This window comes from Clostridium oryzae (genome assembly GCF_002029235.1).
Classification (GTDB): domain Bacteria; phylum Bacillota; class Clostridia; order Clostridiales; family Clostridiaceae; genus Clostridium_AE; species Clostridium_AE oryzae.
In genome coordinates this window covers 57,672-106,977 of sequence record NZ_MZGV01000012.1, presented here as the reverse complement: position 1 = coordinate 106,977, position 49,306 = coordinate 57,672, and the positions used below count along the sequence as shown (strand labels likewise).

Sequence of the window (49,306 nt, the reverse complement as noted above, 5' to 3'; positions counted from 1 at the left end):
TCTATAATGTACATAGTTTTAGAAAACTTTTTAGGTTTAAAGCTGAAATGGCAATATGTAATAGCAGTTATGCTGATTACTGTTAATATCCCGTATTATATTATTAATAGATTAAATATAGAAAGTATCTATCAATGGATTCCTGAAATTATATATTTTTTTCTTTTCGCAGTTATTTTTTGTACAGGTACGCATGCAAAAAAACTCATTATAACTATATTTTATATATGTTTAGATGAATTGACGCAATATATAACAGTGCCTTTACTTGTGATGATACCTGATTTTGCTTCTCAGAAAATTCTAAACGAATTAATGATGATCGGTTATAGATTAGTATATATTTTCATTCTGATTTTTATATTGAAAAAATATACAGTAAATAACGGGTTTAAGAATAAAGGATACATGGTGTCATTTGCAGTACCTAATTTGTTCATAGTATATTTAATGTGTGAATATTTTAAAATTTACTATAACGACAGTAGATTTCATACTGCATTACTGGGAAATATTAAGATGCTTGGGATAGCACTTCTATCGCTAATATGCTTGGTTTTCACTGTAATAATTTTAAACAAATTAGCAGAGGAAGGTGAACTAAAGAATAGACAGGCTTTATTAGCTCAACATTTTAATATGCAGTCTGATCATTATAGATATTTGCAACTTCAGTATGAAAAGACTAGAGCATTTAAACATGATATAAACAATCATCTAATCTGTATAAAGAATCTAATGGCTGAAGGAGATATGAATGATGCAAAAAAATATTTAGAGAAAATGACTCACGCTTTGGATAAGCTAAATGTAAAAGTAAATACGGGAAATCCATTTGCGGATGCAGTGATAAGTGAAAAATGTAATAATATGCTTGAAAAAAACATAGAGTTTAGTTGCAATTTAAATCTTTCTGAGAGCATCAATATAGACCCATTAGACTTATGTGTAATACTGGGGAATGCTTTAGATAATGCTATTGAAGCCTGTAGTAAAATAACTGATGATAAAATAAAAAAATACATATATTTAAAGAGCACTATGAGTAAGTCATTTATAGTCTTTGAGGCAGAAAATAGCATGCAGGGTTATATAAAAAATAGAAGTATCCATACAGATAAAAAGGACAGTTCAAGCCATGGATTTGGACTGCTAAACATTAAAGGTGTAGCAGAAAAGTATTCAGGTGGGGTATACACAAAAAACAGTGTAAATAAATTCAGTCTAAACATAATGCTTCAGACGACATAAGTTTATATCTTTGTTTACTACAAAAAAAATTATATTCACAACATCAGTATCAGCTAATACGTATATTTATCGAAAAACTAAGTAAATAAGGAGCAATGAATTTATATTACATGACTTTTAGAAGGTTTTCAGGATTTTATCCGATTTTTAGATCGTTTAAAAGTCAGAATAAAATTATATTATCTCTTTATTTAATTATATTTTTATGTAAAGGAGACAAATATATGCAGATAGGTGGAATTTCAAGTACAATTAATAATTCATTAAAATATAATAATGATATATTAAAGAATAATTCAGGTGATTCAACTAGCCCACTAGAAAAACAGAAACAACAAATACAAGATCAAATATCAAAGATTGAGCAAAGTAAACTATCCGATAAGGAAAAAAATGATGCTATCAATAAGCTTAAAACTAAGTTAGAGGAAATAGATAAACAGATACTTCAGGAAAAGACAACGGATTCTAAAAAGGTTGATGAAAATAGTAATAGTAATAATAATGAACAGGAAAATGAGGAAGAGAATACTCAAGCTATAAGTAAAGATGTGATGAGAGGCATGGTTTCTGCGTCTACGCATCAGAAGACAGCAAAAACCTGTTATTCTGTATATGTAGATAAAAAAGATCATGGGGATGAAGTAGCAGCTGAGAAAGCTCTATCATATGCATCATCTGAACTTGAAGAAACGGCTAAAAGCAGAAAGCTTATTGATAAGGGAATAAAAGAATATCGAAAACAATTGGAAAACAGTAATAAAGATGATAGGGCTAAAGGAACTAGTGAAGATGGCAATAAAGAAAATGGAGCAGACATTGATAGTGATGTTAAGATAAATATACAAAATGATGATGCGCAAGATAAGCCGAAAGGTACTACAAAAGAAAAGCAGGATAACAAAGGTGACTTTGACGAAAATGCTATTTAATAAATAAACAAGAAAAATATTTTGTAGGAAGTAATAAATAAAATTTGCAGATTATAGAGTTGGCATAGGGTGGAAATAATTTAGGAAAGTATTTTTAATTAATGGAAATTACTATGGGGATTTATTCCTTTAGTGATTTCTTTTTTTGATATAGCTATATACTAAAGAAGTGAAGCTATCGTATATTAGTAATACTACATACAGAAGCACCAAGATTTATAAGTATACTCTAATAAAAATCACAGAATCTAAGGTGCTACTTGCATCACTAGAAAACCTATTAGCACTGCTGGCATGGAGGAATTCTAAATTTGAGCTATTTACTCAGGTGATTTATAATACAAATAAATGGATGTTCATACAATTAGAAGCCTTTATAGAGCTGGTGAAGGAGATGAAATTATGACACAAGAAAATATCGAAGTGATGATTAATGATAAAAATATCATAATTCCAAAGCATATTGCTGTAGTTTGCGATGGAAGTGGAAGATGGGGAAAGAGCAAGGGTTTGCCAAGATCTGCAGGGCATAAGGCTGGAGCTGAATCTGTTGAGGACGTAATAACGAATTGTGCAAATTTAGGTGTTGGAACACTGACGCTATATGTTTTTTCAACTGAAAACTGGAACCGTTCTGTTCAGGAGGTGAACTTTCTCATTCAGCTTTTTATAGAGTTTTTTATAAAATTGCGTAAGGCGGCAGAGGATAAGATACGAGTTAAGCATATTGGGCTTAAAGAAAACATTCCTCATGACTTGATTAAAGAAATTGTAAATACAGAGAATTTAACTCAAAATAACAAGAAGATGGTACTGAACATAGCACTAAATTATGGTGGGAGATCTGAGATTATCAATGCAGTAAAGAGAATTGTTAAAGATGTAAGTAGTGGAAAAATTAACGAGGATGAAATTGATGAGAAGTTAATTAGCAGTTATATGTTTAAAGTTGGGCAACCAGATGTAGACTTGATAATCAGAACCAGTGGTGAAAATCGGATAAGCAATTTTACATTGTGGCAGGCAGCAAACACTAAAATTTGGATCACTGATGATTATTGGCCGGATTTTAAATTTAAACATTTGGAAGAGGCTATTAGGTTTTATAATAAAAAATAGAGCAAACGTCGGCATTTGGAGTGAATTTAGCAATTATCCATGTCTTTTAGGCAAATTTCCGTTAAGATGGCGAATTGTTTGAGGCGCAGCCGGGTTATGAGCCATTAGGAAATTTGTCTAAAAGATGTGGTGTAATTGCTTAATGAACGTAACCGGCCGACATAGGGTGTAACCATTTTTTATATATTTAGTTCCATTCTCCTGTTTCTTGTATTCATTCCCATAGCCTCATAAAACTTAATCGCATTATCATTAAACTCCCATACATTTAATTGCAGTGAGGATACTTTTTTATCCTTTGCGTAGCTTACTAAGTAATCGAAAAGCATTCTTCCAATTCCTTTTTTATTATGGTCTGATTTGACGCAAAAATCGTCTATATAGGCAAACTTTTGAGGCAGAATTACAGGTACGTTTGCTGTGGGCAAAATTTTAATTATACTATAAGCAACAAGTTCGTTACTTTCAGAATTTTCAACGACAAATATCTTAGCGTCTTTATCAGTTAGAAGCTCACAATAATAATCTTTTTTAAAAGGGGTATCAACATCTCTATATACATCAGGTCTATTTTTTAGATGAAGCTTATGTACTTCCAAGGTTAAAGCACATACGTTATCATAATCATTTAAATTTGCTTCTCTTATTCTTAAATTCATAATATAGTTACCTCCTAAATAAATATAATGAGAACCAACAAAAGTATTTTAATGAACTGATTGCCGAAAACCTATTAATTGCGGCATGGCTTGCAAGGAACACAAGCTTTGTCTTATTTAAATAAAGCTTTAAAATTATCCTTATAACAATAAAGCTAGTTTTACTATTTACTTCATTAAAGTATATTTTTAGCTTGTATTATGTATAATTTATAGTCTAAAGAGTGATTAGTTAATATATAAATTATATCACTAATTTGAAAATTTATTTATAGTCATTATAATTGCTCAAATGGACGAAAGGTGCTATTGTGTTAATGATGTATGAAAGGGAGGATAAAATGGTTAATGCTTACAATAACATAAAAAAGTTAAATTATAGATGCAAAAGTGTACTTGATATTATACAGAGAAAAGGCCCTGTTACCAAAAAAACACTTATTGATTTAACCAAAATGAAATTAAGTACACTAAATAGAGAGGTTGAAATACTAATAAATAATAAGCTGATTACCGAAACTGATATTGGAGAATCTACCGGTGGACGAAAACCTGTATTATATGATATAAATCACAGGAGCTTTTATGCAGTAGGAATAGATATTTCAAGAACATATGTAAAAGTGGTAATAACAAATTTAAAAATTCAAATTATTTCTGAAAAGACAATGTATGATTTTAAAAATACAAGCAAAGTTATTGAATTCATAACAGATAGTTTAGAAGATATGATGCGGGAATTAGAAATAGATAAATCACAGATTATTGGAATAGGTATAGGAATAGTAAAAAATTTTGATATTGACCCATTGCTTAGTAACTTAGCTGGAAAGCTTGATGTTCCTGTATTTGTTGATAATGGAGCCAATGCCGCAGTTATAGGTGAATATTACTTTGGTAAAGGTAAGGATATGAACAATATCTGCTATATAAACTGTGGAGTGGGAGTTAGAACAGGTATTATATCATCAGGTACATTAATTAGAACAATTAATAATGCTGAAGATGCATTTGGTCATATGATTGTAGATCTCGATGGTGAGCTTTGCACCTGTGGAAACTATGGCTGCATAGAGGCTTATGTTTCTATACTAAATATAACAGCAAAATTCATTTCTGAGGTAAAAAAGGATAAAAAGCTAACACTTTATAAAGAGTTAGAACAAGTGAATTATAGGGATATATGTGAGATGGCGGATAAGAATGATGAAATAGCTGCTAATATTATAAAGGATGCCGCAATACATTTTGGCATAGGTTTAGCTAATTTTATAAGACTTTTGAACCCTCAGTTAGTTATATTAAGCGGTCCTCTTATTTATAATTCTAAATTGTTTTATGATATCTCTAGGGAGATTGCATTAAAAAAGATTGGTATGTTAAATAGTGATATTATCTTTAGTAGAGAAGGTTATTATGAAAATAAATCTATAGCTGTTGGGGCAGCAGTTCTGGTATTGCAGGAATTGAAAAAATAGAGATGTATTTGTGAATGTACAAAGCATGTTTATATTTGCTGCAGCGTTTGTACTAAACTATAAATTCAAAATGGATCCAATTATTCTGGCTATACTATCAGGTATTGCTGGATTCGTTATTTTTTGATGATTTATTAGTATTTGATTATATAGAAAAATTTTTCTATTCCTTGTATTTAGAACTGTAAAACTTAATTTGCATATAGAAAACAATTTATATATACAAAAAATTTATAAATTAACATATGCAATATTGACAAGTTAGAAAAGATTAATTATATTTTACATAGATGAATATCTATATAAGGAGCGAACATATGAAAATGAACTACGATGAAAACGCTAAGATAATAAAAGCATTAGCAGATGCAAATCGATTGAAAATAATTGATATGTTGTCCTGCGGCGAAAAGTGCGCCTGTGATATATTAGAACATTTTGATTTTACTCAGCCAACTCTTTCGCACCATATGAAGGTTCTGATGGATTGCGAGCTTATTAATTGCAGAAAAGAAGGGTTGTGGAGCTATTATTCATTGAATAGTACCAATTGTAATAAATTAATGTTGTTTCTTATGAACCTTATGACTGATACTGAGGATTGTATATGCAAAGATAATACGAAATGTAATTGTAAATGAAGGAGTGAAGTATAATGAAAAAAATGATTATTTTTGATCCGGCAATGTGCTGCACAACAGGTGTATGCGGGTCATCCATCGATAAGGAGCTGCTTAGAGTGGCTACAGCTATCAATAAATTAAAGGATAAAGGAATTATTGTAGAGAGACATAATCTTGCGAATAATCCTCAGATATTTATTGATAATAAGATTATAAATGAATTACTAAATAAGTCAGGCATCGATGTTTTACCAATAACTATGGTAGATGGCGAAGTTGTTAAAACTGGAGCTTATCCCACTAATAGAGAATTTTGCAGTTTTTTTGGACTTCCAGAAGCTTATTTAAAACTCACAATAAAAAAACCATCTAAAGTTAAAGACTGCGGCTGCAAAGGTGGATGTTGTTAAGGAGTGAGAAATGACAGTGTTTAATGATTTTGAAATAACCAAGATAGCTTTAACAAAATATCTGTTCTTTACAGGTAAAGGTGGGGTAGGAAAGACTTCAACAGCCTGTGCTGTTGCTGTTGCGCTAGCAGATAAGGGTAAGAAAATCATGCTTATTAGCACAGATCCAGCATCTAATCTACAGGATGTTTTTGAAACAGAATTAGATAATAAAGGAGTAATCATAAAAGAAGTTCCTAATTTAACTATTGCTAATTTCGAACCTGAAAAAGCTGCTGCAGAATATAGAGAAAGTGTAATAAAGCTCTATCGCGGAAAGCTGCCAGAGGTAGTCTTGAAAAATATGGAGGAACAGCTTTCTGGCTCCTGTACGGTTGAAATAGCTGCATTTAATGAATTTGCAGGCTTTATAACCGATGAAAAAGCAGCAGACAAGTATGACCATATTATATTTGATACAGCACCTACCGGACATACTCTTCGAATGCTGCAGCTGCCTTCTGCTTGGAGCAATTTTATCGATGAAAGTACACATGGGGCTTCCTGTCTTGGCCAGCTTTCAGGACTTGAAAGCAAAAAAGAGATCTATCGAAAAGCTGTAAATAATCTATCTAATAATAAGAAAACGACATTAATACTCGTAGCAAGACCTGAATCGTTGACGCTAAAAGAGGCAGAAAGAGCATCAAATGAACTTCGGGATATAGGAATAGAAAACCAGATGCTAATTATCAATGGAGTTCTTAAATGTAGTAATGATACCGTATCTAAAGCAATTTATGTTAAGCAGCAGAAAGCTTTAAAAGATATTCCAAAGAGCTTGAGAAATTTAGAAATCTATCAAATTCCATTAAGACCTTATAATGTAACAGGTATTAGCAGTGTTAGAGCATTTCTAAAGGAAGATAAAATAGAATACAGTAATGAAAAGTTAATTAACAGAAGAATATCTAATTTGAAAGTGGTTGTTGATGATTTGTATGCTTCAGATAAAAAGGTTATTTTTACAATGGGAAAAGGCGGAGTAGGGAAAACCACAATAGCTGCGGCCATTGCTTTAGGACTTACTAAAAAGGGAAAAAAGGTGCATTTAACTACTACAGATCCTGCAGCACATATAAATTTTGTTTTAGACCAGGATTATGGAATAACTGTAAGCCGTATTGATGAAAAGAAAGAGCTAAAAAAGTATCAGGAAGAAGTGCTAAGTGAAGCTAGAGAAACTATGGACGAAAAAGATATTGCTTATGTTGAAGAGGACTTAAGATCACCTTGTACTCAGGAGATAGCCGTATTTAGGGCCTTCGCTGATATTGTGCAGAAATCACAAAATGAAGTGGTAGTTATTGACACTGCACCAACGGGTCATACCTTGCTATTATTAGAGTCAACTGAAAGCTATAATAAAGAGATACAGCGTTCAAAAGGAGATATACCTGAATCGGTAAAAAATCTTTTACCAAGGTTAAAAAATGGCGCTGAAACTGACGCTATTATAGTAACACTGGCTGAAGCTACTCCTGTCTATGAGGCTGCAAGACTGAAAGAGGATTTAGTCAGGGCAGGAATAAACAGTAAATGGTGGGTTATAAATTCAAGCTTTCTTGCGCTGGAAACTACAAATGATACTATTAAGGCTAAGGCCAATGATGAAATACGATGGATAAACAAAGTTAATGATATTTCTGATGGTAATTTTGCAGTTGTAGAGTGGAAAGCAGATGAGATAAAAGACAAAAAATTATTTGAGTTGATTTTATAGAAAAGGATGAAGGAGACTTAATTATGAGTAATAAATCATCTAAGCTGTCATGGCTTGATCGATATTTAACAATATGGATTTTTATTGCAATGGGATTGGGAGTGTTTTTAGGATGGGCATTCCCAGGGACTGCTGACGCATTATCAAAATTATCAGTAGGTACAACGTCAATTCCTATTGCTATAGGACTTATAGTGATGATGTATCCGCCGCTTGCTAAAGTAAACTATAAGGAGCTGGGAAAAGTTTTTAGAAACCCAAAGGTATTAACGCTCTCTTTAGTTCAAAATTGGATTATTGGTCCTGTTCTAATGTTCGCACTAGCGGTAATATTTCTTCGAAATTACCCTTCCTTTATGACGGGATTAATACTTATAGGGCTGGCAAGGTGTATCGCTATGGTAATCGTATGGAATAGTTTAGCTGATGGTGATAATGAATATGCTGCTGCATTAGTTGCATTTAACTCAATTTTTCAGGTAGTATTCTATTCAATATATGCCTACATTTTTATTACAATACTTCCCAAAGCTATAGGTTTACAAGGCATGAAGGTTCACATATCAATGGGAGAGGTGGCCTCATCAGTAATAATCTATCTTGGTATTCCGTTTATTGCAGGACTACTTACTAGGTTGCTGCTAGAACCTAGAAAAGGAACTGAGTGGTACACAAAAACTTTTGTACCAAAGATAAGTCCGTTAGCACTATTAGCTTTACTTTTTACGATAGTTGTCATGTTTACATTTAAGGGAAAATATATAATTGATTTACCTGTAGATGTTATTAGGATAGCTATCCCGCTTATTATATATTTCATTATTATGTTTTTGGTATCGTTCTATATAAGCTATAAATCAAAAATTGACTATCATAAAACAGTAAGCCTATCATTTACTGCTGCAAGTAATAATTTTGAGCTTGCAATCGCTGTAGCAGTAGCTGTATTTGGCATTCAATCGAAAGAAGCTTTCACTGCTGTAATAGGTCCGCTTATTGAGGTGCCTGTGATGATAGGGCTTGTTGATGTAGCCCTCCTTTTAGGTAAAAAATATTTTGGTATAAAACAGAGAGGATAATCTAAAATGTCAAGTGCTTGGCACTTGACATTTAAAAAATAATAAATAACTGAGGTGTTTTGATGTGTTTAAAAATTAAGTTAGCGGATAAAAAAGATGCTGAGGTCATAATAGGGCTGCTGAATGAGGCAACTCTTAAGCTTCATAAAAAAGGCATAAATCAGTGGGAGTATCCTTGGAATGTAGAGACAGTACAACAGGATATAGAAAGCCAACATACGTATGTTACAGTTCAAAACGATGAAATAATAGGTACATTTTCTATAAAATCTATGAATGTAAAGAAATGGTTCAGAGGTGGAGAACAAAGTCTTTATTTATATAGAATAGCCGTGGCACCTTGGTTCCAAAACAAAAATATAGGTAAGGGCATGGTACAATATGCTCTTAAATTTGCGAAGAAACGAGGACAAGCTATTTGTCTAGACTGCTGGGCAGGAAATAGTAAACTCAGGAGTTTTTACTCTGATAATGGCTTTAGATATGTGGGAGATTTTCCAGAAGAAGATTATATGATTAGTGTGTTTAGAGGTAAAATATAATGTCCTAATTATAAAATATAAAAATTATTAATTTGCTATTTAATTTTAAGGTAAACAATACATATGCTAATTATAAGTAATTTATAGTTCTATTCAAAGAATAAATCACCGCAGTTTCAGGAAATGATATGAATGAAGGGAGGAGTTTTAATGGATGAAAAAAATAAAATGAAAGTTGATAATAATAACAAGAAAGAAGATAGAAAGTTTAAGAAGAAGAATATAAAACATGATCCACAGGCAGAGAGTGCAAGATATGCTTTCGAAGATAAGGGACACATTCATACTGATTATATTTAACTTTATATAAGGAGGCTATAATAGATATGACACATACTGAAACTAAAAAGGAAACGAAGAAACAGAATAAAAAAAGCAGAAGATCGGAAGTAATCCATGAAGAGGATATGCAGAAAAGTAAATCAAAAGGAGAAAATACTCATAGATAATTTTAAGAAAGTGAGCAAATCAGGCTCACTTTCTTTTTTCAGCTTTAATATAGTGTAAAGCGCTGCCTGCTATTTAGAAATAATATCAGGAATATATAAAGTTTTTATATTGATACTTATATGTTATACTATAAGAAATTAGTCAATATAAAACACAGAGATTTTATATAGAAAGGAAATGTGGAAATGTCAAACGTTGCTTCTAAAAAAGGAAGATGTTATATTTGTAAAAAAGAATTTGGAAAAACTGCAATTAAAAATCACTTATTGAAATGTATGATAAATCAAAATCTATGAGTGAAGTTAAAGCAAAAGAAGTTTTAACAGTAGGTATGTTTTTTAAACATGAATATGATTTTGGCAGTACAACTACATTAAAGCTTACGGTTATGGATAAATATAGAGGCGCAAGCGCAAAAGATCCGATAACTTTACCTGCAAGAAATGAAATAGAAGATTATAGATGTAGTAACTGCGGCAAAAAAGCAGAGTATGCTTGTATGGAAAATGAATATGGTGATTTTACATATCTTTGTGAAGATTGTGTTGATAAGTTTGAAGATGATGATTTATTCATATTTCGCATTACAAATTCACCGCGTATGGGAGTTTGTGGATATGAAGGAGAATTAGATACTTATCAATTATATTAACAAAAATTACTAAGGAGAGGTTATTGTGAAAGAACTACATAGTGCGGAGTTAAATGAAATACTTGAAGAAAATAATCCTGAGGTGTTATTAGAGGAGATGCTGCCTTTTGAGAAACTGATGATGAGGTATAGATGTGCATTAATGGAAATTGAAACGAAATTTAAAGTGCTAAATGAGGAATTTTCGCTTCAATATAATAGAAATCCCTTTGAATCAATCACATCTAGAATCAAAAATCCAATTAGTATTATAAATAAGGTGAAACGTAAAGGGGTAGAATTGTCATTAGAAAGTATCGAACAGAACATTTTCGATATAGCTGGTGTTCGTATAATTTGTTCTTTTCCAGAGGACATCTATATATTAGCGAACTTATTAATTCAACAGGATGATATTATTTTAATAAAGAAAAAGGATTATATTAAAAATCCTAAAGAAAATGGTTATAGAAGTTTACATCTGATTGTAGATGTACCTATTTTTTTATCTAGCGAAAAGAAACATATGAAGGTAGAGGTTCAATTTAGGACTATTGCTATGGACTTTTGGGCTAGTTTGGATCATAAATTAAAGTATAAAAAGAATGTACAAAATCCTGAGAAAATAGCATTGGAATTAAAAAAATGTGCAGATGTAATTAATCAGATGGATCATCGAATGCAGGAAATTAGAAATATGATTGATTTTAAAGGCAGTGCAAAAAGAATATAGTACAAGCACTGACGAGAAACAAATCAGTAGTTGTACTCATTCCATTAGAGTATCCCCTAGTATAAATGAACTATATTTAGAAAATAATATAGATCATAAAACTATTGATAATCATGTTCGATGAAAAGATATTTCATGTATTTCTATATGATTGGTTATTTTTATCTATGTATGTTGTAAAATTAAAAAAGATGTGAAAACTAATGTTTCACATCAAAATCCTTATATAGTAATTCGTATAGAGTTTCATATATCTTTATTTAACTTTTCATCAATAAATTTAGTTTTAAGAGGAAACTATTTCTCCATCCTTTAGATTTATTACTCTGGTTCCATATAGTGAAGATTCTTCTGAATGAGTAACTTGAACAATTGTTTTTTTCATTTCGGAATTTATAGATCTAAAAAGTTTCATTATTTCTGTACCCGATTTAGAATCTAGATTACCAATGGGTTCATCTGCGAGAATTATATCAGAGTCAAATATCAACGCTCTTGCTATAGCAACTCTTTGCTGTTGACCACCAGAAAGCTCTCTAGGTGTATGCTTTCTTCTTGTGCTCATATTCATTATTTCAAGAATATCGTCCAATTTTCGTCTATAATCTTTTGGATTTTTTCCATCCAATAATAGTGGAAGAAGTATATTGTCCTCTACGTTAAGATTAGGAACTAGATTATAGAATTGAAAAACGAAGCCGATATTTCTTCTTCTTAATATGCTTTTCTTTTTAGAACTCATATGGCTATAATTTTTGCCTTTTAGATATATTGTTCCGGATGTAGGGGAATCTAATCCACCTAAAAGATACAAAAGAGTTGACTTTCCGCATCCAGAGGGCCCCATGATGGAAACAAATTCGCCTTCTTCAATGTCAAGGTTAATATTTTTAAGTATATATAAATTTTCCTTACCAATCTTAAATGATTTACATACATTATTTGCTTCAATTAAATTATTCATATTTTAACTCCTTTATTACTTGCAATTTTTTGTTTTTGAACACTGCTGGAAGTGTTGTAATTATCATTAGAATAATCGTTAATTTAGTTATCGAACCCAAAGCCGAGAAGGAATATTGAATATTTAAGTTAATAACTAAGTATCTAAATATATCCTTAAGCAGCTCAACTATTCCGATAGACGCAAGCAGTGATACTACTATGGCTAACAAACCTTGTATTAGGTTCTCAGTAAATAGTAAAATGTAGCTACTGCCATTTGCTAGACCTATAGAGCTTAGTATAGCCATTTCTTTTTTTCTTTGGATAAAACTTATGCTTAGATTGCTCAATATTCCAAAAGATCCAATCAGCATTGTGATGCAAGAGAATAAGCTTAGAATCATTAACATCTGACTATCTTTTTTGGACTCATTTTTTATGTCTTCCCTTTTAGTAGTTATATCTGTGCCTGTACCTTTTAGAAGTTTTACAAGGTACTTTTTAACTTTTGAAACAGAGGTTGTGGTGGTAATTTCATAATTATCTGCATAGTTAATATAAAAGTGTTTATTTGCAGATTTCATAGATATAAAATTAATATTTCCCATATTATTGATTCCAACATCAGCAAATGAAAGTACTTTAAATTTTTCGATTTTATCATTTACAGCAAGTTTTATCATAGAACCTTTTTTGATATGATATCTTGTGGCTATTTTTGAAGAAAGTATAATGTTATTAATATGGGTAGATAAATCTTTTATAGATTTTTCTTTATTGTAAAAGGTAACATATTTATCAAAATGAGCAAAATGTTTTGGATCTATGGCTTTTAATTCTATATCTTTTGATGTATCATTATCTAGCGTAGCATTTATTGAAGCTGTTTCATTTATCTGAGAAACATAAGGACAATTTTTTATTACTTTATATACAGTTTTAAGATTCCCAGGATCATCGGAATTAGAATTTACTGATACCTGTATATCATAATTGTTTTTTGAATAATAGCTAGTAAGGATATCTCCGAGAGAACTTTTAGAGCACAAGATTAACATGACGGCAATAATAGAAATCGTAATAAGCTTAATATTGTTTATGAGGAGATTTGATGTTCTTATATTATTTATTGAAAGCATACTTATAGCGTTAAACCTTCTTAAAATGTTAACAACAGGATATAAAATCAAATCTAAAAATTTGGGTAAGAACAGCATTATTCCTATCATAGCAGTAAAAAATGCAAATAGAGACAGGGCATATGGGCGTGGATGCTGTATATAGGGACCCGCCATATGGGCTATTACTGAAAATGCTATACAAATTATCCCTGCTATTAGACTTTTTGCAGTTGATTTGTATTGAAGATTAACTTTGTTTAAGATAATGTCTTTTATTGACATCTTTCTTATAGACAAAATCGGAATAATGGATGAAATTAAAGATAATATTATTGCAAACCCTAGTGCGAATGCATAATAAAATAGACTTAGGTGAAAATCGGCTTTTATTCCATAAGCTTTTAAGGGATTACTGATATCTTCTATGATGGTTATTATAAATGTACCCAATATATCTCCTAAAATCCCACCTAAAATTCCATAGAGTAGACTTTCGGCAATTAACATTCTTACAATTTGGAAAAATGAACAGCCTTGACTTAAAAATGTTCCTATAGTAGGGAGTCTTTCTATTACTACAAGCTTAAAGGAACTGTAGATTATAAATATAGACATTATAAGAACTATGCACAACATGAATATTAGAGGAACTTTTATATCATTTGTACTAGCTTCAAGTGATTTTTGATCAATTAAGGGTTTTGCAATAAATGTGTTCTTATAGGTAACATTAAAGTTATTTATCCACTTGCTTAGATTTGTGTTTTTTACTTGAGTATAAACAAAATTACAATCTTTGCTATCAGTTTTTAGTATGGGAGTTAGACTTTCTCTTGGAACTATAATTATAAAACTATTATTTTCTTGAGTGTCAGATAAGAATAAGCCGTTGTTTGAAGCTATGGCGCAAACTTTATAAGCATAATTATTTCCTAGTATGCTTAATTTAACTGTGCCTCCAACTTTTAAATGAAGTTTTTGACTTGCCATTTTAGATAGTATCAATTTTCGTCCAATAAATGGGTATAAAAGTTTTTTATTAATAAGTTTTATACTTTTGAATTTGCGAAAGTTTGTTAAATCTGTGCCAATAAGATTGAAATTTTTGTTTGTATATTCATTGAAGTATCCCCCTAATCTGATACCGTTAAAGCTTTCGTTTATATTTTTCATATTCAAGTCTGAAGCTTTAAAGATTGAAGAGGAAGAGTTACTGTCAGCATGTATTGCTATATTGAAATTTTCATAAGCTGCTTTAGCTTGACTGGTAAACATTTTTATCATTGTGTTTACAGAACCAGCTGAGGCTAATAGAAGAGCAGAACTTAATAAAATAGACAGAACTATTAATAGCATTCGTCCTTTCTTTTCTATTATAGATTTTAGTATATATTTACCAAATACATTCATTAATTTTACCTCCTGAACTATATTTTACAGTTATAATCTAATACTTTGAGGCAAGCTTTTAAATGTGAATTTGGTAACAATTAGCTAAAAAACAGGAGATGTATGTGACTTTAGTAATACATATCTCCTGCTTTTTAGCTATGTAAGTATATAATTATTCTTACATAATTTTAATTGGGTGAAAGGCGTAAATTGGGAGTTATAGAATATATTTGTATTAGGATAAAGAAAGAAGTCCAGTTTTGCAGAATTTCAAAAATGCCCATTTAGGAAAAGTGCCGAAAGTTGAGTTCGCCTTTGGAGACTTAGTTTTTTCAATATCTTAGATATGCTGTTTTTTACAGTCCCTTCTGATATGAAAAGCTCATGTGAAATTTCCAAGTTGCTTTTTCCTTGAACTATAAGTTGGACTATTTCTTGTTCTCTTTCAGTTAAACTATTAAGTTTGGAAGTATCTAACTTGTCATCGTCATTTTTAGAATTCAGAGCATTGATCAATTTTGGAGTCACTTGTGGAGCAAATACCATATTATCATTATAAGATTCTTTTATGCTCTTTATTATGAAATCAATTTCGCTGTCCTTTAATAAATATCCGCTTATTCCGTTTTTGATTCCGCTGAATAAATATTCATCTTCATTGAAGGTGGTAAGGATAATTATTTTCATATTTGGGTACTGCTTTTTTACAATACTTGAGGTTTTGATACCATCCATTTCAGGCATTCGGACATCCATTAAAATTACGTCAATAATGTGTTTCCTTAGATTGTTTAGTACTTCGTAACCATTAGCAGCTTCGCAAACTACTTCTATATCATCATCTAAGCTTAATATTTTCTTTATTCCTTCTCTAACGATGACTTGGTCATCTGCAATCATAACTTTAATCAACACTAGCACTCCCTTCTATAGTTGCTACTATTTTAAATCCCTTTTGTTTTTTACTTGAAAAAGTGACATTGCCGCCAGCAGATTTAAATCTATTAGAGATTCCATTAAGACCATTAGATTTTACTATATTACTACAGCCAGAGCCATTATCTTCAATAGCAAGTTTTAAGGTATAATGTTCAAGTGAGATTGAAATATGAATCTGTGAAGAATTTCCATGCTTTACACTGTTGGTAATAGCTTCTTTAATGGTTGCAATAAGAATATTTTTTATGTTTACCGAACAATTTTCAATCTCATCATCGTAATCAAATAAAATGGATACCATATTTAAATTATCGAATTTACCTATAACCTTATTTAACTCTTCCTTTAGATTGAAATTACCATTAAGTTTTCTAAGGCTATATACAGTACCTCTTAAAGTTTTTATGCTCTCTTGGACTAAATCTTCGATTTGTTCAATTTCATGATAGTCTACATCTTTTTCTTTAGAGACTTTAGACTTAACATACTTTACATTCATAGATAGAGCCATAAGTAAATGACCTAAAGAATCATGCAATTCCTGTGATATCCGATCTCTTTCAGATGATATAGCAAAATCCTTTTCTTTAAAAGAATATTCTATTAGCTTTGAATTCAATAACTTTAACTTGTCCCTTTCATCCTTGTATTTATGGATAATAAAGAGAATTAGAAGAGCGATGCAATAATAAAGTATCAGTAATAAAATGGAGATAATACTATCCAACAGAGCTATTCTTTTAATTACTGAATACATAATTAACAAACTTACTATGAATGAAGAAAAATGAATGAAAATCAAGATTTTCCGTTTATCTTTGTTTTTGATGTCAAATAGATCATCCATAAGCATGAAGTAATAAAAGTTGCTTTTTACTGTTACAAATATAAAAGCACTACATAAAATACACATAATAAAAAATTTTATGCTTCCATCATCTAAGTTGGATTTTTCAAATAGTAAAAATGATAAGATAAATAAAAGTATATTCACTAAATATAATAAAAGGTAAGCAGTATTTTTTGATAGATTATAATAATTATAAATAGATATGGCTATCATAATTAAAAAAATATATCTGATTTTTGGTTTAATAAATTGCCATAAATTAATTAGCTTTTCCATATAAGGTTACCTCTCTCATAGATATATCACATCAAGTAGTATATAACGAAATATATATTTTGACAACTTTTATAATATATGCTACACTACTAATAATTTAATATTAAATTTAAAGCGTTGAAGAGAAGAGTAGATTTATAATGCCTTTTAAAGAGAACTCTGTATGGTGAAAATGAGCAAAGGATAATAAGTTGAACATGGTCTCGGAGCTTTGCATCGAACCTCTTAGGAGCTTAGAGTGCAGCAGGGGCACCTGTTATAGTGCTAGGATATAATCACAATGCATGGTGACGTATCTGAAAAAAGGTTCATTTATATGAATAAAAAAGGGTGGTACCACGAAGTTATACTCTCGTCCCTTAGGCTTTAGAGTCTAAGAGACGGGAGTTTTTTATTTACTTAATTGTTAGGACTAGGAACCAAGAATGAATGTGAAGATTCAGCTATACTGAGATTTAATCACACATATTCTAAGGTTTTCTTGAATCAAAGATTATTTTTGTAAAGAAGGTTGATAGTATGAGTATTTTTATTGGAGGAGCATGGCCTTATGCAAATGGATCACTACATCTCGGGCACGTAACTGCATTATTACCTGGAGATATACTAGCAAGATACTATAGGTCAAAAGGCGAGGATGTATTGTATGTTTCAGGAAGTGACTGTCATGGAACTCCAATCTCAATAAGAGCAAAAAAAGAAGGGGTAGAACCTAAAGATATAGCTCATAAATACCATGAAGAGTTTGCAGACTGTTTTAATAAATTAGGATTTACCTATGATTTATATACTAGAACTGACGATCAATTTCATAAAGAAGAGGTAAAAAGAATATTTACTTTATTATATGAAAATGGGTATATCTATGAGAAGGAGCAGAAGCAGCTATTTTGTGCAAACTGTAATCAATTTTTACCTGATAGGTTTGTAGAAGGTATATGTCCTCACTGCGGCAGTAAGGCTAGGGGAGATCAATGTGATAACTGTTCAACACTATTGGATCCGTTGGAACTTAAAGAAAGACGGTGTAAAAACTGTGGTAATGAGCCTGTAGTAAGAAAAACTAAACAGCTGTTCTTTAAACTCTCAGCCTTTCAAAAGATATTGGAGGAATATCTTAATTCAGCAAAAGGGTGGAGATTAAATGCAATAAATATGACAGAAAGATATTTAAAAGAGGGACTTCGGGATAGAGCTGTATCGAGAGATCTGCCATGGGGAATAGATATACCAATAAAGGGTTTTGAAGACAAAAAACTTTATGTTTGGGTAGATGCTGTCCTAGGATATCTAACAGCTAGTAAACATTGGGCACAGATAAATAATAAAGATTGGAAGAAATTCTGGAATAATAGTTCTTTTGCGTATTATGTGCATGGAAAGGATAATATTCCTTTTCATACAATAATATTACCTGCTCTGCTTAAGGGAGCAAAAGATTATAAACTTCCTGATAAAATCATTTCAAGTGAGTATTTGACGATAGAAGGTAAAAAATTATCAACTAGTAATAATTGGGCAGTATGGGTTAAGGATATGCTGCAAAATTATAATCCTGATGCGATAAGATATTTTCTTATTATAAATGCACCGGAAAAACGAGATACCGATTTCTCCTGGAGGGAGTTCGTAAATAGTAATAACGGAGAACTGGTGGGAGCATATGGAAACCTGGTTAATAGGACACTGGTATTTATACAGAAGTATTTTAATAATACGATACCAGAAGGAAATATAAATGAAAATATATTAAATGAGCTTACTTTGATGTATAAAAAATGTGGAGAAAAGATAGAGAGTGGAGAGTTTAAATCAGCGCTGGAGGACATATTTGAATTTGTAAGAAGTATGAATAAATATTTTGATGCTCAAAAACCTTGGATTACTGTAAAGGAGGATGTAGCTTCCTGTGGCAATGTTATATATAATTGTACAGAGGCCATAGCAAATTTAAGTAATTTATTGGAGCCGTTTTTGCCATTTTCATCATTTAAAGTAAGGAGATGGATAGGCGTTAGAGAAGCTAGCTGGTCATATGTAAAAGCAAAAGCTAATCAAAAAATAGAGGATACAAGGATACTTTTCGATAGGATAGATAAAAAAGTGATTGAATATGAAATAAACAAATTAGGAAAATGATGAACAATATGCTCTAGAAAATGTTAACAATGACATTGTTAAACAGGTTAAGCTATATGCCCACAAGTAAGCAAAACGAACAAATATAGTGAAAAGGATTGTAACTAGAGACTGTACTAGATATATGAAGGAAATCTAGTACAGTTTTTATTATTTGTCGAAAAGGAAATATTTTAGCCCAAATAGGGAATTGACAATATAAAGAAAAAGTTATTAAAATATAACTGACTGGTCGGTACAAAAATTAAGCGGCTATATAAAATTTCATATATTTATTAAGCAGTTATTTTTCACTAATCTTAATTTTCTAAACGCAGGAGGAGGTAAAATATGAACTTATTTAAAATTTGTAAAGATGAATTTAAGAGCTATTTTGATAAGAAGATAAAGATTGTAGCATTAATAGCTGTTATAGCGATTCCTCTATTATATAGCTTCTTATACCTTAAAGCTTATTGGGATCCTTACGGAAGTCTCAAAAATTACACTGTAGCTATTGTTAATAATGATAACGGGGCTACTTTGGATGATAAGAAGAAAAATTATGGCAAAGATTTAGTTAAAAAATTAAAGAAAAATGATGATGTGGGATTTAAATTTGTTGATAGAAACACAGCAGAAAATGGAATTAATAATAATAAATATTTTGCAGTAATAGAAATCCCGAGTGATTTTTCAGAAAAGATTGTCAATGCAAAAGATGGACAAGCAATTGCTCCCGTAATTAAGTATGTTTCTAATAATAAAAAGAATTATATCGGAACTAAAATATCAGAGTCCGTAAAGGAGAAAATACTTAATAAATTAAAGAAGAGTGTATCAAAGGAATATGGTAAGACAGCGTTTAAGACAGTCTATGAACTTAGAGATGGATTGAAGGATGCTTCAAAGGGAACTGATAAACTTGTTGATGGAACAGAAAAGATTATTAAAGGAACAGGAACATTTGTTACTGGAACGAACAGTTTTAAGGATGGCAATGTTAAACTAGCTAATGGGCTTGATAAGCTTAATTCAAATGTTCCCAAATTGTCTAGTGGAGTTAAGAAGCTTTATAAAGGCTCCAAGGACCTATCTTCCGGATTGAACAGTTTAAAAAATCAGGTACCTTCATTAAAAACAGGAGTAGATAAACTATATAATGGTTCAGAAGAACTTGCAGATGGTGCAGATCAGTTAAATGGTGGAATTGATCAATTAGCTGTTGGTGTAAACAAACTTTACGATGGTTATGAAAATACCTTACTGCCTTCAGTGGAAAAACTTCAAAAGGGAACTTCAGAGCTATCTAGTTCGCTTAATGAATTAGATAAAGGAGCTTCAAGATTAAATGATCCTGCTGGTCAATTAATAGAAAAATCAAAAGATTTAAATGATAATACAAAAAAATTAACAGATTCAGTGAGTCAGTCTTCAGCTGCTATGACTTCAGTAGGACAATATATTATGACAGCAGCAAAGACTAATCCTGAAGTAGCAAAGGATCCAAATGTGCAAAAGGCACTTCAAACTTTGCAAGGCTTACAGAAGAATTCAGCTGACCAGGGCACTCAATTGAAAGCATATGCTGATGGAGTTGATACCTACACTAAAGGTGTTTCAGAATTTGCTGGAAATGTACAGAAAACGACAAGCTATATTGATAAAGCAGCAAAAGGTTCTAGTAAACTCGATAAAGGAATGAAAAAGCTCAATGATGGTATGAAGACTAAAAACTCAGGCAGTTTTAGAAATGGATTATCAACATTGAAGAAAAGCATGACTACATTACAAAAAGGTACTGGCAGTTTGAAAAAAGGTTCAAAGGCTTTGAATGGTGGAATTAAACGGCTTGATGATAAGCTCCCAGCACTATCAGATGGAGTAGGTAAATTATATAACGGGTCAGGGCAACTTAGCAATGGTTTATCTACGCTGAATAATCAGGTGCCGGCATTAGGTACAGGAATTAAAAAGCTGGTTGATGGAAGTAACCAATTAGTGAGTGGAAGTAAAAAATTAGCTGATGGAAGTAAAAAGTTAAACAGCAGCATGAAGAAGCTTAAAAATGGCGAGAATAAGCTAAAGAAAGGCTTGGATAAAGGCGTTGATAAAGTAAATGACAATGTTAAATCATCAAGCAGCGATTTAGGAAACTTTATAGGAAACCCTGTTCATGTAAAAGACACTAATATTAACCCTGTAAATAATTATGGGTCAGGACTAGCTCCTTATTTTTTACCAATATCTTTGTGGATAGGTGCAGTAATAATGCTGCTGATATTAAAGATCAAAATAAGTGAGTATAAGGAAATGAACAATTTGGAATTAACTGTAGGCAAATACATTCCATATGCTATAATTGGTATAATTCAAGCTTTAGCCCTTGGTGCAATAGTATTACTTCTTGGAATTAAACCAGCAAGTACACTGCTGCTGTTCGGATTCCTCATAGTATCGGCATTGGCCTTTGATGCAATAATATATAACTTCATTAACCTGTTTGGTATTGCAGGAGAAGCTATAGCAATAGTACTATTGGTACTTCAACTATGTTCCGACGCAGGTACGTTCCCTATTGAAACATTACCAAAATTCTTTAGAGGAATAAATCCATTTTTACCATTCACTTATACAGTAGAAGGTATAAGAGAAGTTTTATATGCCGCTAATATAAATATGTCGATAGTAGCTAAAGATACGTTGATAACTTTAATCTTTGGATTAGTATCAATGGTTATAAGCGTCATATTTATAAGAAAAGGTGAAAGAGTTAACGAATATATAGATAAAAATCTGGCAGCATAAGCTATAACAGCAGCTGATAAATAATTGACATATAGTCAGTTATTTATCAGCTTTTTCAGTCTCTAAAAAATCATATAGTGGTTTGTTAAATAGTATTATGATAGTATATAGTTAATATGATGTGATCGGGAAGTGAACTATGAAAAAAGATATAAGGATTGTTATAGCCACTATATTGATAGTATTGATAATGGGGACTTATAAGTTATTGATTTCGGCTTTTTTACCAACATTAGATCAGAATCTAGCCACGCTTTTGAGAAAATTACTTCAGGCCGCGACAGTAATTATTTTTATTACTTCATTGAAACTATGGAAAAGTGTAGGGATAATATCAAAAATATCAAAGAAATCTGTAATACTGCTGCTGCCAGTAATTATTCTCTCCTTCACACCGCTCTTAAATGGTTTTAATGTAGAAAACTGTTTTGAACTTAGTGTAATCCTGATAACAGCTGTTTTGATAGGTGTTATTGAAGAATTAGAATTTAGGGGAATAGTATTCGGAGTTTTAAAACCGAGAGGAAGTAAAGTATCGATTTTAACATCTTCACTGTTATTTGGGTTGGCTCACTTACTAAATCTATTTTATGGAGCGGGCTTTGTAGAAACAGTTCTTCAGATAATATTCGCTGTAGGCTTTGGATTTATTGTAGCGGTTGTAAGATATAAGACAGATTTAATTCTGCCGCAGATAATAGTTCATGCATTATGGGATTTTAATTTTGACATCGCTAATACGACTTTCAACCAAGTAGTAGATGTGATTCACTCAATAGCCATAGGTATAGTGATTTTTTGGGGAGTTACATTAATTCTAAAAGTTTTTCAGGACGATGAAAATAAAGGGTAGGAAGTGATTTCCGTCGGCTGGAAAATGCCTCCTCCAACCACTTCCTGCCCTATGCATTTACAAAATATTATTATATATTGCTTCTTCCAAATTCTTTTCTTGTTTATCTGTTTAATAATATTTTCTTTAGAGTTATCTTCATATTACTTCGTATATTTGTTTAGCAGAAGTGTTATAGCTGAATTAATGTTATTAACATCTTTAGCGGTTGATCTAGTATCCTTCAACTTAAACTTGTTTTTCAATTTTAAGATTCTATAAACTTTTTCATTTATAGACTTTATTGAAAGGGTTTTATTTTTTGCTGCAGTTTTTATCTGCTTAATAACCTTAACTTCATTGTTATAACCATGGCAGACTAAAATAATATCAGTGCCGGCTTTTAGTGAATTTACAGCTGCTTTCTCTATAGAATAATTTTTTTCTATAGCCCCCATAGTCATGTCATCTGTTATTATTACACCATTAAATTCAAGCTTTTTTCTTAATAGGCCAGTCAAAATGTTTTTTGAAAGCGAAGCTGGGTATTTATTATCAATTTTAGTAAGCAGTATATGAGCTACCATAACCATATCAGCTCCATTTTTTATGGCACTTGAAAATGGGATAAGCTCACGATTCTTGAGCTTATTATAGCTATTTTGTACGATAGGAAGCCCTAAATGTGAATCTACGGATGTATCTCCATGACCTGGAAAATGCTTTATTGTGGAAATGATTTTTTGTGATTTTATACCTTTCATGGTGGCTATTCCAAGTTTCGAAACAATAGCAGCATTATTTCCAAATGAACGATCACCAATTACTGGATTTCTAGGATTACTGTTTATATCCATAACTGGTGCAAAATCAATGTTAAAACCAAAAAAGTTTAGTTCTCGGCCCAACAGTTTTCCAATATTATATGAAAATTTAGCGTTGTTGACTGTGCCGACTGCTTTGCTCGTGGGTAGTTTTTTAAAGGCCAGAGGCATCCTCGAGACTCTTCCGCCTTCTTCATCTATTCCTAAAAACAAAGGTATATTACTGTGTTTGGAATTAGTAGTTTTTAAAGAGTTAATTAACTTATGTGTCTGCTCTATATTCTTAATATTGCTGCTAAATAGGATAAATCCTCCAACGTGGTAATTAGTAATTAAAGCTTTTGAATATTTATTTAATGAGGTGCCATCTATACCTGAAATAACTAGCTGTCCAATTTTTTCATCTAATGTCATTCTATTAATCTTGTCTTTTATTAAATCACTCTTTTTATATTTATGCACATGATGTATGTTTGAGCTGTTCTTTGCTATTTTACTACCACTCTGATTATCTTCTTTTTTAGTAGTAGTTTTAGGGCTACAGCCAAGTGTGAAAATTAGCACAAAACTTATTAATAATGATAACTTTTCCTTAACTTTCATTTATTATACCTCATGTTATTTTTATAGCAGGTTGCTAGTTACTGAAATCATATGTTTCATTCTTTCAAAATCTAATTTGAGTATTTCTTTGCCTTTATCGGATATTAAATAAACCTTACGGCGACTATCGTCACTTTTTACTGATTGTATAAATTTTTGCTTAAGCAGGTTCTCTATAGCTCCATAAAGTGTACCCGCTGCCAGTCTTACTTGACCATTACTAAGTTGCTCTACCTTCTGCATGATAAGATAACCATGAGCTGGCTGTAATAGTGATAATAGAACATAATAGGTTGTTTCTGTAAGCGGAAGATTTTTATCTCTATTCATAACTTTCTCCTCTATTAAGTCTGACGTTATACAGTTCAACTATATATTTATTATATACAGTTGAACTGTATATGTCAATGCAATAGATTAGATAATAATTAGTAATGCTTATAAAGTTATAAAAGTTATTAACGAAAATTATATATAATTAAATAATTGTGTTAATATTATGAAAACAATATCAATAAAGTGAAATTGCAGTAACACTATTTAACTATATATTCACAAATTTAAAAATAATATTTAAATATGTCGAATATTATGCTATTATATCTTAGTAGCTATTATAATTAGAACAAATGATACAAAAACACTAAGAAAGATGGGATGGACTAAAATGGATATTTTTCTAGTAATAGGAATGATTGGGGGACTTATTGTAATTGTAACAGGCTTGCTTATGAAAGGAGCTACAGTATCTATACTAATAAGTCCAGAAGCATTTTTGGTAATATTAGCAGGTACAGCTATAGCTATAATGAATTCTTATCCACCAAAGGAATTTGCTAATATACCTAAACTTTTTAAGGTGCTTTTTAGCAACAAGGCAGGAGATGATCCTGTAGAAGTAATTAAGGAACTAGTGGAAATGGCTCAAGAAACAAGAAAGAATGGGTTACTGGCACTTGAATCCCGCACGCAAAACATGGAAAATAAATTCATGAAAAAGGGACTAGAGATGGTAGTTGATGGTATGGAACCAGAATATGTGGCTGAAGTTTTAAATACTGAAATTGAAAGTATGGAAGAGCGACATAAAGTAGGAGCTCAGGTTTTTGCAACTGCTGGTGGTACAGCTCCTACTCTAGGAGTTATGGGTGCTGTTATAGGACTGATGGGTGCCCTTGGAGATATAAGTGATACAGAAAAACTTTGTGAAAGTATTGCTGGTGCATTCGTAGCAACACTTTACGGAATATTTACGGGATATGTTATATGGCATCCTTTTTCATCAAGACTTAAAAGAAAATCTGCTGAAGAAATTAGTACAATGTATATTATGCTTGAAGGTATTCTTGCAATTCAGTCGGGAAAAAATCCAAAGAGCATAGAATTGAAATTAACAGGAATGCTGGATCCTAAGAAGAGAGCAAGCCTAGAACTAGAAGACGGTGAAAAATAAGGAGATAGAATAATGAGTAAGAAGAAAAAACAGCATGATGATGAACATGTTGACGAAACATGGCTTCTTCCGTATTCAGATATGCTTACGCTCCTTCTGGCACTTTTCATTGTTATGTTTGCTATGAGCAATGTTGATAAAGCTAAGCTTCAGAAGGTGAGTGAACAATTTAGTGTAATCTTTTCAGGGGGAGGAGATGCATTATCAGAAGGAGGGAAAACAGCTATCCCAATGGAGGAATCTGGTGGTAATAAAGTTGAGCAGGATACGATGGAGCGTATAAAAAGTACTTTAGAAGCAGAAATCAAAGAAAAGGGATATGAAAATAAAGTTAATACTAGTTTGAATGAAGAAGGATTACAGATATCTATTCAGGATGCAGTGCTTTTCGATTCAGGAAAAGCTCGTATTTTAAAGGGCGTGCGGCCTCTCCTTTTAGATATTTCAAAGATGATAAAAAATTTGGATAATGACATTAGGTTTGCGGGACATACGGACAACGTACCAATTGATAATTCTGAATATAGATCTAACTGGGAATTGAGTGCAGTAAGAGCAATTAATGTAATGAATTATATGGTTGATAGGGGAAAAATTAAAGCTAGTAGATCTTCAATACAAGCCTATGGTGAATACAAGCCTAAATATAGTAATGCGACTGAAGCGGGCAGAGCTAAAAACAGGAGAGTGGAAATATTTATAGTTCGAAAATATCCATTAACTGATAAGAAAAATAAATAAAGATAGTTTTATATGAGCCAACTTAATATAATATTAGGTTGGCTCATATTATTTATGTAAATTATTCGCAATATTTATGTATAAACATGGTCATAATTCTATAATTTTCATAAATAACTAAGTTAAACTTACGATAAATAAATAATGTGTCATTTTAAGGAGGAACTTATACATCTAAAGGCGGTATAGATAAATGATAATTAATAATATCAATAGTCAATATGGACTTATTAAGAAAAACGAACTAGATAAGAAAAAATCTATGGAAAAACTCATTACTGGAACGAAAGTTAATAGAGCTGCTGATGATGCTGCTGGACTTAGTATTTCAGAAAAAATGCGTGCACTTATCAGAGGGCTTGACCAAGCAGGCAGAAATATACAAGACACGATGTCACTTCTTCAAGTAGCTGATGGGGGATTAAATGAAATTCATAGTTTATTGCAAAGAAGCAGAGAGTTGATGGTACAAGCTAATAATGATACTTTGCAAACGGAAGATAGGACATCTATTCAAGATGAAGTTGATCAAATAAATAAAGAAATAGATAATATAGCTAACAGTACCCGATTTAATGATATAAGTCTTTTGAATAGCTCGGGAGTTTCTAGCATGGACAAGCCACAGGTGAATAATATATTTAATGGACTAAAGAATGGGTGGCTTGAGGAAGCCGAGAAAAAAATATATTCAGCATACGGATTACATGCATCTGGAAGTTCCAATTTGAATATAGTTTTAGATGAAGGGGCTCCTTATGGTGAATTAGCCCATGTTGGCGGTGCCAGTGGAAATTTAGAATTACATATAGATATTGAAGATTTCAACCCAGCAGATGGTGATAGTGGTAACACTGTTGCTGGACCTGGATTCTATGCGGATCGTGTTATCGCACATGAATTTACTCATGCTGTCATGGATGATGCTTTAGGTGTGAATAAGATGAACGATTTTCATTACAACAATGCAGTTTGGTTTGTTGAAGGTACTGCTGAATTTATTCCGGGAGCAGATGAGAGGTTAAAGCAGGTAGTCGGAAATTCTATGCAAACAGGGATAGATGATGGAAAAGTAAGTAATCTAGTAGATAGGGCTGTGGAGCTATTAAATGGTGCTGAGTGGCATGGAGATGATGTAGATTACTCTGCAGGATATATTATAGTTAAATATATAAATAGTAATTTAACAACAGGAACTTTTAAAGACATTATGAACGTAATAATGAATTATTCGGGCTCAGCCACCGATGCATTAAAAAATTCTATAGTTACTTACAGCTCCCGTTTCACGTCATATGCAGATTTTGTAAATAAATTCGGTAGTGTAGGGGCAGATGGAGCTAGATATTTTATTAACAATAAAGAAGTTCTCAATTGGGGAACTCAGGAAACTGATACAGGTTCTATAGAAGGTAGTGATTTTGGAGGGATATCGCTAAATGCCGAAGATGTTATAGATGAATCCGCAGATTCAGTCAAAGATCAGCCTCTGCAATTTTTTAATGTAGTGTGGCCTGATAAAACTGAATCTGGTAATTTTATGGTTCAAATTGGAGCAAATGCACAGGAATCAATGGAAATAAAATTAGTGAATGTAACTACATCATCTCTAGGTATAGATAGTATAAACGCTATTAGTGAAGCTTCAGCTTCAATACAGAAACTAGATGATGCAATAAAGTTTGTTTCAAATAAAAGAGCACGTCTTGGTGCAATAAGTAATGGATTGGAGTTCTTTTCGAATGTTGATAGTGATATAAGAGAGAATATGCAGTCGGCAGAAAGTAAAATTAGAGACACAGATATGGCGTCACAAATGACCATGTATTCTAAACAAAACATATTAAGCCAAATATCAAACAGTTTGGTTAAAAGTGTTATTAACAACTCACAAAATGATGTAGATATGCTGTTAAATAAATCCAAGGAATATGTATCTGAAAATAACAGAAATGATAAGCACATTTTAAATGAAGAAAAGAAAAATGGCAGCGAACTTAGTAAGAATATTGAAAAATTATCTTCTGGTCTTAGAATAAATAGAGCTGCTGATGATGCGGCTGGGTCAAGTATAAGTGAGAAGATGAAGGCACAGATTAGAGGGTTAAGTCAGGCTCAAAATAATATTGAAGATGGAATTTCATTAGTAAAAACAGCAGAAGGCGGTCTAAATGAAATTCAAAGTATTTTACAAAGAGAGAGGGAATTATGTGTTTATGCTGCTAATGATGTGCAATCATTTGGCGATCGAAAGAGCATACAAGACGAGATAGATCAATTAAACGCTGAAATTGATCGTATTGCAAATAGTACTAAGTTTAATGATCTGAATTTACTTAATGTAGATGATGATGGAAAGGAAGTCACATATAGTGATGGAACACCTCTTTCACTTATTGTAGCACATGATGGACAATTTGGACTTCAAACTGTACAGGGATATTCAAATGCTGTAGAGGATGACAACCAAATTCTTATATATGGACATGGAAGTACAAGCAGACCAATAGTTGTTATTGATGGAAAACAGTATAGTTTGAGGGATGGTAATTTAACATCACCTACTATTCAAAATGGTGATACTTATGAGACAGGATATACAGTACAAGGCATACAGATAAAACAATCAGTTACCATTGTTGGAACTGATAAGAATATGTTTGAGATTAGATATGATATTGTTAATAACTCTGGTGCCAATAAAAAAGTAGGTTTTCTATTTAATTTAGACACGATGCTTGGAAGTGATGATTATGCTCCCTATAGAATTGATGGTAAACCAGTTGTCACTGAAAGAGCGTACACTGGTCAAGAATTACCTAATGAATTTGACGTTTATAATCACACTACTAATAGATACTTAGAATCTAAGGCAATAATAAACGGTCAATTTGATGGTATAGGTATTATTGAGACACCTGACAAGCTTGTACTGGCCAATTATCCTACCGTAGACGATTGGAACTTTACTCCAACGGGCAGAAATATTGGCGATAGCGATTACAGTATATGGTGGAATGAGAAAGATATAGCTAATGGAGCACAGAGGAGCGTTAATACATTTTATGGGCTTAAGAAGCCAAATTTTTTTAGTGCAGTACCTTATGATGGTATAAAAATACAAACTGGAGCTAATGCAGGACAATCTATGACAATAAACAGGAGAAGAGTTAATACTGATGCAATTGGTTCTCAAGACGTATGTGTGACCTCTAGAACAAGCGCTAACTATAGCTTAGATGTACTGGATAAAGCAATAGGAATAATATCACATGAACGCAGCAGATATGGAGCTTATGAGAATACATTGGATAAAGCCTACAGCTTGGCACAAAATCAGGAATTGAATCTAACAGAAGCACAATCTAGAATAGCAGATTTAGATATGGCAAAAGGAATAATGGAGTTTGCTAAAAATAACATATTAAGTAGAAGCATTGAGGCTCTAATAGCACAAAGTAATACATCTAAAGAACAGGCTAATTTATTAATCGTCTAGCTTGGATTTAATATAATATGGGTAAATAGCCTGCAAAAACAGGCTATTTATGATTTATGGACTAATTTCATAATAAGTGCTAACATACCAGAAGTAATTAATGGTCCAACAGGAACTCCGTCAAGAAAAGCTGCTGCGATGACAGCACCAAGGATTAATGCCGGCATTACATTGCTATGACCTTCTATAGCAAGATATTTTAATCCAACACCGCTGAGATAAGTCGTGAAGAATGAAAGCAGCAGAGCGAGCAGGCCTACAACAGAAAAGATGTTATTTCTGATATTAAGAGAGGATACACTTCCATTTGCAATAGGAATTAATATGGCAGCTGTTAAGCATACCAACCCTATAAACATGCCGTGTTTTTGCAATAAAGGAAAGACTAAGTTTCCAATATTAAGTAAGCGTATTGTTAAAAGCAGAGCTATTGCTATAGATACGGAATTAGCTCTGCCAATAACTGAAGCTGCTAGTAATAAAATTAAAATTAGATTTGCTTCCATCTATATCATCTCATAAAGAAATATTCATTTATAATGTTATTCAATAGAATAAAGAAATATGATAAAAATATTTATGAAAATTTAATTTGTTACTTTTGTTTCGCAACTCACAGTCACTTGTTACTTTACAAAACAATGCGAATGTGTTAGTATTTTAGAAGTGAATAGATATGATTAGTGTACTTGATTAAGAATATCTATATATTGTATTGAAGAGGGATGGAAGTATGGAGTTAAATATTTATCAAAAAAGAAGCGGATTTCCTAGACTTTTAAAAGCTATAAAAAAGGGTGAGGTAATAATAGGGTTTATAGGCGGGTCTATAACCGATCAAAGCAGTGCCACGAGATGGCCCGAATATGTCTGCAGCTGGTTTGTTGAAAGGTTTCCTAATGTTAGATTTTATATAGAGAATGCTGCAATCGGAGGTACAGGCAGTGATTTGGCTGTATTTAGAGCTGATAGGGATCTTATTGATAGAAATTGTGATATCGTATTCGTTGAATATGCAGTTAATGATAATGAACAAGAAACTGAAAAGCGAATGAGGTCAAGGGAAGGACTTATAAGAAAGTTATTGAAAGAGGACAGAGATCTGCTTATTACATATACATATATGCAAGATATGTATACAGATATGATGGATGGAAAGGTTCCTGCTACAGTAGATGAATTTGAACAGTTAGCAGCACATTACGATATAAGTTCGGTTTGGATGGGCTTGTACGCATTAGAAGAAGTGAAAAAGGGAAGAATGAGATGGGAGGAATGGCTTCCGGATGGCCTTCATCCTGATTTTAGAGGAAGCTTAAGTTATGCTCAAAGTGTAACTAATTTTCTTGAACAGGAACTTGTATCGAATCCTAATTATAAGGCTTTAGCAGCAGGAAAAAATATAAAAGAACCTTTTAATAAAAAAAATTGGGAAAATGCATACATCCTACCGTTCTCGGAAGTTGAGACAAGAGGGCCATGGATGATAAGAAGATGGTCAAAAATGGCTTGGACTGACCAAGTTTTATCTACGTCTGCAGTAGGAGCAAAGATGCAATTTGATTTTGAAGGTACAGGACTTATGCTGGCATTTGATTTTGGTACAACTGCATCAGAATTTAAATATAGTATTGATGGACAAGAATGGATTGAAACAAATCGAGAGAGAGAATGGTGGATGCCTGAAAGTGGTCAATATTTAACAAATACTCTTGCACAAGATTTAAAATATGGTAAACATCATATTGAGATAGAAGTAGTGCATGGAAATAGAAACGAATGCAAAGGAACCAATTTCAGACTAGCATTTATTGGGGTTATTGTATAGGTTTGAAACAGCGCGATTACAGAAAAATTGTTATGTGAGATAAGGGTGTATATAATAAAAAGGCAGTGGATAAGTTCTACTATCCATTACCTTTTTTCGTTGAATAAAGAAATATTTAAATAATAGAAAATTCAAACGGGAGATATCGATAACATGATTAACAGCTGCTTTAAACTAAATTGGCACATCTTTTTTATCTATGAAGCTAAAATCACATAATACAGGAAAATGATCTGAAGGATAAATGCCAGACTGATTATCTGCAAGGATGCCGTAACGCTGAATCTCAAATTTTCCATGATAGAAAACATGGTCTATTGTGCAAAAAATACGGCTGTTTTCTTGCTGCAAACGCGGCAAATCTGTAGTATATTGGTTCATCATGAAACGATGATAAGTAAATGGCGGTCCATATGAGATGACTTCTTCAGCTTTGGAAGCATCATAAAATCCAGATGATAAAATTTGTTTATAGGCAGTCGTATGAATACTTTTAGATAATGCTAAGATACTCTTGTATAAAGCAAAAAAAGAAGAGAACTAAACGCAAAAACGTTAAATCATGTTTACGAAGAAATTAAAAAACAGTAAAATATTCTGAAGCTAGTGAATTAAGAAAAGAAGGCAACAGAAGGAATATAATAAAAGTATTTTGTGAATATTAAGAGTCAGGGCATAGGAAATGTTTACAGTCGGGGTTATCTAAGCACGCTCATTATCATTCGCAGATAACCCGTTAAAGGCCATTTAGGCCTTTAACCAACGGAGATATAGAGTGAATTTAGCAATTGTCAGCAAATTTTATGCAAATTTTCGTTAAGATTTGGGCAGTGTTTGAGGCGCACCCGAGTTTGCCCAAATTAGAAAATTTGCAAGGAATGTATGTGTTACCGAAATAATGTAACTATATAATATACGAAGTAATATAAAGATAGCACTTAAAAAAATAATAAAAAATAGATAAACAAGAAAAATAATTTGGGAGAAGTAATATAGAAAATAATACTTTGTAAATGCATATAGTCGGTATAGGGTAGGAAGTGGTTGGAGGAGGCATTTTCCAGCCGACGGAAATCACTTCCTACCATTTTTTACCTAGCCCATGAAGCAATAGCTTTTATATCAGCAGGTTTTGTTCTGCAGCATCCTCCTATTAGTTTAGCACCATGCTCAAACCAAACCTTTGCATCACTGGCATATTCTTCACTGGAAGTATGCCCATGCCAACATTTATCGGCAGCATCATACTCTTCTCCAGAATTAGGGTATACAACTATAGGTTTTGAAGTATTAGCTTTTATCTCGTTGATTAATGATGGAATGAATTTTGGAGACGTACAGTTGATACCAGTAGCTACCACTTGCCTACATGTATCTAAGTATTTAGCACATTCCGAAATTAATGTTCCATCGCTTATTTCAAAATCGTTTTTTCCAGTAAAGCTTATCCAACAATATGTATCAGGAAATTCTTCGAGTAATTTCACTATTGCTTTTGCTTCTTCAAGACTTGGAAAAGTTTCACAAGCTAGTATGTCAACACCTTCTTCTATAAGAATGTTGATTCGGGGCCTGTGAAAATCAATTAGATCGTCGCAAGAAATTTTATAATCTCCTCTATACTCTGATCCATCTGCAAGATATGCTCCATAAGGTCCAACTGAACCTGCGACAAACGGAAAAGGCCTGTTAGTTCTGTTTGATGGATCTTCCCAGAAACTATCTCTAGCTCTTTTAGCAACTTCAACAGATTTTTTTATTAGTGCAACTGCTTGTGACTCTGTAAAGCCTTTTTTTACAAATCCTTCAATCGTAGCTTGGTAGCTTGCTGTTATTGCACAGTCTGCTCCAGCAGAAAAATAATCTAAATGTATTTGTTCAATAATATCAGGATTTTCAGCAAGGATTTTTGCAGACCAAAGTGAATCATTAATATTACATCCTCTATTTTCAAGTTCTGTTGCCAAAGCACCATCTAGAATGATCAATGGAAAATCCGTTAATATGTTCTTTATTGGATTCATGTTAATTTTCCTCTTCTCTATATAAATGTGTAAATATATATATAACACACAAACGTAAAACATCGTGATAATCAAAAAAATACAATTATAAGTTCTAAAAGGATTTAAGGACGATACACATCTAGCATTTTAATGCATTATATATAACTTATAGATATTATTATATTTTATGTGATGATCAAATTCAATTCGTAACTACATAGAAATACAATAAATATTATATTGTGCACTTATTTAACTCTATTATAATATGGATTGTAAAACAATTTGTCGAACTTAAAACTAGAGTTAGTTTGATTTTATTGCAAAGTGCAGCTGCATGGAGTGGTTCCTTAATGAGTGTGACTAGTTGACAGATACAAATAGCTTTTATTGCGCATAAAATGAGCATATAAAAGCTATTTTTGAAAGAAATGAGCATATACATTGACAAAGTAAGCATAAACGATTACAATAATATTAGAAAACGAATACAAATACTTAAAATTAATCACATTTGATTAAAAAGAGTAAGGGGAATTTTAGAAAGGCGAGATGCAAAATGTTTTCAGAGGAGAGACAGCAGAAGATTTCTGAATTGCTTAAAGAGAAAAGTAGTTTACGAGTCAATGCACTAGCTGAAATATTCAATGTTTCGGAATCTACTATAAGAAGAGACCTTCAGGAAATGGAAGAAAGGGGGCTATTAACAAGAACGCATGGAGGTGCTGTAGGAATTCAAGGCACTAATTTTGAACCATCTTTTAGAGAAAAAGAGGCTGAGGGACGTGAAGAAAAAATTAATATAGGCAGAATAGCAGCATCGATGATAAAAGATGGGGATACTATTATACTTGACTCAGGAACAACTACGCTAGAAATTGCAAAACATATTCAGGCTGAACGGATTACAGTAATAACAAACTCTATAGATATAGCAGCTGTACTATCAAACAATGAAAATATTGAACTGGTAGTTACTGGTGGCAGTATGAGAGCTACAACAAGAGCTATGGTTGGTCATATAACAGAGTATGTGCTTAAGAATTTTAGAGTTGATATAGCCTTTATTGGAGCAAATGGTATATCCATAGAGGAAGGAATAACAACACCTAATTTTGCAGAAGCTCAAACTAAAAAGGCAATGATGAATGTAGCTAATAAAGTTATAATTGTAGCAGACGGTTCAAAGTTCAATAAAGTATGTTTTTCTGTTATTTCACCTACTAGAGCAGTTTCTTCAATTATAACAAGCGGAGCTGTAGAGGAAGACATTATAAAAAGTTTTGAAGAAGCTGGAGTTGAAATACTATTAAAAGAGATGGATAGAAATTGCTAAGAGTGTTTACTCTAAGTATATAAATAGATAAAACGTTTACAAAATATGGAGGTGTTACTAATGTCGGTAAAGGATATGTTTTCTAGCAGCAGAGTAAAGTTTTCATTAAATGCTGCTACTAAAGACGAGGTAATAAACGAATTGATAGAGGTTTTATATGAGGATGGAAAAATAGAGGATAAACAAAAGTTCAAGGAAGCTGTGTTAAAAAGAGAAGAAGAATTTTCGACGGGAATAGGAATGGGAGTTGCTATACCGCATGGAAAAAGTGATGCAGTAAAAGAAGCTTCTATAGTTTTCGGAAGAAGTGAAAAAGGAATAGATTATCAATCGATGGATGATGAACCTGCATATTTATTTTTTCTAATAGCGGTGCCAGAGAAGTCTAATGATGTACATTTAAAGGCTCTTAATGAGATATCAAGGAAGCTTATGCATAAGGAAGTAAGACAAAACCTAATGAGTGCAGCTAACTTTGAAGAATTTATAAAGGTATTTGAATAACATAAAGATAAAATAATTTAAATAACAAGGAGGAATTACTATGAAATTGGTGGCAGTAACATCTTGTCCTACAGGAATTGCACATACTTACATGGCAGCAGAAGCTTTGCAAATGGCCGCAAAGGATTTAGGGTATGAGATAAAGGTTGAAACTCAGGGATCCGTTGGAGCTGAGAACGTAATTACAGATCAGGACTTAAAGGAAGCCGATGCAGTTATTATTGCAGCTGATACTAACGTAGATAAGGGTAGGTTTGAAGGAATGCCTATGGTTGTAGTTTCTGTAAAGGATGCCATAAAAGATGCTGAAGGGCTTATAAAACAAGCTATTAGTGCAAAGGCTACTACTACCAAAAAGGTTGAGGAAAATAAAACTGTAGATAGAAAAGAAAGAAAAGGGATCTATAAGCATCTGATGACTGGTGTTTCGTTTATGATACCTTTTGTGGTAGCAGGAGGCTTGCTAATAGCTATAGGATTTGCATTAGGCGGAATATACGTTTATAAAACTCCGGGAACATTGGCTGAAACACTATTTAGTACAGGAAAGCAGGCATTTGCATTTATGCTTCCAGTTTTAGCTGGTTATATAGCTTATTCGATAGCTGATAGACCTGGTCTTGTTCCTGGATTTGTAGGCGGAGCATTAGCTAGTAATATCGGGGCAGGATTTATCGGAGCTCTAGTAGCTGGATTATTAGCAGGATATATAGTTGCATTAATTAAAAAGTACGTAAAGCTTCCTAAAACGGTAGAAGGCTTGATGCCAGTATTAATAATACCACTATTATCAACAATAGTTATAGCAGTAATTATGACATTCATATTAGGAAAACCTATGGCTGCAATAAACAATGGATTAGTTGCTTGGTTAAAGAGTTTACAAGGTGCGAACGCAGCTCTTTTAGGAGCGGTACTAGGGTGCTTCATGGCGTTTGATATGGGAGGACCATTCAATAAAGCAGCATATCTGTTTGGAACTGGAACATTAGCAACTGGAGGAACTACAATAATGGCAGCTGTAATGGCAGCTGGTATGGTACCACCACTAGGTATAGCATTAGCAACAGTAATCGCTAAGAGAAAATTCAGCGAACAGGAACGGGAAGCAGGTAAGGCAGCGTGGGCATTAGGATTATCTTTTATAACAGAGGGAGCAATACCTTTTGCTGCAGCAGATCCATTAAGAGTAATTCCATCAATAATGATTGGTTCTGCAATTACGGGTGCGTTATCAATGATGTTTGGAGCAACATTGGCAGTGCCTCATGGCGGAGTATGGGTGCTATTTATACCTCATGTAGTTACACAACTGCTGCCATATATAGCTTCAATAGTAGTAGGCACAGTTGTATCAGCTTTGATTCTTTCATCAGTTAAGAAAAATGTAGCATAAATATATTTAGAGATTTAAGCAAAAGTAATCTTCTGATTATTTTTGCTTTTTTCTCTATCATTTGAAAACATATGATATAATAGGTTTATATTCAACTTATGAGGCGAAAATATGAAGAATTTAAAGCAGCATTTAAAAATTTCATTAATACTCTTTATTATATCAATAGTGATGTTTTTATTACTTTATTTGATGTTTGGCAGATTATTCAATACTCTATACTATTCATTAATGAACATTTGTTTTATTCCAGTAAATGTACTTATAGTAACTTTCGTCTTCGAAGAACTAATAGAAAAACATTCAAAAGTTGAACGCCTAAGTAAATTAAATATGCTAATTGGTGTGTTTTTCAGTGATATAGGTTTCGATCTTTTGAATTTAATAGTAGCGTCGGACGAAAAACTTAAATACCTTAGGCTTGATTTTAATGATTTAAAGGATTGTAAGAAAAAGTTCAGGCTGTATAGGCATGATATTGATTTTAATCGAATTGATTATAATAGGTTAAAAGATACTGTAATAAACGGAAGAGATATATTGTCTACGCTTATAAGTAACGAAAATATTTCTGAACATGAGATGTTCTCGGATTTGCTTATGACAATTATGCATTTAAGAGATGAAATAACATTTATGGGTGACAGAGAATTAACTGATGAGGATAAGAGGCATCTTGAAACAGATATATCTAGAGTATATAAAATCTTGAGCTTACAATGGACAAGTTATCTTAAGCATTTAAAACAATTTTATCCTTATCAGTATAATAGTGCAATTGCTGTTAATCCATTTATAAATCATAGTATAAATACTGAGTATGCAGAGGAATAGAAAGAATACATTAATTATTTTCAAAAAGAGTATTTGCATACTTGCATAAAGTATGCTATTATAAATCGTAAAAATTTAATACGGACAGTTCATTGGCCATCCTGTCCTTAAATAAAACTAGGCAGCTGAATCTTTAATGAGTTTGAAATCATTTCAGTAGTGGATTCTGCATCTGGAATAGGTGGAGAAGTAGATAATTGGAATATTGATATCGTATTGGGCGGGTCGCAAAAATGTCTCTCGGCTACTCCTGGACTAAGCTTTATGAGCATAAGTGAAAAGACATGGCAGAAAATATTAAAGCGAAAGCAGCCAATTGCAGGTTTCTATGTGAATTTGGCTCTGTGGAAAAACTGGTATAATGAAAAATTATTTCCATATACGCAGCCTATAAGCGATTTGTATGCGCTGGATACTGCTATTGACAATGTGCTTGCTGAAGGAGACAGCAGATACGAAAGACATAGTAAGATAGCAGAAGCAGTAAGACAAAGTTTAGTTTCAGCTGGTCTTCAGCTTTACCCTTTGGAAGGATATTCTAATACGGTAACCTCGGTAATAATTCCCGAGGAAACAAATTTTAACGATATTTTTAAGATTATGCTGAATGAACACGGTATTTTAATTGCAGGGGCCTTTGATATTTTAAAGGATAAGGTTTTTAGAATAGGACATATGGGAGAAAACTGCGAAGTAGATAAAGTATTTATAACGCTTAGAGCGCTTAATTATACTCTCTTAAGTCTTGGAATTGAATTAAAAGCTAAAATGCATGAGGAGTTCTCAAAATTAGTTTGAATTAGTTCAATGCAAAAAAATAATTATTATGGCTTAACCAGGTGGAATGTATTCTCGCCTGGTTTTTTGCTTTTTAGGAATTTTACATAAGATGGGAAAATCATTATTTTTGTAATGTTTTTGGAGAATTATGCACCATTATGTATTTATTTACGTATAAACTCTATAGAAGTATAATTATGGTAATATTTATTGTGAATATATTTCAAAATTTATTTGAAGGATGATATTACGATGAAAAAGATAAAACTTGCTGGGTTGATATTTACTATTGCACTAGCTGTTACGGTAGTAATACCTACGTATGTAAAGGCTGTAGAGAATGATAAGTTTGCTATTAAAGATGGTGTGCTAGTGAAGTACTATGGTCATGATAAAAATGTAGTAGTTCCTGATACGGTAAAGGAAATAGATGCACTTGCTTTTTATGACAATCCCATAATTAAACAGGTTACAATTCCAGGAACGGTAAAAAACATTGATTATAGAGCCTTTGAAAGTTGCGATGCTCTGAAAAGTGTTATTATGGAAGAAGGGGTACATAACATAGACGGTGCAGCATTTCAATATTGTAAAGAGTTAAACTCAGTGGATATACCTGACTCTGTAGAAAGTGTTGATGCAGATGCATTTTCTGAAACACCTTGGCTTAATAATTATAAAGGCGACTATGTAATAGTTGGAGACGGAGTGCTTATCGATTATAAAGGTACAAGTACAAGTCTCACAATACCTGATAGTGTAAAAACAATAGCAGAATCAGCTATACACAATAATAAAATAACTAAAGTCATTATGAAAAAAGGTTTGAAAACTATACAAGATGATGGGTTCGCAGGTTGCACTGCATTAAAAACTGTGACAATACCAAGTACCGTGACCTCCATTGGCTACGATGCTTTTTCTGATACAAAATGGCTGAAGGATAACAAAGAAAAATTTGTAATTACAGGAGATGGAATTCTTCTTAAATATAACGGTAAAAGTAAGAGTATAACACTGTCCAATAAGGTAAAAGTAATAGCCAATGGAGTTTTCGGAAACAATATAAGGCTAGAAAACGTGACATTATCTAAAAATCTTACAAGTATAAATGGCTCAGCTTTTTGGGGCTGCAGTAAGCTCAGTAAGGTAACTTTCCCAAGTAAACTTAAGACTATTGGAGCTTCAAGTTTCTTAGGCTGTAAATCCCTTACTGCTGTGAGCTTTCAGAAAAATTCAGTTTGTACTGATATTGGAAATAATGCTTTTAAGGATTGTAGTAAGCTTAGTAAGATAACATTTCCAGCTAAGCTCAAGGTTGTATCAGAGGGGAGCTTTATAAACTGCAAAGCACTTAAGCAAATTAGTTTCTCTAGCAAATCTGCCTGTACAACAATAGAAAATAGTGCCTTTGCAGGCTGTACTGGCTTGAGTAAGATATCGCTATCAAATGCAAAGAAGCTAACAACTATAGGTGAAGATACTTTTAGTGGCTGTAAAAAGCTTACAACCATTGCAATGCCAGCTGCAGTGAAAAATATAGGTTATGAGGCCCTTAGTGATTGTAAAAAATTAAAAACTGTTACGTTGCCTTGCAATATACAAGCTATAGGTGATTATACTTTTAATAATTGTGCAAGCTTGGCATCTGTGAAACTGCCTAGCTCTATAACTTCAATGGGTAGAAAGGCTTTTTATGGATGCAGCAGTTTGACGGCTATAGATATTCCTGCTGGAGTACAGACTATTGATGATGAGGTCTTTGAAGATTGTACAAAACTTAAAACAGTAACTGGAGGGGAAGGATTAACTTCAGTTGGATACAAAGCATTTAATAATACAAGTTGGGTTAATAAGTATTCCGGAAGTTTTATAAAATTACAAGATATTCTTATAGCATATAAAGGTAAGGCTACTGCAGTTTCCATTCCGGATAGTATTTCCACAATTGGTGCTGGTGCCTTTGCAAAAAATGATAAAATAACAGATGTAACCATTCCTTCAAGTGTTAAGGTCATAGGACAAGATGCTTTTGCTGGATGCATTCATCTTAGGACGGTGTCCTTTGCAGAAGGTTTACAGGATATAGGGAAATATGCTTTTCATCAATGTGCTGCTCTTAAATCTATTTCTTTACCAGAATCACTAAAAAAGTATGGTCAAGGAGCTTTTGAGGAATGTACTGCTTTGAGAGAAGTAAAACTACCAGATTCACACGTGGACTACGAGCCTGTTTACTGGCTTCCAGACGATGTATCTGATCCTCCTGCATGGCCAGGAGATTCATATGGTGTATTCAAGGCTACTCCTTGGCTTGATTATTATGATGGAGATTTTATTATAACTAACGATGGAACTCTACTTGCTTATAAAGGAACTAAAAAAGAAATCATTATTCCAGATAATGTGACAAGCATAGCTCCCTTCGCTTTTTCTTATGGCAGTGTTGATAAGGTAACGGTGCCGAAAACAGTTAAGGTAATAGGAGAAAATGCATTTTCTTTTAGTTCAGTTAAAAATGTAGTAGTAGAAGATGGAGTACAGCAGATATGTGACAATGCTTTTCATGGAGCACGCTTATTAGATGACATAGATATACCGGAAAGCGTTACTAAATTTGGACAGGACATATTTTATTTTAGTGATGAAGAAAGCGTTGAAATAACTATAAAGTGTAAGAAAAACTCAGAAGCCTATTATTTTGCTTTAGTGAATAACTATGGTGTTAATTTAAGAAATTAAATTGCCTACATTTTCTAGGCGATGAAAATCGTTTGTTACTCTTTAGAAATTTATGTTTTTTGCCAATTATGATAACTTTTAATTAATATTAAGTTATACTCCTATAGAGTAAAAAAATGAGCGCTAAAAAAAACGTTATATCATGTTTACGAAGCAATTTAAAAGAAACAGTAATATATTTTGAAGTTAGCAGATTAAGAGAAGAAGACACAGAAGCGGTAAAATGAAAAAAACGGCTGACATAGTGTGCAATTATTTTTCGTATTTTTACAACTCTATAACAACTTTAATATAAAACCATAACATAGAAATTCTATTATGAAGATATAAAGGAAATCTTTTAATAAATATACAAATGGAGGAACTTTAAATGAGAGTAAAAAAAATAGGAATTATTCTCTGCGGGATTGTCTTTTCAACGATGACAATGCTGTCCGTTCCCGTAAAGGCAGAAACAAACTATGCATTTGTAATTAATGGTGGAGTACTGACTGAGTACAAGGGTCATGAAAAGGAGGTAGCTATTCCTAGTAACGTTAAGGAAATAAGTTCGGATGCTTTTCGAGATAACTCATTAATTGAAAAAGTTACCATTCCATCTTCAGTAAAAAGTATCGGCGATTATGCATTTGCTAATTGTTCAGCTCTGAAGAGTGTTGTTATGGAAGATGGTATACAGAGCATAGGTGCGGGAGCATTTGGAGAATGTAAAAATCTTAGTTCTGTTAATGTACCTGTTTCAGTAAAGAACGTTAATACTTATGCATTTGAGGACACAGCATGGCTGAAAAACTATAAGGATGATTATGTTATAGTAGGAGACGGTGTTCTTATTAACTACAAAGGCTCAAGTACAAATCTTACCGTTCCACAAAATGTAAAAACAATAGCATCTGACACTTTTGAGGACAACAGTAACATAACTTCAGTAACTATGCAAGCAGGGCTTAAAACTATAAATGATCAGGCCTTTTATGATTGCAGCAACCTAGCAGATGTAAAGGTGCCTAGTACAGTAAGTTCAATTGGTGATGATGCTTTTACATCTACAAAATGGTTAAATGAAAACAAAGATAAATTTTTAATTGTAGGTGACGGAATACTTTTGAAATATACTGGCTCTTATAAAACTATAACTCTTCCATCCAAAGTCAAGGTGATTGCAGAGTCAGCTTTTGCAGGAAACAAAAAATTAGAAAATATAACTTTGCCAAGTAAGCTTACTGAAATTGGCGTGGATGCATTTGCTAACTGTATTAAGCTTAAGAAAATAGTATTTCCAAGTAAGCTAAAAGTTATAGGATCTCAAAGTTTTTGGAAATGTTCATCACTTAGTAGTGTAAGTTTTTCTAAAAATTCGTCATGCGCTGAAATTGCAGATGATGCATTTGGGTGGTGTACTAAACTTAAACAAATGTCGTTACCAGCTAGTGTGAAAACCATTGGTGACTATGCTTTCTTAAAATGTACAGCTCTTAACAAAATAAATTTTGCTGCAAAAACCAAGTGTACTAAAATTGGAGAGTATACATTTAGTTACTGTACTAAACTTGTAAGTTTTACCATGCCGAGAGGAGTAAAGAGTACAGGTAATGGTATATTTAATAATTGCAAGGGATTAAAAACCGTAAAATTATCTAGTAATATGAAAACTATAAGTAGATATATGTTTGAAAATTGTAGTATGCTTAAAAACATTAATATTCCTAAATCAATCAAGACTATTGATTGTAATGCTTTTAAAAATTGTAAAAAACTCAAAAGTATAACTGGGGCTAAAGGAATAACTTTTGTTGATCTTGATGTTTTCGAAAACACTGCGTGGTTAACTAGCCATTCAGGTGATTTTGTGAATATAAATGGAATTCTTGTGAAATATAAAGGCAGTGGAACTAAAATAAAAATTCCTAAAAATATTACGAGGATTGCGCCTGCTGTTTTTGGAGGTAATACGAAAATAACAGCAGTATCTATTCCGTCAAATGTAAAAGCAATAGACCATAATGCCTTTGGAGGGTGCAGCAGTTTAGCAAGTGTAACTTTCTCAAAGGGATTAGAGGATATAGGAGAATTTGCATTTACAACATGTACTAAACTAGCCTCTATTTCTTTACCAGACTCCTTAAAAAAGCTTGGAGCAGGGGCCTTTGAAAATTGTACTGCATTGAAAAATGTGACACTTCCTAAACCGCATGTTGAATATGAAACCAGTGATAATGTTGATCCTGAAGATAATCAAGCTATATTTTGTAATACGCCTTGGGTGAAGAATCACGATGGAGCTTATATTATATCTGGTGACGGAACTTTAGTGGCATATACTGGAACAGAAAAGGATATTACTTTGCCTGCAAACGTGACTAGTATTGCGCCATTTGCATTTTCCTATAATAAATCAGTAGAAAGTGTAACAGTACCTGGAACAGTTAAGGTTATAGGGATATGTGCATTTTCTGATAGTGGCGTAAAGAAAGTGGTACTTGAAGATGGAGTCCAAGAGTTAAGCAGCAGTGCCTTTGGAGATACTACCTCATTAGGTGAAGTTGATATACCTGAAAGTGTTACAAAGTTTGGCTATCATATATTTGATTGCTACAATAGTAGGGATGTTGACTTAACTATAGTTTGCAGCAATAACTCAGAAGTTTATTATTATGCTTTGCTAAATAAGATAAATGTTGAGTTAAAATAATAAAATCATTAGAATGTAAGAGAAATGCAGAAGTTTATTAATCTAAATAGAAATAAAGAGTGGAAAAGCAGGCAGAGAAAGTATGCCTGCTTTTCATGATATACTGCGAAAGCTATGGATTGTGGCCTACAAAAGTAATAGTTTACGTATTTGTAGTCATGAGAATAATATATTTTTTTTACAACTTCATAACAACTTTGGAATAAGATTATAACATATAAATTTTATTATTAAAGAATACAAGATATGTTTTCTTTATAATATAAAGGGGGATTTTAAAATGTGGATGAAAAAAATTTCAATGGTTTTGTGTTTGACTATCTTTTCTTTTATGACAGTTATGCCAACTCCAGTAAAGGCTGAAGGAAATGATGAGTTTATAATTAAAGATGCAGTACTGACTGAGTACACTGGTCATGAAAAGAATGTAGTTATTCCTAGCACAGTTAAGGAAATAGGCTCAAATGCTTTTCAAGACAATCCAGCTATTGAACAAGTTACAATTCCATCTTCAGTGGAGACTGTTGGAATCCAAGCTTTTGATAGTTGCTCTGCTTTAAAAAGTGTTACCATGGAAAATGGGGTTAAGAGCATAGAAGGATATGCATTTTCACATTGCACAAGCCTTAGCTCAATTTCTACACCTACGTCTGTTAATGATGTTGATTCTAGTGCATTTGCAGATACAGCATGGATTACTAACTATAAAGGTGATTATGTTATAGTAGGTGATGGTGTACTTGTACGCTATAAAGGCTCAGATTCGAAACTTACTATTCCTCAAAACGTAAAAACTATAGCAAATCAAACTTTTGAAGATAATTCAAGCATAACCTCAGTAACTATGCAAGCAGGACTTAAGACTATAAAACACGATGCATTTAGCGGTTGTAGTAATTTAACAACTGTAACTATACCAAGTACAGTAACTTCTATTGATGATGAAGCTTTTGCGTATACAAAATGGTTAAAGAATAATAAAGACAAGTTTTTGATTGTAGGTGATCAAATTCTTCTGAAGTACACTGGTACAGATAAGAGCTTAACGGTTCCTGCAAAAGTAAAAAAAATTGCTGATAGCGCTTTTCAAGGAGATACTAGACTAAAAAAGGTAGTGCTACCTAATGGTCTTATAGAGATTGGCAACTCAGCGTTTTACAGTTGTACTCAGCTTGGTAATATAGTATTCCCAAGTAGCTTAAAAACCATAGGATTTATGAGCTTTTCAAATTGCTCATCACTTAGTAATGTAAGTTTTATAAAAAATTCAGAATGCAGTCAGATAGATAACTATGCATTTGAAAAGTGTATTAAGCTTACAAGCATAATGTTACCTGAAAAGTTGAGAACTATTGGGGAAGGTGTCTTTGATGGTTGTATAAGTTTGAGTAAAGTTACACTTTCATCTGCAAAGAAACTTACTGATATAGGTGATTATGCCTTTAGAGATTGCAAAGGACTTGGAAGCTTTATCATGGCAAACGGCGTAAAGAATTTAGGTGAAGGTGCATTTACTGGGTGTACAAAATTAAAGACTGTTGATTTAACTAGTAAAGTGGAAACTATAGGTGATTATACGTTTGAAAAATGTATTAGCCTGAAAAAGGTTGTATTTTCATCCTCTATAGCTTCAATTGGAAATGATGCGTTTATTGGATGTACTAATCTTATGAATATTTCTGTTCCAGCATCGGTGCAGACTATTGATCAGGAAGCTTTTGAAAATTGTAAGAGACTCAAGAGCATAACGGGAGGTAAAGGAGTAACTTCTGTTGGTTATGATGCTTTTAAGAACACAAGCTGGTTATCTAATTATTCAGGCGATTTTGCAACTATAAATGGAATTCTTTTAGCCTATAGAGGTAAAAATACTAAAATCGCAGTTCCTAAGGGCATTTCCAGAATTGAAAGTGGTGCTTTTGAAAATAACACTAAAATAACGAAGTTAAATATCCCCTCAAATGTTAAGTCGATAGGCAGCAGTGCATTTAGCGGTTGCAGCAATTTAACAAATGTAACTTTTAAAAGTGGTATAAAGGATATAGAAGAATATGCTTTTTATAAATGTGCTAAACTTGCTTCAATTTCTTTGCCTGAATCGTTAAATAAAATGGGAGAAGGTGCTTTTGCAGATTGTACTGCATTAAAAGATGTAACCTTACCTTCTTCACATATAGATTATCCTATCACTATTAGCTATGAAGATGATTATGAAAATCCTAACTATGGCGTGTTTGAAGATACTCCCTGGCAAAATAATTATGATGGAGACTATATTGTAACCAGTGATGGAACTTTACTTGCATATAAAGGAACGAAAAGTGATATTACATTACCTGATAATGTGACAAGTATTGCACCCCTTGCTTTTAGCTATAAGACTGTAGATAAGGTAACAGTACCTGGGACAGTAAAAGTTATCGGAGAATATGCATTTGCGGATAGTAGAGTGAAAACAGTTGTATTTGAAGATGGAGTTCAGGAGTTAGGTAACCATGCCTTTCAGGAAGCTTGTACAATAGAAGAGATTGATATGCCGGAAAGTCTCATTAAATTTGATGGTAATAAAATATTTTATTGGTGGAATGATGATCTTCCTTTAATTATTGGCTGTAAGAGTGGTTCAGAAGCATATTATTATGCTCTAGTACATGACTTGCATGTAAAATTAGTAAAATGAGATTATATCAGTTAGAGAAAGAGCTCGCAATAAGCGAGCTCTTTTTGAGAATATAAATAATAGGAGTCAGATCATTAAATTTAAGATATATGTAGAATTTATTAGTAAATCGTAACAATAGAAACCATAGTTGGCGTAATATAGCATATTTAACAAGAAATTTATTTTCATTAATTTTTATTTAATGTATAATAATGTTTGCGACAAGAAATTAAAACAGAGGAGGATAATTTGTGAAAACTAGTCGAAACATTTCAATAAGATTTAAAATTCTATTCATACCTTTAATTATTTTGTTTATTGTAATTGCAACGATAGCAAGTACATCAATCTATATTTCAAAATCCAGGTTAGTTGCACAGATGAAGGAAGATGGGATGAGTCTTACAAAGCAAGTGGCCAATCAGATAAAGTCATCTACAACAGCTAAAAATTTAATGAATGAAGATATTGATAACAAGATTAGAAATAATGCAAAATTTGTTATAATGGATAAACGTAAGGTAAGCAATGCTTTTTTAACCAAATTATCTAAAAATATGCATATTGATGAAATAAATGTTGCAGACAAAAGCGGCAAAATAATCTATTCAAATTTGAAGGATAATTTAAGTTATACCTTTGATGACAAGAGTACTGCCAAGACAGTATTGTCAGGAGAAAAGACCGAGTTAATTGAAAACATCAGGAAAAGTTCAGTAGGCAATAATTATTACAAATATGGTTATGAGGCAATGCCTGGTGGTGGATTTGTTCAAATAGGCCTGCTTGCTAATAGCTTGCAAAAATATAGCTCTTCAACTGATATGCAAACTTTAGTAGAAGATTTGGCAAAAGAAAAAGGTATAGAATATGCGTTGTACATTAGTAAAGATAGAAAAGCTGTTGCTCATAGTGATAAAAGCAGAATAAATATAAGGCTTACAGACGTGGGAAGCAAAACTGCTACTGTTGACGGTAAGCCTTATTCTTCAACTTTTTTCTATAAAACCGATAATACGTGGGTTTACGATGTCATAGTACCTTTAAAAAGAGAAGGTAAAATTATGGGGGCAATAGATATTGGACTTTCTATGGCAAATGTAAATCTGACTGTTAGAAATATTATTATTACGAATGTAGTAATATCAATAATTATTTTTATAATTATTGCTAACATTTTATTTTTACTGGCAAACAGCATAACCAAGCCAATAAATCAGCTTGTTAATGTATCAAAACAAATAGCTACTGGTAATTTAGCGGTTTTGGCTAAAGTTAAGAGTAAAGATGAAATTGGAATATTATCTTCTGGATTTAATGACATGATTAAAAATTTGAAGGAAACTATTGGCATTATAGGAAAGCAGTCTAATATAATTAATGATATGTCCAATTCATTACAAGATAATTCCAATGCTATGGTAACTACAACACAAGAAGTAGCAAATGCGATCAATGAAGTAGCAAAGGGCGCATCAGAGCAAACATTAAATATGGGCGAGGTGTCGACAGTCAGCGATTCGTTGGCGGAAGAGCTAAACAATATAAATGAAAAGGTCACTTTGGTAAAGGATAAGTCCAGAGCATCTGAGGAGAAGGCAGTCATAGGACAAGAACAAATTAATAAACTATTTAGCTCAATCGATGATATTCATAAATCTTTTGAAGAAGTTTCTAGAAAGGTTAATAGTTTAAATAACAGTGTGTCACAGGTTGGAAGCATTACTCAGGTGATTGATGGTATTTCTGAGCAAACCAATCTATTAGCATTGAATGCTGCAATTGAGGCAGCAAGAGCAGGCGAAAGCGGTAGAGGTTTTGCTGTGGTTGCAGAGGAAGTACGAAAATTAGCTGAGCAGTCTAAAAGTTCTACGGAAGAAATTCAAAGGCTTATTTCATCCATAAGTATTGAAACAGAAGATGTTCTTAAAACTACTTATGAGGTTGAAGGACTAGTGAATAATCAGTCTTCAACTGCCGAAATGACTTTGTCTGCTTTTAAAGAGATTCTTGATTCCATAGCAAGCATAGCTCCTTTAGTTGAGGACACCTATACTTCTTTGGCAAGTACAATAAATTCAAAGGAATTGGTTGTTTCCAAGATTGATTCTGTTGCCGCAGTATCTCAAGAAACTTCTGCTTCAGCAGAAGAAATTGCTGCTTCCTCGGAAGAGTTATTAGGATCTTTAGAGGATATTGCGAGATTTGCGCAACAACTAAATGAGGTTGCCACTAAATTAAACCAGAATACAGCCAAATTCACAGTATAATAACTTCAATTTAGGTTGGGAAGAAACAAATTACTCTTAAATTACGTTGGTGATAATATGAGGATGATATATTAAAAAAATAAGGTAGACTGGAAATTACTATAGAAACTTAATTCTATAGTAATTTTTTGTGCAATTTAATGTCAATTAAAAAGCAAGACATATATATAAGATAAAGAATAATGT

The 49,306-nt window shown here is 32.4% G+C and carries 38 protein-coding genes and 1 other annotated feature; of the genes, 29 read left to right on the top strand and 9 right to left on the bottom strand.

What is annotated here, in order from left to right:
• From CLORY_RS07855 to uppS, 3 genes are all read left to right on the top strand, one after another.
• Positions 1 to 1,251 (top strand): sensor histidine kinase (locus tag CLORY_RS07855; protein ID WP_139375992.1); only part of this gene is annotated, 1,251 nt, incomplete at its 5' end.
• A gap of 224 nt (positions 1,252 to 1,475) precedes the next feature.
• Positions 1,476 to 2,183 (top strand): hypothetical protein, encoded by a 708-nt coding sequence (locus CLORY_RS07850; protein ID WP_079422991.1) that lies wholly within the window; start codon positions 1,476 to 1,478, stop codon positions 2,181 to 2,183.
• Positions 2,184 to 2,585: 402 nt separating this feature from the next.
• A complete protein-coding gene (uppS, locus tag CLORY_RS07845; protein WP_079423003.1) occupies positions 2,586 to 3,302 on the top strand; it encodes a polyprenyl diphosphate synthase in 717 nt (238 codons plus the stop codon).
• A 179-nt stretch (positions 3,303 to 3,481) separates the two neighbouring features.
• Here the strand turns inward: uppS and CLORY_RS07840 are convergent, their stop codons facing one another.
• The gene (locus CLORY_RS07840) at positions 3,482 to 3,961 is read right to left on the bottom strand and encodes a GNAT family N-acetyltransferase (protein WP_079422988.1); all 480 of its coding nucleotides are present in this window, start codon (positions 3,959 to 3,961) and stop codon (positions 3,482 to 3,484) included.
• Positions 3,962 to 4,302: 341 nt separating this feature from the next.
• On the opposite strand from CLORY_RS07840, the gene CLORY_RS07835 reads away from it, so the two are divergent.
• From CLORY_RS07835 to CLORY_RS07800, 10 genes are all read left to right on the top strand, one after another.
• Positions 4,303 to 5,439, top strand: coding sequence for an ROK family protein (locus CLORY_RS07835; RefSeq protein ID WP_079422986.1), 1,137 nt, complete (start codon positions 4,303 to 4,305; stop codon positions 5,437 to 5,439).
• Positions 5,440 to 5,756: 317 nt separating this feature from the next.
• Positions 5,757 to 6,080, top strand: coding sequence for an ArsR/SmtB family transcription factor (locus tag CLORY_RS07830; protein ID WP_079422984.1), 324 nt, complete (start codon positions 5,757 to 5,759; stop codon positions 6,078 to 6,080).
• A gap of 14 nt (positions 6,081 to 6,094) precedes the next feature.
• Complete coding sequence (arsD, locus tag CLORY_RS07825; RefSeq protein WP_079422982.1) at positions 6,095 to 6,472, top strand: arsenite efflux transporter metallochaperone ArsD; 378 nt, start codon at positions 6,095 to 6,097, stop codon at positions 6,470 to 6,472.
• Between the two features lie 10 nt (positions 6,473 to 6,482).
• The gene (gene arsA / locus CLORY_RS07820; protein WP_139375991.1) at positions 6,483 to 8,234 is read left to right on the top strand and encodes an arsenical pump-driving ATPase; all 1,752 of its coding nucleotides are present in this window, start codon (positions 6,483 to 6,485) and stop codon (positions 8,232 to 8,234) included.
• Positions 8,235 to 8,257: 23 nt separating this feature from the next.
• Entirely contained in the window at positions 8,258 to 9,313 is a 1,056-nt protein-coding gene (gene arsB / locus CLORY_RS07815; protein ID WP_079422980.1) for an ACR3 family arsenite efflux transporter, read from the top strand.
• A 62-nt stretch (positions 9,314 to 9,375) separates the two neighbouring features.
• On the top strand, positions 9,376 to 9,855 hold the full coding sequence (locus CLORY_RS07810; RefSeq protein WP_079422978.1) for a GNAT family N-acetyltransferase: 480 nt from the start codon (positions 9,376 to 9,378) through the stop codon (positions 9,853 to 9,855).
• A 150-nt stretch (positions 9,856 to 10,005) separates the two neighbouring features.
• On the top strand, positions 10,006 to 10,155 hold the full coding sequence (locus tag CLORY_RS23230; protein ID WP_169911562.1) for a CPC_1213 family protein: 150 nt from the start codon (positions 10,006 to 10,008) through the stop codon (positions 10,153 to 10,155).
• Positions 10,156 to 10,181: 26 nt separating this feature from the next.
• Positions 10,182 to 10,304 carry a hypothetical protein gene (locus CLORY_RS23955; RefSeq protein ID WP_278335304.1) on the top strand — a complete coding sequence of 41 codons (123 nt, stop codon included), beginning with the start codon at positions 10,182 to 10,184 and terminating at the stop codon, positions 10,302 to 10,304.
• A gap of 293 nt (positions 10,305 to 10,597) precedes the next feature.
• The gene (locus tag CLORY_RS07805) at positions 10,598 to 10,957 is read left to right on the top strand and encodes a hypothetical protein (RefSeq protein ID WP_139375990.1); all 360 of its coding nucleotides are present in this window, start codon (positions 10,598 to 10,600) and stop codon (positions 10,955 to 10,957) included.
• Positions 10,958 to 10,982: 25 nt separating this feature from the next.
• The gene (locus CLORY_RS07800; protein ID WP_242954368.1) at positions 10,983 to 11,669 is read left to right on the top strand and encodes a GTP pyrophosphokinase; all 687 of its coding nucleotides are present in this window, start codon (positions 10,983 to 10,985) and stop codon (positions 11,667 to 11,669) included.
• Positions 11,670 to 11,955: 286 nt separating this feature from the next.
• Here the strand turns inward: CLORY_RS07800 and CLORY_RS07795 are convergent, their stop codons facing one another.
• From CLORY_RS07795 to CLORY_RS23225, 4 genes are all read right to left on the bottom strand, one after another.
• Positions 11,956 to 12,633: an ABC transporter ATP-binding protein gene (locus CLORY_RS07795; RefSeq protein WP_079422974.1), complete on the bottom strand. Its 678-nt coding sequence runs from the start codon at positions 12,631 to 12,633 to the stop codon at positions 11,956 to 11,958.
• Entirely contained in the window at positions 12,626 to 15,145 is a 2,520-nt protein-coding gene (locus CLORY_RS07790) for an ABC transporter permease (protein ID WP_079422972.1), read from the bottom strand. Before CLORY_RS07790 ends, CLORY_RS07795 begins: the two co-directional genes overlap by 8 nt.
• Before the next feature lie 252 nt (positions 15,146 to 15,397).
• A complete protein-coding gene (locus tag CLORY_RS07785; protein ID WP_079422970.1) occupies positions 15,398 to 16,039 on the bottom strand; it encodes a response regulator transcription factor in 642 nt (213 codons plus the stop codon).
• On the bottom strand, positions 16,032 to 16,685 hold the full coding sequence (locus tag CLORY_RS23225; protein WP_169911561.1) for a sensor histidine kinase: 654 nt from the start codon (positions 16,683 to 16,685) through the stop codon (positions 16,032 to 16,034). Before CLORY_RS23225 ends, CLORY_RS07785 begins: the two co-directional genes overlap by 8 nt.
• Before the next feature lie 615 nt (positions 16,686 to 17,300).
• Positions 17,301 to 17,555 (top strand) — a binding site (T-box leader).
• 156 nt (positions 17,556 to 17,711) lie between these two features.
• On the opposite strand from CLORY_RS23225, the gene metG reads away from it, so the two are divergent.
• The 3 genes from metG (at position 17,712) to CLORY_RS07765 (ending at position 22,971) form a co-directional block, all read left to right on the top strand.
• On the top strand, positions 17,712 to 19,331 hold the full coding sequence (gene metG, locus CLORY_RS07775; RefSeq protein ID WP_079422965.1) for a methionine--tRNA ligase: 1,620 nt from the start codon (positions 17,712 to 17,714) through the stop codon (positions 19,329 to 19,331).
• A gap of 330 nt (positions 19,332 to 19,661) precedes the next feature.
• Positions 19,662 to 22,118, top strand: coding sequence for a YhgE/Pip domain-containing protein (locus CLORY_RS07770; RefSeq protein ID WP_079422963.1), 2,457 nt, complete (start codon positions 19,662 to 19,664; stop codon positions 22,116 to 22,118).
• A gap of 139 nt (positions 22,119 to 22,257) precedes the next feature.
• Entirely contained in the window at positions 22,258 to 22,971 is a 714-nt protein-coding gene (locus CLORY_RS07765) for a CPBP family intramembrane glutamic endopeptidase (RefSeq protein ID WP_079422961.1), read from the top strand.
• A 143-nt stretch (positions 22,972 to 23,114) separates the two neighbouring features.
• On the opposite strand, the gene nagZ is transcribed toward CLORY_RS07765, so the two are convergent.
• Both nagZ and CLORY_RS07755 read right to left on the bottom strand, forming a co-directional pair.
• Positions 23,115 to 24,377 (bottom strand): beta-N-acetylhexosaminidase, encoded by a 1,263-nt coding sequence (gene nagZ / locus CLORY_RS07760; RefSeq protein ID WP_079422959.1) that lies wholly within the window; start codon positions 24,375 to 24,377, stop codon positions 23,115 to 23,117.
• Positions 24,378 to 24,398: 21 nt separating this feature from the next.
• A complete protein-coding gene (locus CLORY_RS07755; RefSeq protein WP_079422957.1) occupies positions 24,399 to 24,707 on the bottom strand; it encodes a PadR family transcriptional regulator in 309 nt (102 codons plus the stop codon).
• A gap of 337 nt (positions 24,708 to 25,044) precedes the next feature.
• Here CLORY_RS07755 and motA point away from each other — a divergent pair, with 337 nt between their 5' ends.
• The 3 genes from motA (at position 25,045) to CLORY_RS23950 (ending at position 30,070) form a co-directional block, all read left to right on the top strand.
• Positions 25,045 to 25,830: a flagellar motor stator protein MotA gene (gene motA / locus CLORY_RS07750; RefSeq protein ID WP_079422955.1), complete on the top strand. Its 786-nt coding sequence runs from the start codon at positions 25,045 to 25,047 to the stop codon at positions 25,828 to 25,830.
• 12 nt (positions 25,831 to 25,842) lie between these two features.
• Complete coding sequence (locus CLORY_RS07745; protein ID WP_079422953.1) at positions 25,843 to 26,571, top strand: flagellar motor protein MotB; 729 nt, start codon at positions 25,843 to 25,845, stop codon at positions 26,569 to 26,571.
• 193 nt (positions 26,572 to 26,764) lie between these two features.
• A complete protein-coding gene (locus CLORY_RS23950) occupies positions 26,765 to 30,070 on the top strand; it encodes a flagellinolysin (RefSeq protein ID WP_079422951.1) in 3,306 nt (1,101 codons plus the stop codon).
• A 47-nt stretch (positions 30,071 to 30,117) separates the two neighbouring features.
• Here the strand turns inward: CLORY_RS23950 and CLORY_RS07735 are convergent, their stop codons facing one another.
• Positions 30,118 to 30,576: a DUF441 domain-containing protein gene (locus CLORY_RS07735; RefSeq protein ID WP_079422949.1), complete on the bottom strand. Its 459-nt coding sequence runs from the start codon at positions 30,574 to 30,576 to the stop codon at positions 30,118 to 30,120.
• Between the two features lie 227 nt (positions 30,577 to 30,803).
• Here CLORY_RS07735 and CLORY_RS07730 point away from each other — a divergent pair, with 227 nt between their 5' ends.
• Entirely contained in the window at positions 30,804 to 31,898 is a 1,095-nt protein-coding gene (locus CLORY_RS07730; protein ID WP_079422947.1) for an SGNH/GDSL hydrolase family protein, read from the top strand.
• A 1,091-nt stretch (positions 31,899 to 32,989) separates the two neighbouring features.
• On the opposite strand, the gene mmuM is transcribed toward CLORY_RS07730, so the two are convergent.
• Positions 32,990 to 33,922 carry a homocysteine S-methyltransferase gene (gene mmuM, locus CLORY_RS07725; protein WP_079422945.1) on the bottom strand — a complete coding sequence of 311 codons (933 nt, stop codon included), beginning with the start codon at positions 33,920 to 33,922 and terminating at the stop codon, positions 32,990 to 32,992.
• Between the two features lie 541 nt (positions 33,923 to 34,463).
• Between mmuM and CLORY_RS07720 the strand changes: the two genes are divergently transcribed.
• The 9 genes from CLORY_RS07720 to CLORY_RS07680 all read left to right on the top strand — a co-directional run bounded on the left by CLORY_RS07720 (position 34,464) and on the right by CLORY_RS07680 (position 49,120).
• On the top strand, positions 34,464 to 35,240 hold the full coding sequence (locus tag CLORY_RS07720) for a DeoR/GlpR family DNA-binding transcription regulator (protein ID WP_079422943.1): 777 nt from the start codon (positions 34,464 to 34,466) through the stop codon (positions 35,238 to 35,240).
• A 60-nt stretch (positions 35,241 to 35,300) separates the two neighbouring features.
• Positions 35,301 to 35,744, top strand: coding sequence for a PTS sugar transporter subunit IIA (locus tag CLORY_RS07715; protein WP_079422941.1), 444 nt, complete (start codon positions 35,301 to 35,303; stop codon positions 35,742 to 35,744).
• Positions 35,745 to 35,784: 40 nt separating this feature from the next.
• Positions 35,785 to 37,140 carry a PTS fructose transporter subunit IIC gene (locus CLORY_RS07710; protein ID WP_079422940.1) on the top strand — a complete coding sequence of 452 codons (1,356 nt, stop codon included), beginning with the start codon at positions 35,785 to 35,787 and terminating at the stop codon, positions 37,138 to 37,140.
• A gap of 111 nt (positions 37,141 to 37,251) precedes the next feature.
• A complete protein-coding gene (locus CLORY_RS07705) occupies positions 37,252 to 37,974 on the top strand; it encodes a hypothetical protein (RefSeq protein ID WP_079422939.1) in 723 nt (240 codons plus the stop codon).
• Between the two features lie 159 nt (positions 37,975 to 38,133).
• Positions 38,134 to 38,772 (top strand): pyridoxal-phosphate-dependent aminotransferase family protein, encoded by a 639-nt coding sequence (locus CLORY_RS07700; protein WP_079422938.1) that lies wholly within the window; start codon positions 38,134 to 38,136, stop codon positions 38,770 to 38,772.
• Positions 38,773 to 39,006: 234 nt separating this feature from the next.
• On the top strand, positions 39,007 to 41,496 hold the full coding sequence (locus CLORY_RS07695) for a leucine-rich repeat domain-containing protein (protein WP_079422937.1): 2,490 nt from the start codon (positions 39,007 to 39,009) through the stop codon (positions 41,494 to 41,496).
• A 370-nt stretch (positions 41,497 to 41,866) separates the two neighbouring features.
• Positions 41,867 to 44,188 carry a leucine-rich repeat domain-containing protein gene (locus CLORY_RS07690; protein WP_079422936.1) on the top strand — a complete coding sequence of 774 codons (2,322 nt, stop codon included), beginning with the start codon at positions 41,867 to 41,869 and terminating at the stop codon, positions 44,186 to 44,188.
• 280 nt (positions 44,189 to 44,468) lie between these two features.
• Entirely contained in the window at positions 44,469 to 46,868 is a 2,400-nt protein-coding gene (locus tag CLORY_RS07685; RefSeq protein WP_079422935.1) for a leucine-rich repeat domain-containing protein, read from the top strand.
• A 233-nt stretch (positions 46,869 to 47,101) separates the two neighbouring features.
• Entirely contained in the window at positions 47,102 to 49,120 is a 2,019-nt protein-coding gene (locus tag CLORY_RS07680; protein WP_079422934.1) for a methyl-accepting chemotaxis protein, read from the top strand.
• Positions 49,121 to 49,306: the final 186 nt, after the last annotated feature.

Excerpts from the sequence above, each read along its gene's own strand:
- CLORY_RS07715 (WP_079422941.1), top strand. The coding sequence starts at position 35,301 with ATGTCGGTAAAGGATATGTTTTCTAGCAGCAGAGTAAAGTTTTCATTA.
- CLORY_RS07810 (WP_079422978.1), top strand. The coding sequence starts at position 9,376 with ATGTGTTTAAAAATTAAGTTAGCGGATAAAAAAGATGCTGAGGTCATA.
- CLORY_RS07705 (WP_079422939.1), top strand. The coding sequence starts at position 37,252 with ATGAAGAATTTAAAGCAGCATTTAAAAATTTCATTAATACTCTTTATT.
- CLORY_RS07685 (WP_079422935.1), top strand. The coding sequence starts at position 44,469 with ATGTGGATGAAAAAAATTTCAATGGTTTTGTGTTTGACTATCTTTTCT.
- CLORY_RS07805 (WP_139375990.1), top strand. The coding sequence starts at position 10,598 with ATGAGTGAAGTTAAAGCAAAAGAAGTTTTAACAGTAGGTATGTTTTTT.
- motA (WP_079422955.1), top strand. The coding sequence starts at position 25,045 with ATGGATATTTTTCTAGTAATAGGAATGATTGGGGGACTTATTGTAATT.
- CLORY_RS23950 (WP_079422951.1), top strand. The coding sequence starts at position 26,765 with ATGATAATTAATAATATCAATAGTCAATATGGACTTATTAAGAAAAAC.
- arsB (WP_079422980.1), top strand. The coding sequence starts at position 8,258 with ATGAGTAATAAATCATCTAAGCTGTCATGGCTTGATCGATATTTAACA.
- CLORY_RS07850 (WP_079422991.1), top strand. The coding sequence starts at position 1,476 with ATGCAGATAGGTGGAATTTCAAGTACAATTAATAATTCATTAAAATAT.
- CLORY_RS07695 (WP_079422937.1), top strand. The coding sequence starts at position 39,007 with ATGAAAAAGATAAAACTTGCTGGGTTGATATTTACTATTGCACTAGCT.
- CLORY_RS07770 (WP_079422963.1), top strand. The coding sequence starts at position 19,662 with ATGAACTTATTTAAAATTTGTAAAGATGAATTTAAGAGCTATTTTGAT.
- CLORY_RS07830 (WP_079422984.1), top strand. The coding sequence starts at position 5,757 with ATGAAAATGAACTACGATGAAAACGCTAAGATAATAAAAGCATTAGCA.
- CLORY_RS07720 (WP_079422943.1), top strand. The coding sequence starts at position 34,464 with ATGTTTTCAGAGGAGAGACAGCAGAAGATTTCTGAATTGCTTAAAGAG.
- arsA (WP_139375991.1), top strand. The coding sequence starts at position 6,483 with ATGACAGTGTTTAATGATTTTGAAATAACCAAGATAGCTTTAACAAAA.
- nagZ (WP_079422959.1), bottom strand. The coding sequence starts at position 24,377 with ATGAAAGTTAAGGAAAAGTTATCATTATTAATAAGTTTTGTGCTAATT.
- uppS (WP_079423003.1), top strand. The coding sequence starts at position 2,586 with ATGACACAAGAAAATATCGAAGTGATGATTAATGATAAAAATATCATA.
- arsD (WP_079422982.1), top strand. The coding sequence starts at position 6,095 with ATGAAAAAAATGATTATTTTTGATCCGGCAATGTGCTGCACAACAGGT.
- CLORY_RS07835 (WP_079422986.1), top strand. The coding sequence starts at position 4,303 with ATGGTTAATGCTTACAATAACATAAAAAAGTTAAATTATAGATGCAAA.
- CLORY_RS07765 (WP_079422961.1), top strand. The coding sequence starts at position 22,258 with ATGAAAAAAGATATAAGGATTGTTATAGCCACTATATTGATAGTATTG.
- mmuM (WP_079422945.1), bottom strand. The coding sequence starts at position 33,922 with ATGAATCCAATAAAGAACATATTAACGGATTTTCCATTGATCATTCTA.
- CLORY_RS07795 (WP_079422974.1), bottom strand. The coding sequence starts at position 12,633 with ATGAATAATTTAATTGAAGCAAATAATGTATGTAAATCATTTAAGATT.
- CLORY_RS07690 (WP_079422936.1), top strand. The coding sequence starts at position 41,867 with ATGAGAGTAAAAAAAATAGGAATTATTCTCTGCGGGATTGTCTTTTCA.
- CLORY_RS07755 (WP_079422957.1), bottom strand. The coding sequence starts at position 24,707 with ATGAATAGAGATAAAAATCTTCCGCTTACAGAAACAACCTATTATGTT.
- CLORY_RS23955 (WP_278335304.1), top strand. The coding sequence starts at position 10,182 with ATGACACATACTGAAACTAAAAAGGAAACGAAGAAACAGAATAAAAAA.
- CLORY_RS07840 (WP_079422988.1), bottom strand. The coding sequence starts at position 3,961 with ATGAATTTAAGAATAAGAGAAGCAAATTTAAATGATTATGATAACGTA.
- CLORY_RS07745 (WP_079422953.1), top strand. The coding sequence starts at position 25,843 with ATGAGTAAGAAGAAAAAACAGCATGATGATGAACATGTTGACGAAACA.
- CLORY_RS07790 (WP_079422972.1), bottom strand. The coding sequence starts at position 15,145 with ATGAATGTATTTGGTAAATATATACTAAAATCTATAATAGAAAAGAAA.
- CLORY_RS07735 (WP_079422949.1), bottom strand. The coding sequence starts at position 30,576 with ATGGAAGCAAATCTAATTTTAATTTTATTACTAGCAGCTTCAGTTATT.
- metG (WP_079422965.1), top strand. The coding sequence starts at position 17,712 with ATGAGTATTTTTATTGGAGGAGCATGGCCTTATGCAAATGGATCACTA.
- CLORY_RS07730 (WP_079422947.1), top strand. The coding sequence starts at position 30,804 with ATGGAGTTAAATATTTATCAAAAAAGAAGCGGATTTCCTAGACTTTTA.
- CLORY_RS07710 (WP_079422940.1), top strand. The coding sequence starts at position 35,785 with ATGAAATTGGTGGCAGTAACATCTTGTCCTACAGGAATTGCACATACT.
- CLORY_RS23230 (WP_169911562.1), top strand. The coding sequence starts at position 10,006 with ATGGATGAAAAAAATAAAATGAAAGTTGATAATAATAACAAGAAAGAA.